The 57,671-nt window shown below is 36.4% G+C and carries 51 protein-coding genes and 1 riboswitch; of the genes, 22 read left to right on the top strand and 29 right to left on the bottom strand.

The genetic code is table 11. From position 1 onward, the window contains the following. The first annotated feature begins 338 nt into the window (after window positions 1–338). From F9U64_RS15255 to F9U64_RS15245, 3 genes are all read left to right on the top strand, one after another. Complete coding sequence (locus F9U64_RS15255; RefSeq protein ID WP_153405463.1) at window positions 339–890, top strand: GNAT family N-acetyltransferase; 552 nt, start codon at window positions 339–341, stop codon at window positions 888–890. An 89-nt stretch (window positions 891–979) separates the two neighbouring features. Next, on the top strand, window positions 980–1,348 hold the full coding sequence (locus F9U64_RS15250) for a CidA/LrgA family protein (protein WP_228275747.1): 369 nt from the start codon (window positions 980–982) through the stop codon (window positions 1,346–1,348). Beyond that, window positions 1,345–2,034 carry an LrgB family protein gene (locus F9U64_RS15245; RefSeq protein ID WP_153405460.1) on the top strand — a complete coding sequence of 230 codons (690 nt, stop codon included), beginning with the start codon at window positions 1,345–1,347 and terminating at the stop codon, window positions 2,032–2,034. Before F9U64_RS15250 ends, F9U64_RS15245 begins: the two co-directional genes overlap by 4 nt. An 11-nt stretch (window positions 2,035–2,045) precedes the next feature. On the opposite strand, the gene F9U64_RS15240 is transcribed toward F9U64_RS15245, so the two are convergent. Further along, a complete protein-coding gene (locus F9U64_RS15240; protein ID WP_153405457.1) occupies window positions 2,046–2,684 on the bottom strand; it encodes a helix-turn-helix transcriptional regulator in 639 nt (212 codons plus the stop codon). A gap of 139 nt (window positions 2,685–2,823) precedes the next feature. On the opposite strand from F9U64_RS15240, the gene F9U64_RS15235 reads away from it, so the two are divergent. Next, a complete protein-coding gene (locus tag F9U64_RS15235; RefSeq protein ID WP_153405485.1) occupies window positions 2,824–3,069 on the top strand; it encodes a YuzB family protein in 246 nt (81 codons plus the stop codon). Window positions 3,070–3,491: 422 nt separating this feature from the next. On the opposite strand, the gene ald is transcribed toward F9U64_RS15235, so the two are convergent. The 5 genes from ald to F9U64_RS15210 all read right to left on the bottom strand — a co-directional run bounded on the left by ald (window position 3,492) and on the right by F9U64_RS15210 (window position 10,086). After that, window positions 3,492–4,607 (bottom strand): alanine dehydrogenase, encoded by a 1,116-nt coding sequence (gene ald / locus F9U64_RS15230; RefSeq protein ID WP_153405454.1) that lies wholly within the window; start codon window positions 4,605–4,607, stop codon window positions 3,492–3,494. 166 nt (window positions 4,608–4,773) lie between these two features. Further along, complete coding sequence (locus tag F9U64_RS15225) at window positions 4,774–5,601, bottom strand: dimethylarginine dimethylaminohydrolase family protein (protein WP_153405451.1); 828 nt, start codon at window positions 5,599–5,601, stop codon at window positions 4,774–4,776. 410 nt (window positions 5,602–6,011) lie between these two features. Beyond that, complete coding sequence (locus F9U64_RS15220; RefSeq protein ID WP_153405447.1) at window positions 6,012–7,334, bottom strand: DUF4179 domain-containing protein; 1,323 nt, start codon at window positions 7,332–7,334, stop codon at window positions 6,012–6,014. Further along, on the bottom strand, window positions 7,331–7,843 hold the full coding sequence (locus F9U64_RS15215; RefSeq protein ID WP_153405445.1) for an RNA polymerase sigma factor: 513 nt from the start codon (window positions 7,841–7,843) through the stop codon (window positions 7,331–7,333). Before F9U64_RS15215 ends, F9U64_RS15220 begins: the two co-directional genes overlap by 4 nt. Window positions 7,844–7,968: 125 nt before the next feature. Further along, window positions 7,969–10,086, bottom strand: coding sequence for an ATP-dependent Clp protease ATP-binding subunit (locus F9U64_RS15210; protein ID WP_153405442.1), 2,118 nt, complete (start codon window positions 10,084–10,086; stop codon window positions 7,969–7,971). 436 nt (window positions 10,087–10,522) lie between these two features. On the opposite strand from F9U64_RS15210, the gene F9U64_RS15205 reads away from it, so the two are divergent. From F9U64_RS15205 to F9U64_RS15195, 3 genes are all read left to right on the top strand, one after another. Continuing rightward, the gene (locus F9U64_RS15205) at window positions 10,523–11,896 is read left to right on the top strand and encodes a tetratricopeptide repeat protein (protein WP_153405439.1); all 1,374 of its coding nucleotides are present in this window, start codon (window positions 10,523–10,525) and stop codon (window positions 11,894–11,896) included. 328 nt (window positions 11,897–12,224) lie between these two features. Then, a complete protein-coding gene (locus F9U64_RS15200) occupies window positions 12,225–13,763 on the top strand; it encodes a Ppx/GppA family phosphatase (RefSeq protein WP_153405437.1) in 1,539 nt (512 codons plus the stop codon). 133 nt (window positions 13,764–13,896) lie between these two features. Then, window positions 13,897–15,993: an RNA degradosome polyphosphate kinase gene (locus F9U64_RS15195; protein ID WP_153405434.1), complete on the top strand. Its 2,097-nt coding sequence runs from the start codon at window positions 13,897–13,899 to the stop codon at window positions 15,991–15,993. Window positions 15,994–16,025: 32 nt separating this feature from the next. Here the strand turns inward: F9U64_RS15195 and pdaA are convergent, their stop codons facing one another. The 10 genes from pdaA to F9U64_RS15150 all read right to left on the bottom strand — a co-directional run bounded on the left by pdaA (window position 16,026) and on the right by F9U64_RS15150 (window position 24,895). Beyond that, entirely contained in the window at window positions 16,026–16,811 is a 786-nt protein-coding gene (gene pdaA, locus F9U64_RS15190; protein WP_153405432.1) for a delta-lactam-biosynthetic de-N-acetylase, read from the bottom strand. Window positions 16,812–16,869: 58 nt separating this feature from the next. Continuing rightward, window positions 16,870–18,186, bottom strand: a complete 1,317-nt coding sequence (locus tag F9U64_RS15185) for a Na+/H+ antiporter family protein (protein ID WP_153405429.1) — start codon at window positions 18,184–18,186, stop codon at window positions 16,870–16,872. Window positions 18,187–18,201: 15 nt separating this feature from the next. Then, entirely contained in the window at window positions 18,202–18,360 is a 159-nt protein-coding gene (locus F9U64_RS22645) for an SE1561 family protein (protein ID WP_194287401.1), read from the bottom strand. A gap of 190 nt (window positions 18,361–18,550) precedes the next feature. Continuing rightward, window positions 18,551–19,315, bottom strand: coding sequence for a YfkD family protein (locus tag F9U64_RS15180; RefSeq protein ID WP_153405426.1), 765 nt, complete (start codon window positions 19,313–19,315; stop codon window positions 18,551–18,553). A gap of 61 nt (window positions 19,316–19,376) precedes the next feature. Continuing rightward, the gene (locus F9U64_RS15175; protein ID WP_153405423.1) at window positions 19,377–19,769 is read right to left on the bottom strand and encodes an OsmC family protein; all 393 of its coding nucleotides are present in this window, start codon (window positions 19,767–19,769) and stop codon (window positions 19,377–19,379) included. A gap of 66 nt (window positions 19,770–19,835) precedes the next feature. Beyond that, window positions 19,836–20,285, bottom strand: a complete 450-nt coding sequence (locus F9U64_RS15170; protein WP_153405420.1) for a GtrA family protein — start codon at window positions 20,283–20,285, stop codon at window positions 19,836–19,838. Window positions 20,286–20,308: 23 nt separating this feature from the next. Continuing rightward, a complete protein-coding gene (locus F9U64_RS15165; RefSeq protein ID WP_153405417.1) occupies window positions 20,309–21,466 on the bottom strand; it encodes a glycosyltransferase family 4 protein in 1,158 nt (385 codons plus the stop codon). Window positions 21,467–21,506: 40 nt separating this feature from the next. After that, window positions 21,507–22,655 (bottom strand): NAD-dependent epimerase/dehydratase family protein, encoded by a 1,149-nt coding sequence (locus tag F9U64_RS15160; protein ID WP_153405413.1) that lies wholly within the window; start codon window positions 22,653–22,655, stop codon window positions 21,507–21,509. 355 nt (window positions 22,656–23,010) lie between these two features. Next, window positions 23,011–23,952, bottom strand: coding sequence for a hypothetical protein (locus F9U64_RS15155; RefSeq protein WP_153405410.1), 942 nt, complete (start codon window positions 23,950–23,952; stop codon window positions 23,011–23,013). A 73-nt stretch (window positions 23,953–24,025) separates the two neighbouring features. Next, window positions 24,026–24,895 (bottom strand): LysR family transcriptional regulator, encoded by an 870-nt coding sequence (locus F9U64_RS15150; RefSeq protein WP_153405407.1) that lies wholly within the window; start codon window positions 24,893–24,895, stop codon window positions 24,026–24,028. A 115-nt stretch (window positions 24,896–25,010) separates the two neighbouring features. Here F9U64_RS15150 and F9U64_RS15145 point away from each other — a divergent pair, with 115 nt between their 5' ends. Next, window positions 25,011–25,760: a class I SAM-dependent methyltransferase gene (locus F9U64_RS15145; RefSeq protein WP_153405404.1), complete on the top strand. Its 750-nt coding sequence runs from the start codon at window positions 25,011–25,013 to the stop codon at window positions 25,758–25,760. A gap of 248 nt (window positions 25,761–26,008) precedes the next feature. Here F9U64_RS15145 and F9U64_RS15140 read toward each other — a convergent pair whose 3' ends face one another. Together F9U64_RS15140 and F9U64_RS15135 are read right to left on the bottom strand one after the other, a co-directional pair. Beyond that, window positions 26,009–26,674 (bottom strand): amino acid ABC transporter permease, encoded by a 666-nt coding sequence (locus F9U64_RS15140; RefSeq protein ID WP_153405401.1) that lies wholly within the window; start codon window positions 26,672–26,674, stop codon window positions 26,009–26,011. A 14-nt stretch (window positions 26,675–26,688) separates the two neighbouring features. Continuing rightward, complete coding sequence (locus tag F9U64_RS15135) at window positions 26,689–27,588, bottom strand: transporter substrate-binding domain-containing protein (protein ID WP_153405400.1); 900 nt, start codon at window positions 27,586–27,588, stop codon at window positions 26,689–26,691. A 285-nt stretch (window positions 27,589–27,873) separates the two neighbouring features. Between F9U64_RS15135 and F9U64_RS15130 the strand changes: the two genes are divergently transcribed. After that, window positions 27,874–29,787 (top strand): heavy metal translocating P-type ATPase, encoded by a 1,914-nt coding sequence (locus F9U64_RS15130; RefSeq protein ID WP_153405397.1) that lies wholly within the window; start codon window positions 27,874–27,876, stop codon window positions 29,785–29,787. 813 nt (window positions 29,788–30,600) lie between these two features. Here the strand turns inward: F9U64_RS15130 and F9U64_RS15125 are convergent. Genes F9U64_RS15125 through F9U64_RS15100 form a run of 6 tightly spaced genes read right to left on the bottom strand, consistent with a single transcriptional unit; the run spans window position 30,601 to window position 35,434 of the window. Further along, on the bottom strand, window positions 30,601–31,452 hold the full coding sequence (locus F9U64_RS15125) for a YihY/virulence factor BrkB family protein (protein ID WP_153405394.1): 852 nt from the start codon (window positions 31,450–31,452) through the stop codon (window positions 30,601–30,603). Continuing rightward, complete coding sequence (locus tag F9U64_RS15120; RefSeq protein ID WP_153405391.1) at window positions 31,449–31,724, bottom strand: hypothetical protein; 276 nt, start codon at window positions 31,722–31,724, stop codon at window positions 31,449–31,451. The genes F9U64_RS15125 and F9U64_RS15120 overlap by 4 nt, the downstream gene beginning before the upstream one ends. A gap of 18 nt (window positions 31,725–31,742) precedes the next feature. Next, complete coding sequence (locus F9U64_RS15115) at window positions 31,743–32,219, bottom strand: low molecular weight protein-tyrosine-phosphatase (RefSeq protein ID WP_153405388.1); 477 nt, start codon at window positions 32,217–32,219, stop codon at window positions 31,743–31,745. A gap of 57 nt (window positions 32,220–32,276) precedes the next feature. Beyond that, window positions 32,277–34,397, bottom strand: a complete 2,121-nt coding sequence (locus F9U64_RS15110; RefSeq protein WP_228275746.1) for a putative bifunctional diguanylate cyclase/phosphodiesterase — start codon at window positions 34,395–34,397, stop codon at window positions 32,277–32,279. Window positions 34,398–34,412: 15 nt separating this feature from the next. Beyond that, complete coding sequence (locus tag F9U64_RS15105; protein ID WP_153405385.1) at window positions 34,413–34,781, bottom strand: DnaJ family domain-containing protein; 369 nt, start codon at window positions 34,779–34,781, stop codon at window positions 34,413–34,415. Between the two features lie 2 nt (window positions 34,782–34,783). After that, entirely contained in the window at window positions 34,784–35,434 is a 651-nt protein-coding gene (locus tag F9U64_RS15100) for an MOSC domain-containing protein (protein ID WP_153405382.1), read from the bottom strand. A 202-nt stretch (window positions 35,435–35,636) separates the two neighbouring features. Here F9U64_RS15100 and mreBH point away from each other — a divergent pair, with 202 nt between their 5' ends. Both mreBH and F9U64_RS15090 read left to right on the top strand, forming a co-directional pair. After that, window positions 35,637–36,644 carry a rod-share determining protein MreBH gene (gene mreBH / locus F9U64_RS15095; RefSeq protein ID WP_153405379.1) on the top strand — a complete coding sequence of 336 codons (1,008 nt, stop codon included), beginning with the start codon at window positions 35,637–35,639 and terminating at the stop codon, window positions 36,642–36,644. 253 nt (window positions 36,645–36,897) lie between these two features. Further along, a complete protein-coding gene (locus F9U64_RS15090) occupies window positions 36,898–37,788 on the top strand; it encodes a DMT family transporter (protein ID WP_153405376.1) in 891 nt (296 codons plus the stop codon). Window positions 37,789–37,799: 11 nt separating this feature from the next. Here F9U64_RS15090 and F9U64_RS15085 read toward each other — a convergent pair whose 3' ends face one another. After that, complete coding sequence (locus F9U64_RS15085; protein ID WP_153405373.1) at window positions 37,800–38,573, bottom strand: TIGR01457 family HAD-type hydrolase; 774 nt, start codon at window positions 38,571–38,573, stop codon at window positions 37,800–37,802. Window positions 38,574–38,804: 231 nt separating this feature from the next. On the opposite strand from F9U64_RS15085, the gene zwf reads away from it, so the two are divergent. Then, on the top strand, window positions 38,805–40,286 hold the full coding sequence (gene zwf / locus F9U64_RS15080; protein WP_153405370.1) for a glucose-6-phosphate dehydrogenase: 1,482 nt from the start codon (window positions 38,805–38,807) through the stop codon (window positions 40,284–40,286). Between the two features lie 72 nt (window positions 40,287–40,358). After that, window positions 40,359–40,982, top strand: coding sequence for a cyclase family protein (locus F9U64_RS15075; RefSeq protein WP_153405368.1), 624 nt, complete (start codon window positions 40,359–40,361; stop codon window positions 40,980–40,982). Between the two features lie 713 nt (window positions 40,983–41,695). Here F9U64_RS15075 and gndA read toward each other — a convergent pair. Continuing rightward, on the bottom strand, window positions 41,696–43,117 hold the full coding sequence (gene gndA / locus F9U64_RS15070) for an NADP-dependent phosphogluconate dehydrogenase (RefSeq protein WP_153405365.1): 1,422 nt from the start codon (window positions 43,115–43,117) through the stop codon (window positions 41,696–41,698). A gap of 149 nt (window positions 43,118–43,266) precedes the next feature. Further along, window positions 43,267–44,025 (bottom strand): Cof-type HAD-IIB family hydrolase, encoded by a 759-nt coding sequence (locus F9U64_RS15065; protein WP_228275745.1) that lies wholly within the window; start codon window positions 44,023–44,025, stop codon window positions 43,267–43,269. 162 nt (window positions 44,026–44,187) lie between these two features. Here F9U64_RS15065 and F9U64_RS15060 point away from each other — a divergent pair, with 162 nt between their 5' ends. From F9U64_RS15060 to F9U64_RS15020, 9 genes are all read left to right on the top strand, one after another. Then, window positions 44,188–44,460 carry an ACT domain-containing protein gene (locus F9U64_RS15060; RefSeq protein ID WP_194287400.1) on the top strand — a complete coding sequence of 91 codons (273 nt, stop codon included), beginning with the start codon at window positions 44,188–44,190 and terminating at the stop codon, window positions 44,458–44,460. Window positions 44,461–44,475: 15 nt separating this feature from the next. Continuing rightward, entirely contained in the window at window positions 44,476–45,837 is a 1,362-nt protein-coding gene (locus tag F9U64_RS15055; RefSeq protein ID WP_153405360.1) for a PFL family protein, read from the top strand. A 117-nt stretch (window positions 45,838–45,954) separates the two neighbouring features. Continuing rightward, a riboswitch (SAM riboswitch) is annotated at window positions 45,955–46,062 on the top strand. A 165-nt stretch (window positions 46,063–46,227) separates the two neighbouring features. After that, the gene (locus F9U64_RS15050) at window positions 46,228–47,253 is read left to right on the top strand and encodes a methionine ABC transporter ATP-binding protein (RefSeq protein ID WP_153405357.1); all 1,026 of its coding nucleotides are present in this window, start codon (window positions 46,228–46,230) and stop codon (window positions 47,251–47,253) included. Then, a complete protein-coding gene (locus F9U64_RS15045; RefSeq protein WP_153405354.1) occupies window positions 47,246–47,914 on the top strand; it encodes a methionine ABC transporter permease in 669 nt (222 codons plus the stop codon). The genes F9U64_RS15050 and F9U64_RS15045 overlap by 8 nt, the downstream gene beginning before the upstream one ends. A gap of 62 nt (window positions 47,915–47,976) precedes the next feature. After that, window positions 47,977–48,876: a MetQ/NlpA family ABC transporter substrate-binding protein gene (locus F9U64_RS15040; protein ID WP_153405351.1), complete on the top strand. Its 900-nt coding sequence runs from the start codon at window positions 47,977–47,979 to the stop codon at window positions 48,874–48,876. 150 nt (window positions 48,877–49,026) lie between these two features. Beyond that, window positions 49,027–49,419 (top strand): SLAP domain-containing protein, encoded by a 393-nt coding sequence (locus F9U64_RS15035; RefSeq protein ID WP_194287399.1) that lies wholly within the window; start codon window positions 49,027–49,029, stop codon window positions 49,417–49,419. A 91-nt stretch (window positions 49,420–49,510) separates the two neighbouring features. After that, window positions 49,511–51,955, top strand: a complete 2,445-nt coding sequence (locus F9U64_RS15030) for a sensor domain-containing protein (protein ID WP_153405345.1) — start codon at window positions 49,511–49,513, stop codon at window positions 51,953–51,955. Between the two features lie 93 nt (window positions 51,956–52,048). Further along, complete coding sequence (locus F9U64_RS15025; RefSeq protein WP_153405342.1) at window positions 52,049–53,767, top strand: ABC transporter ATP-binding protein; 1,719 nt, start codon at window positions 52,049–52,051, stop codon at window positions 53,765–53,767. Window positions 53,768–53,831: 64 nt separating this feature from the next. Continuing rightward, window positions 53,832–54,509, top strand: coding sequence for a protein kinase family protein (locus F9U64_RS15020; protein WP_153405339.1), 678 nt, complete (start codon window positions 53,832–53,834; stop codon window positions 54,507–54,509). A 423-nt stretch (window positions 54,510–54,932) separates the two neighbouring features. On the opposite strand, the gene F9U64_RS15015 is transcribed toward F9U64_RS15020, so the two are convergent. After that, complete coding sequence (locus F9U64_RS15015; RefSeq protein WP_153405336.1) at window positions 54,933–56,303, bottom strand: MBL fold metallo-hydrolase; 1,371 nt, start codon at window positions 56,301–56,303, stop codon at window positions 54,933–54,935. 116 nt (window positions 56,304–56,419) lie between these two features. Next, on the bottom strand, window positions 56,420–57,671 hold a 1,252-nt coding region (locus F9U64_RS15010; protein ID WP_194287398.1), incomplete at its 5' end, for an ABC transporter substrate-binding protein.

The following is a 57,671-nucleotide window of genomic DNA, read 5'->3' as shown; positions in this document are numbered from 1 at the left end:
TCAAAATTTTACGAATTATTAATCTAATGTAATATATATTAAGATTTCTTAATATTACTTCAAATTTCTTTGATTTTTTTATTATTTTTTAGCAAAAATCTATTTACAACATATACAGTAATTGTGTAAGATAAGAATAGATTTTTTGAAACAGTAAGTTGTCGACATAAAGGGAAGGCAAATGGTGCGCCACCAGCATGAAGCTGGTTCTAGTGGGTTCGATTCCCACCCCGAATTTTTGTGGCTTTTTGATAAAAATTCGAGGGTGAGTGGAACGGTACCAGGGGGTAAACCTGCCTTTTTCCATAACATCCTCCATTAAACAGGAGGGTTTTTTTATGCTTAAAAAAAGAGAATTACAAGATGCACCTGCACTTTACGAATTAATGACACACCCGGAAGTCTTTCCATATGTAAGACATAAGGTATATTCCAGTGATGAATTTTATTTCCTCACTAAAAAGACAATGGAAGCAGAAGAAAATGGAGAATTAATATCCCGCACAATTATGGATGAATGGTACAATCCGATCGGAACAATTAACTTATTTGATATTGAGAATGGAGCAGGTTTTCTTGCTACATGGATCGGTCAGCCATATTTCGGCAAAGGCTATAATAAACTGGCAAAGGATGCTTTTTTTAGCGAGCTTTTTTATGATCACCCTATTGAAGCAATCTTTATTAAAATACGCAAAACCAATCTTCGTTCCTCAAAGGCGATTCTAAAGGTTCCGTTTGTCATGTATGCGAATGAGAGTTACCCGGATGTATATGAAAAAGTGAATCAGGCCTCAATAGATGATCCCATTTATGACTTATATGTCATTACAAGAGATTGTTACTTTGCCCACCAGGAAACTGCCAAAGAAGGCGAAGAAGCAATGTGAATATTTTGTCACCTAAACGATTTTGTTGTACTATGTAGTAGTTCTCAAAAAATCGTTTAGGCTTTTTTTATTGTGTTGGAGGATTAGTTATGATGAAGTTCATAAAAATTATTTTGCAAATCAGTGTTCTCTTTCTGTTTAATCTTATAGGTGAAACAATTCAATCGTTTTTTCATTTAACAATCCCTGGTAGCATCATTGGCATGCTGCTATTTTTTGTTTTATTAGTAACAAAAGTTATTCCTGAAAAATTGATTAAAGATGGGATTGACTTGCTAATCAAGGATATGCCGCTGTTTTTTATACCGGTGACTGTCGGAGTGATAGAATTTCTCGATTTCTTCAAAGGAAAAGGCAGTTTTATTCTATTCATCACTTTTATCAGTACAATGGTCGTTATTTTAACAACAAGCTTTATTGCAGATAAATTGCTCCAAAAAGAGGTAGGTACGAAATGATTAATTTTTTTATAGGTCTCGGTTTTCTTATTTTGACAATAGTTCTTTATTTCTTCAGCAAAAAAATATATAGTATCATACCTTCACCAGTTACCTTGCCAATTATGATAACTTCCTTTACTCTTGTAATGTTTTTAATTTGGACAGATATTCCTTATTCGACCTATATGCTAGGCGGGCAATGGATAGATCATCTGCTCGGGCCGTTGGTTGTAGCTCTCGCCCTGCCTTTATTTCGGCAAAGACACCTTATTAAACAATATGCCACTGTTATCTTTACCGGTATTTTAATTGGATCTCTTGTCGGTATTTTAAGTGGTGTATTTCTCACCCTTTTATCAGGATTTGATGATTCTATAATTGCCGCTATAGCCTCTAAATCAGTTACTACACCAGTAGCATTAAGTATTTCTGATACCGTTGGCGCAAGCATGTCTTTGACTGCTGTTTTTGTCATGATAGCTGGTATTGGCGGGGCAATGTTTGGTCCAGTGATGTGGAAAATAGGGGGGATTAAACACCCTATTGCGAGAGGATTAGGAATTGGAACAGCATCCCATGCCATTGGAACAGCGAAAGCACTGGAGGATAGTGAATTAGCAGGTGCAGTTAGTGCATTATCCATGACCATTAGCTCCGTTATCGTTTCCATGATTGTACCAGGCTTGCTTCCATTTCTGTTATGAAGTGACTTTTTTCAATTGTCACTTCTTTTTTTCACAATATACTTACATGCATTTCCGCCTTTTGCTATGCACTCCACTCGCTCAATCTTTTCCGTTCCCAACACAGTCTTAAAAAGGTTCCATTCGCTCTCGCACGGAGCATCATATTTGCTCGCTATTGCTGCAATCGGGCAATTGTATTGCGAGAAGGCTAATGTTTGTTCACCTTCATCCTGAAATTCGGACATATAGCCACTTTCATTTTGCACTTTTACTAATGTTTTCACTTTTTCCTCTATTGTATCTTCTTCAAAGATCTGGCGCTGATATTTCTTACGCATTCTTTTTTCACGATTTTCAAACAATTGCTCAATTGCTTCTTCCCCCATTGTTGCTTCAATGTCGGATAAAAAGTCCATCACTATCACATCATAACTCTTAGGAAACAGACTTTCTCCGGCAGTTGTCAGCTTATAATAAATAACCGGCCGGCCCATCGGTTGTCTGACACTTTTTGAATCGATTAATTTATCTGCCTCCAGTTTGGTGAGATGTTTTCGGATCGCCATTTCTGTAATGCTGATATAATTTCTTATATCACTCACAGATAAGGATTGATACTTTTTTAATAATTTCAATATTTTCTCTCTTGTCGTAAGTTCTTTGCTCATTCTTCCAACCACCTTTTTCGATTTTTTATCCTTCTAAAACTTATATGTTGACAAAGTGTTGGTTATATAGTTATTTTAAAGAACGATTCTTGTAAAATCTGTGATTTATATCATACAGATATGATGGAAGGTGATGAAAATCGGAATCGTTGTTGTAGAAATCTGTGACAGTAATTTAATGAATACAATTGATATAGAGGGAATTATCGAGTCAGAATACCCGGAAGTTGCAGTGCTGATTAATGATTGTCTGAACTTCTGCGGACTATGCCGTTTAAAACCATATGCCATCGTTAATGGCAAAAGAATTCATGGTAAGACACCGGAAGAAGCACTTGCGAAAATCCGCCAGGCGATTGAAGAAGAGCTGGCATTTTTTCAATAAGCTGTTTTGTTGAGGATGTTGAAGGCGTCTGAGGGATTAAACAGGAACTAGCATCCTCTGTTTAATTTGTGATTTTTGCTTTGGAAGAAAGACTTTTAGGTTGAATAGATAATCGTATCTAACCTTACCTTAAGTGATGCAGTCTTTACAGGTTGATATTCGTTCCACACATTAGTCTAGGAAACCATTAATAGCTGGGGAAGATGCGAGACTCCAGCGAGAACAGCACGAGCTGAAAATCCACTTGGTAAAGTGCCTTTCTTTACCAAGTTAGTTGAAGCCGCGCCCGCGGAAAGCGAGTATTTTCCCCAGTGGTGACTTAGCATTATCTATATTAGTACATTAGTGAGTTACTTTATCTATTTTTGTTATGTCTCCACCTCTTTCATCATGTAAAGTAAGTAATTTTCTTCTATCTTTTTTTATTGAATGATTGTCTGAATGTCAGCATACTTTCTGTCAAGCCCTTGTGCCACTGCTTCATGTACTATCTTGCCTTTATACGTATTTAATCCTTTCGTAAATGCTGGATCTTTTTTCACTAATTCATCCAAGCCTAAATTCGCCAGTTTTAATATATATGGTAATGTAACATTGGTTAATGCATATGTTGCCGTTTTTGGTACAGCTCCGGGAATATTTGCAACAGCATAATGTGTCACACCATGCTTTACATAAACTGGATCATCATGTGTTGTAATATGGTCGATTGTTTCAATTATGCCACCCTGGTCAACGGCTACATCAACAACAACTGACCCTGCTCCCATTGTTTGGATCATTTCTTCTGTTACTAACTTAGGCGCCTTTCCACCTGGAATAAGGACAGCCCCTACTAACAGATCAGCCCGCTCCACCTGTGTTCTGATGTTATACTCATTTGAAGCAAGTGTCTTAATTTTCCCTTGAAAAAGGTCTTCCAATTCACGCAAACGGCCAATATTAATATCCAGCATAGTAACATTTGCACCAAGTCCTACAGCTATTTTGGCAGCATTTGTCCCGACAACTCCCCCGCCTATTATCACAATATCAGCGGGCTCTACACCAGGAACACCGCCAGCCAGCACTCCTTTTCCTCCATGTATCTTCTCAAGGAAATGCACCCCTACTTGCACTGACATACGCCCAGCTATTTCACTCATAGGGGTTAGCAAAGGCAGCTCGCCTGTCCTGTTTTGAATCGTCTCATATGCGATTCCTGTTACTTTATTTGCAATCAGTGCATCTGCTACAGCCTGTTCTGCAGCTAAGTGCAAATAAGTAAATAATAGTTGTCCTTCTCTGAAATGGACAAATTCTTCTTTCTGAGGTTCTTTTACTTTCACAATTAACTCTTGATCCCATGCTTCCTTTGCCGTTGGAACGATGATAGCTCCCGCTTTTTGATATTCATCATCGCCAATCCCGCTGCCCATCCCTGCATTTGTCTCTACATTGACTTGATGACCTAAATTTGTTAAAGCCATTACACCGGCTGGAGTCAGTGCGACTCGATTTTCACTTTGTTTCAATTCTTTAGGGACACCTATTTTCATCTATTCCACCTGCTTTCCATTTGTAGTATGGTATGTTCATTTCTTACTATTGGTTTTCCCAATTTCACTAAGAAAATAACCAAGAGGCTCTTTTCTAAAAATGTGTTTTCAAAAATAAAATAATCCAGACGAATTGTATCGTCTGGACTTTTGTCCCATCCTTTTCTTAACTCCTGACAATTGGCATGGAACAGCAACGGAAAGAACCACCAGATTTAATGATTTCTGAAAAAGGAACTTCTATTATCTGATATCCACGATCCGTCAGGTCTTTATTAACTTTGGGATTTATCGGTAAAGCGATGATTTTTTTGTTACCAATTGAAAGGACATTAGTTCCTAGCGTAAATTGCTCTTTATCCGATACTTCTATTAAGTCATATTTGTCACTTAGCCATGCTACATCCTCCTTATTGAACGCAGGAGAATAAATCAGTGCTTCTTTTTCACTAACCAGATTAAACACACAATCAAGATGCAAAATATCCTTACGAATCGGTAGTGGAACAACCTTTCTGTCACAAAGCTGAGATTGCAGCGCTTCAATGGCTTCCATTGTTGTTCGGGTACTTACACCTACAAATACATAATCATTTGAAACAACAACATCTCCACCTTCAATCGCTGGAGTGTTCAGCCTGTGGTAGGAGAGGTTGTTTTTATCTAAATATGCTGTTAATACTTCCACTTCTTTCTTTCTAATATCCTTTTCCATATACGAAATAAAAACTGTGTCTCCTATCGTAAAACCAATATCTCTTGTAAACACTTGTTCATTAAATTTCTCATTTGGTTCCAATGATATAACTTCTACGCCATTCTCTTCTAAAGCCTGGACAAATTTTTTATGTTCTTCTTTTGCACGCTGTATGTCTATATTGTCATTTTCATAATGCCTTTGTGTCGCATTAATTATTTCTCTGATTGCCATATGATCCGGCGGGCATACGATTACTTTTTTGAGTTGTGCAAATTCCTCATCTTGCTTGATCATACTAAGGCCCTCCTCTTTCTATAATGTTTTAAATTATTCCTTATAAAATTCAACAAAAACGACTGTTTTACGAAAATACCTCTTTTACTATACCCAAAATAAAACAATACCATTCTCTAATATACTACTGTAACTAACCTTTTCATCAATATAATCGGTTACATTTTCTTACAACATTATTTCTTCGACCATTTTTCCATGCTATTCTTCTTATATATTAAGTTAATAAAAACGGAGGGGATTTTAAATGAAACGAAAAAAAATGAAAAACCCTAATTTCATCACATTTGTTTTTTTAACATTTAAAGTAATGTTTCAGTAATCATTTCAAAAAATACTCATATAATAAAATTAATTCATCTTATACAAGCACGGACTTGCTAAAAAACGATTAGCAAGTCTGTGCTTCTTTATTTTAACGGGATTGTTACTTTTTCTTTAATCCAATGAGGATAGGAGGTTAATTTCACATCAATAATGTCTTCATCTGTATAAATAGATTCTCCATATATAATGGAATCATCCTCATATCTAAAGGAACTGCTGGATTGTTCCTGTTTAATTTCATTTCCATTTTGATCAAATATACTGCCAAAAGGTGAAGCAGGAATTTCATTTGTATCGTCTGTTGAGATATGCAGCCAATGATTTTCATAGTTCATATCATAAAACTTCCCATACGGGTCAAAAAGAATTTCATCTGTTGCTAAATTAAACCTCATATAGTCCTTTCCTTTTTCCACTGCTTGAAGTTTAGAAAATGTGAGTGATAAAGATTCAGGGTTTTCAAAATAGTTACTTTGCAGATAGACTTTATAGCCTGGCCTATCAATAGAACCTGAGGCAATTATTCCGTTTTCACTGCTCCATACCTCTCCCTTTTCATCAATTAATGCAAGGTCATCAATTGATAAAATCTGCATCGTGTTATTTGGATCTGCATATAACTCAACTTCAACTCTTAGCGGTCTGATAGTTACTGATTTCACATTTATCTTCTGTCCTTCGATACTGACCACTTTATCTACTTTATAGTGAATCGACTCACTCGTATTTTCAGCATCAAATGGAATAACAAACTCTTCCTTTAAAACATTACCAACTCCATCATCTTCTTTTTCCACTGCACTAACTTCAGCATCCATTTCAAAACTATCCCAAGAAATACTCTCATCTGTTGCAAGAACAGTAAATATACTTCTGAATTGATTATTTTCCTTATGATCAAAGGTTGGATAGGTAATTGCACTACTTTTTATTTCTTCTCCATTTGACCCTCGCAATTCTATTTGTTCGACTCTTGGTGATCCAATTTGTTTATCACTTGATAATGTAATAAAGGCAACTACACCATTTTCATCCCGAATCACACCATCAATTGTCAGTGATAAGTCCCCTTTTGTTACTGTTTTGTTAATTGATTGATAATAGTCATTTTCTACAGCTGTTTGTATACTCTTATTCCATTTTGCAAGCTCAATAATCATTTCCATCCCGGGTATTTTGGCTAATTGGCTTGCGAAAACTGGTGAGACGTTAACTAAAGTAACTAAAGATACAATTAATATTGCCATAGAAATGATACCACCAAGCTGCTGCTTGATTCTTCTATTTCGTTTTTTTACTTTTCCCATACCCAGTTCAATCGCCTGGTCTAGATCGCTTGTCGTGACATCATGCTCCTTTGTCTGAGTTTTCCATTCCTGCAATGCACGTTCTTCTTTATTACTCACTTTAACACCCCTCCTTCTTCATCAATGTCCAACTCTTTTCTCAATTTTTTAAGTGCTGCATATATTCTTGTTTTCACTGTACTCTCAGGTATGTTTAACTGTTCAGCCAATTCATGAAAAGTCATTTCGTAAAAATATTTGAAATAAATAAGTTCTTGTTCATCTTGTCTTAATGTTTTCAAAGCATCGTCCAGCCATATTCTATGATGGTTATCCATTACTGGTTTATCTATGGATCGCTCTGCTGATATATTTTTATCCTTCTTTAGAACGTCGTTACAATAATTAATCATAATCCGAATCAACCATGTTTTCACATATTTTAAATCCTTTAACTGCCTTCGTTTTTTATAAGCTCGAAAGGTCACTTCCTGAATTGCTTCCAAAGCTTTTTCCTTGTTTTTCAAAAAAGCAATAGCAGTTCGGAACAGGTCTTCTCGATACTCCGTTATCACTGCAACAAAAGCATCCTCATTTTTACGAAAATCCTTTTTATTAACATCTTTCATTATCCCGCCCCCTTCCCTGCAAATAATATGTTACACATTAGACTGTAAAACGGCAAAATAGTTTTAATATATTTTTCATCAAAAAACCCCAGCTGATTTACTCAGCTGGGGTTGATTATCTTAACTTATGCTTTTTTCACAACAACATCATCATTTTCGAATGTGATATTGATTTGTTGAACATTTTCTTCTTCTAATAAAATATCTGTAATTCCATCTTCCACTTTGTCTTGAATCACACGGCGTAATGGACGTGCACCAAAACGTGGATCATAACCTTTTTCAGCAAGGAATTGTTTCACATCTTCACTAACTTCCATACTTAGTCCTTCTTCTGCTAACTGATCAGATAGGTCTGTTAACATTAAGTCAACAATTTGCAACAGATCTTCCTGTGCTAATTCATTAAATGGAATAATCGCATCAAAGCGGTTCAGGAATTCCGGTTTGAAGTAGTCACTCAAGTTTTCCAGGATAGAAACAGCTTCATTGTTGTCACTATTAAAACCAACAGTGATTTTCTTCGCACCAGTTCCCGCATTACTTGTCATAATGATCACAGTATCTTTAAAGCTGACTGTACGGCCATGGCTGTCTGTTAGATGGCCATCTTCCATAATTTGCAGGAACATGTTCTGCACATCAGGATGAGCTTTCTCAATTTCATCTAACAAGATTAAGCTGTACGGATTACGACGAACCTTCTCTGTTAATTGACCTGCTTCTTCATGTCCTACATATCCTGGTGGTGAACCGATGATCTTAGATACTGTATGTTTTTCCATATATTCACTCATATCAAGTCGGATCATCGCATCTTTTGTTCCAAACAGCTCTTGAGCCAGGGCTTTGGTTAATTCTGTTTTCCCAACACCTGTTGGACCAACGAATAAGAAGGAACCAATTGGACGCTGTTTAGCTTTCAGACCTGCACGGCTTCTGCGGACAGCTTTGGCCACCTTATCTACAGCAACTTGTTGTCCAATAACTTTCGCTGACAGGTTTGCGGCTAATTGCTTCATCTTAGACTGTTCGTCTGCCTGAATTTTACGGACTGGAATCCCTGTTTTCTCTTCAATAATCAATTGAATGTCTTCCACCGTTACTTCCGCTTTTGGTGCTTCTTTTGTATCAGCTAACTTTTGCTCTAATTTAATTTCCTGATGTCTTAAATTAGCTGCTCGTTCGTAATCTTCCTGTTCTGCTGCTTCCGTTTTTTCTTTCGTAATTTCATCTAAGCGTTTTTGTAATGCATCATGATCAGTTTCTGATACTTCCAAGTTAAGTCTTGCACCAGCTTCATCAATAAGATCAATTGCTTTGTCTGGCAAGAAACGATCCTGAATATATCGTTTAGACAATGTTACGGCAGCATGAAGTACTTCTTCAGGGTAAGTTACTTTATGATAATTTTCATAACGCTCTTTTAATCCTTTTAAAATTTGCTCTGCTTCTCCCAAGCTTGGTTCTTTGACCATAATTGGCTGAAAGCGTCGTTCTAATGCGGCATCTTTCTCGATTTGGCGATATTCCTTCAATGTGGTTGCACCAATTAATTGCAGTTCACCGCGAGCCAGAGCTGGTTTTAAAATGTTTCCTGCATCCATTTGTGATCCTTCTGCAGAACCTGCACCAACTAATAAATGAATTTCATCAACGAATAAAATCACATTTTGACGGTCATGCAATTCGTTGACTAATTGCTTCATTCTTTCTTCAAATTGACCTCTTACACCAGTATTTGCAACTAGTGAAGCAACATCCAGAATGTAAATTTCTTTATTCAACAGTTTGGAAGGAACATTTCCTTCTGCCACTTTTAATGCTAGTCCTTCTGCAATCGCTGTTTTCCCTACACCAGGTTCACCAATAAGAACTGGATTATTTTTATTCCGGCGATTTAATGTTTCAATGACACGTTTAACTTCCTTATCCCGGCCAATTACCGGATCTATCAGACCTGCTCTTGCAGCATCTGTTAAGTTCTTTCCAAGCTGGTCAATTAATCCATTTCCACGACCATTTTTGGTATATGTTTTAGTATTAGTTTGACCGGAACCATTTGCCTGTCCTGAGAAAAAGGAATCAAATCCTTGGCCTCCAAACATGTTAGATGGCTGGCTCATTTGGTTTTTAATATCATGAAAGCATGTATCACATACTTGCAAATTTTGTGTTTGATCATTAAATCGAAGGCTAAAGTTAATATTGGCTTGACGAATTCCACAATGTTGACATTTCATATAGGTATTCCTCCTTCAATTATTAAGGTCATTTCTATTTTTGACTTTGACTATATTTGACCTTTTCTAATTCATATTATACTTTGACCTTTTTTGACTTTCAAGTACTATGCTCAAATTTTTTTGTGCGTATTATTTCGTAATATTGCAGACAAAAAAACCAACCTGCCGTGCTGGACAGATTGGCCTTTTCTTTATCTATATAACTACACCAAACGGGATCAGTACAATTAATAAAGCTATTAATATGGACCAGATAAGTTCTTTAAGCAACTTAGTATCCCCCTAATTTTTTTCTTACAGTTTATCACAAGCACAAAACGAATGAAGTGTATTTGTAATAAACTTAACAGACAATTTACATTTCTACGCCCTTTCACCACTAAATTGAATATGTTATGATAGATCTATCAAGAAAAAAGGAGTTGTTGCGACAATGGCAATTATCACGCTTACCCATCATAAAAAAGATATAAAGATGAAGGTAAAACAGCTTACAATATACAAACAGGCCAAGATTGTGGAAATGACCGATGCAAACAACCAATATTATATTGCGCTCTTCTATAAAAACAAGTTTATTAACGCAAAGAAACTGAATGCAATTCAACTCCAGTCTTTTCTCAAAACATCTTTTACCTATGGTACTCAATATTCTTCCACTAATCCTCTCACCAGAATGTTTCTCAGTAACAATAAGAAATACAGAGTCTCTTCTTCCAATCAAATGTTCCAGAATCTTAAAGAAAAGTATACAGATATCGAGATGCTTTACGTGCTTTCTATGTTTGATAATTTTCTTGATAATAAAAAAATAACCGCACTTTGCAAAAAAATATTCTATCAATACCGCAGAAATGGTCAAATGAAAACTGCTTACCGAACAATCATTAACTATGTACAAATTCGTCCACATGACCGTTTTGCCAAAGACATGCTTCATCATATGGATTTCCAAAAATACCAGGATGCATATCAACAGTTTGATAAAATGGTTGCAAAATGGGAAGATACGCTCTATATTGAAGCTGCCGCAGCTAACCACATTAACTCAAAAACGGCAATCAACCAGTTACTCCACTATTACAATAAGGAAGAGCGATGGTTCGATGCTCTAGCCTTTAGTTATCAATTATTCAAAAAACAGATTCCCCCTTTCGATCCTAATGAATTAGACCATTTCGAAGCCCTTTTAGATAAATTTAAATGTCCTGATATTGCTGCTTCTTTCTGGGAAGAGTTATTAAAGCTTGACCCTATGTCTGATAGAATCTTGCTCAAACTCTCAGAAAATCAGGCAAATAAAGCAATTATTTCAACTATTTTAGTTACAGATAATAAAGAACAACTGGAAGCTTTCGAACGAGCGTTACTGAATGTCGATGGGGAAGTCCTTTTGCAGTATAAGCAGGAATTGTTTTCTTACATTCTTACTAGCTTCCATGATAACCGGCCAAAGATGGAAGAATTAGTTCACTTTTGTATGAAAAAGTTATTACAATACATTTCCGTGACTGAAATATTAGATTATCTGGGTCAAAGTGAATTAGCTATAACAACGAAACTCAGAAATATGAAACAACTTGAACAGAATCCTGATCAGCAATTTGCCCTTGGTGAAATATACTTCCATTTAGAACAATATGATAAGGCAATTAAATGTTTTGAATGGGAAATGGAATTATCGCCAGATGACCAAAAGCCCCTGCAATATTTACAAAAGTGTTATATGGCTTTAGGTGACAAGAAAACAGCTAAAAACTACCAGGACCTGTTAATTAATATTTCATCAAGACCTAAAACATCTTAATAGTTCCATAATGCTTTCTTCAACATTCCCGGGACATAAAGTGAGACTTTGATCAATGGGGGTTCCCAAGTCCCCCACTGATCATCAGTGAACGCCCGGAGGGGTTTAAACTGTCCATTGCTTCACGAAAGCATTCATCATGGTAAATAATATTTTTCTCAGCAAATGCATAGATATAAACAACGTATCTATCATAACTCCTCCTTCATTGTATCCCTTGTGTTATGGTATAATAATACAAAATAATAAAGAATTGGAGAGGGATAAGATCCATTATTTCTTCTTTCCATCGTACTAAAAACCCAACAGGAAAACCAGGTGATATGATATGAACAAACAGTATTATGCAATTATCGATATCGGATCAAATACCATGCGTCTTGTCATTTATCTTCAGGAAAAAGGCGGGCGTTTAAAAGAAGTAGAAAATGTGAAAGCAGTTGCCAGACTGCGTACTTTTCTTGGTCCAAATAATGATCTGACTGATCCGGGAATTAATAAACTAGTCTCCACACTGAAAAGCTTTCAAGATGTATTATCAGTATATTCCCTTAAAGAAGTAATCTGTGTAGCAACAGCAACAATCAGACAAGCTAACAATAAAGAAGCCATTAAAACTATCGCAGAAAAAGAAACAGGTTTAACAATCAGGATTCTATCAGAAGAAGAAGAAGCATATTATGGTTACTTAGCTGTAGTTAATTCTACATCAATAGAAACAGGAATTACCGTAGATATTGGTGGGGGAAGTACTGAGGTTACTTATTTTGAAAATAGAGAATTGGTTCACGCACACAGCTTTCCATTCGGAGCCTTAACACTTAAGGAATTCTTCGCTGCAGAAATACCAACAGATGAAGAACTTGAACAATTACATCATTATTTAATGACACAATTCCGGACACTGCCTTGGCTAATCAACTGCGAAGTACCTCTAATTGCCATTGGTGGAAGTGCACGTAATTTAGTTCAGATTGATCAGAATATGAAAAAATATCCGCTTGCAGGACTACATCAGTATAAAATGTATGGAACCGATATCCAAATGGTTAGTAACTACTTAACCTCGTTAAAGCCAGAGAAACTGGCAAAAGTGGAAGGTTTGTCAAAAGATCGTGCTGATATTATCATTCCTGCCATTCAAGTTTTTCATACATTGTACCAGGCAGTCCAAGCTGATTGTTTCATCCTAAGCAGAAAGGGACTTCGTGATGGAGTTTTTTATGAACAACTGTCAAAGGAGATGGGTTCTATCCTTTTTCCTAATGTGTTAGAGGATAGTATTCAAGAATTAATTAATGATTATAATCTCGAACCGGAACAAATTATGCATGTTCAGTATTTAACGAGAAAAGTTTTCACCTTTTTAAAACAGAATGGGATTATTCATCTTGACAAAAATGACTGGGATCTCATTAAACGAGCTAGTTACTTGTGCCATTTAGGTGAATATATTGATGCCGAAGCGAGCGCTCAGCATACCTTCTATTTACTGGCAAACAGAACGATTGATGGACTAATGCACAGAGAAAGGCTTATGCTGGCATTGATTGCTTCCTATAAGAATAAGACTGTCTTCAAACAATTTATTCAACCATACAAAAGCTGGTTTTTGAAAGATGAACGGAAAAAACTCTGCCATCTTGGTGCAATATTAAAATTCACATATTGCCTTGATGCAACAAAAAGACAAGTAGTGAAGGATATAAAAATTCAGAAAAGACAAAAAAAGCTGTTATTTACATTCTATTGTGACGGTGACTGGAAACCAGAAGAGTATCAAGCGGAAAAACAAAAAAAACACTTAGAAAAACTAGCTAAAAATGAAGTGGAGCTCCAGTTTATTCCGGTTAATGTAAAGTTTTAATTTACAATTTTTTACACTGAATTAACAAAAGTTCCTTTTAATAAAGTTATGATAGAGTAGGGTAATTTGTATATTCGACATTATGCATTTTATTAAAAGACTTTCATTAAACTGCAAAAAAGGATGATTAACAATGATAACAAATGAAATAGACAAAGAACTTGGACTGCCTTCCTATTATAATAACAGGGAGATAAGTTGGTTATCTTTTAATAAAAGAGTACTAGGTGAAGCAGATGATGAGAGTAATCCTCTATTGGAAAGACTTCGTTTTCTCTCTATTTTTTCATCAAATTTAGATGAATTTTTCATGGTAAGAGTTGCTGGACTGAAGGATCAAGTAAAAGCTGGTTTTAATCGAAAAGATAATAAATCCGGCCTTACTCCAAAAGAACAGTTATCAAAAATATCGAAATTCAACCATCAATTAGTTGATTCACAGTATGATATATACCGAAGTTTAACAACCCCTCTTGATGAAGCTGGAATCAAGATATTAAACATAAGTGATTTAACAAATACGCAATTAAATAATTTTGAAAATTACTTTGATGAACATATATTTCCTGTATTAACGCCAATGGCAATTGATGCGTATCGTGCCTTTCCAATGCTGCTGAATAAATCAATTAATTTAGCCGTACAATTAGAGGATTTATTAGATTTAGACTCTGATCAGCTGAGAACAGCTATTGTGCAGGTACCGGTATTGTTAGATAGATTTATTCGCATTGAAGACTCTAACCAATTTATATTACTGGAAGATCTTATAAGCTATTATATCGGCAAGTTTTTCAAAGGGTATAAAGTAAAATCAACGACAACATTCCGGATTACAAGAAATGCTGATATGGAAATCCATGAAGAAGGTGCACGTGATTTACTGAAGGAAATTGAAAAAGAACTTAAAAAACGGAAATGGGGCGCAGCTGTACGTCTAGAAGTAGATGCACGGGAAGAAAATCCGCAGATGATTGAATTTCTTTTACACGTCCTGGAAATTCATCATAAGGACCTGTATATTATCAACGGCCCATTAGACTTAACTTTTTTAGCTGATTTTTACAGCACCTTGAAAAAGGATTATGAACATCTGGTTTATCAGACATTAATCCCTCAGCCGCCACAGGACATTCATGAAGATGAAACTATTTATGAGGCGGTGCGGAAAAGGGATATCTTTCTCCATCATCCATATGAATCATTTGCACCCGTTATCGATTTAATAAGCGAGGCAGCTGATGACCCGGAAGTCTTGGCAATTAAACAGACATTGTATCGGGTGAGTGGAGATTCTCCAATTATAGAAGGGCTTAAAAGGGCTGCTGAAAACGGTAAGCAAGTAACTGTTCTTGTAGAATTAAAGGCAAGGTTTGATGAAGAGAATAATGTGCAATGGGCAAAAATGCTGGAAAAGGCAGGGTGCCATGTTATTTATGGAATGATTTCTTTAAAAACACACAGTAAGATAACATTAGTTGTCAGAAGAACGAACAATCATATAGAACGTGTGGTGCACTTAGGAACAGGCAACTATAATGACCAGACAGCTAAATTTTATACTGATATGTCCTACCTGACCACAAAGCGGAAATTCGGGATAGATGCTACTAATTTCTTTAATTATTTGAGTGGGTATACGGAAAAACCTGAATTCCACCATCTATCCATGTCACCATTCGATATCCGTAATGATATCATTCAATACATCGATGCAGAAATCAGTTATCATAAGAAATATGGAAATGGCCGAATTATTGCCAAAATGAACTCTTTAACAGACAAACCATTAATTCAGAAATTTTACGAAGCATCCCAAGCTGGAGTGAAAATCGATTTAATCATTCGCGGAATTTGCTGTTTAAAACCAGGTATTAACGGAATTAGTGAAAATATCAATGTCAGAAGTATTGTTGGAAGGTTCTTAGAACACAGCCGGATTTATTACTTCCATCATAATGGTGAAGAGAAACTGTTCCTGTCTTCTGCAGATTTAATGACACGTAATATGGTAAAGCGTGTTGAACTCATGTTTCCATTATTTGAAGGCCGAATTAAATCAAGAGTGCTGGAATTATTAAATATTATGTTGCATGATACAGCGAAAATGAGAATACAACACAGTGATGGCAGTTATACTCATGTTAAAGATCAAAGTACGGAACCTCTAGTTGACAGCCAGCTTGTACTATTTGGCATGGCTTATCGTTTATTAGATGACGAAGAATAAAAAAACTTGGCGGTTCTATCCCGCCAAGTTTTTTATAGTCCAATAACTTCTTTTGGAAGTAAGTTTTTCAACATTAAATCATCCAAACTTTTAAATTTATATCCTTGTTTTTTCAGTTCTTTAATAATTGGTGCCAATCCATCTGCATTATCTTCTGAAACTGTGTGCATTAGGATAATTGCTCCAGGGTGAATTTGGTCAATTACTTGGTTGTATGCATATTCCCAGCCTTTTTCCTGTCCTTCATTCCAATCAACAAAAGCCAAAGACCAGAAAACATGAGTGTAGCCAAGTTCATTTGCCCATTGCAATGATTGCTCATTAAAGGTTCCTTTTGGAGGTCTAACATATTGAACCACTGCATCTTTATCCACTTTTTTTAACTTGTTCGTTAATATTTCAATATCCTCTTTTAACTCTTCTTTGGACAATTTGGTAAAATCTCTATGAGTATCTGAGTGGTTGCCAATAATATGGCCTTCCTTTAACATCCGCTTTACTAAATCAGGTTTGTCTTCCACATAATGTCCTGTTAAGAAGAACGTCGCCGGGACATTTTCTTTTTTTAACACATCCAGAATCTGTTCTGTAAATCCTGCTTCATAACCATTATCAAATGTCAGGTATACATGTTTGTCTCCAGATGGATCTAGATAAATACTGTTGTACTTATCCAGAATGGCTTTATATTTGCCAACCTCGGGCGGCTGATGATCTGTTGCTTTCTTATAACCCCAGCCATAACTTGCTGCAGATATTTCCAGTGGCATTAGCGCGGAGATAACACCAATCAATAAAATCACATATAATTTTTGCATTTCCATCACCTTTTTTATTTCTAGTTTCCTTATTCGAAGGTGAAATTATGCTAAGAAATTATAAAATAATGCTGGCAAACCAGCCAAAAATAAACAAAGGGATATTAAAATGTAAAAATGTCGGTACACAAGTATCCCAAATATGATGATGTTTCCCGTCTGCACTTAAACCGGAAGTAGGGCCCATCGTACTGTCAGAAGCCGGAGAACCAGCATCCCCTAATGCAGCAGCTGTACCGATTAATGTCGCGATCGCCATAGGAGAAAAGCCTGCAGCAGCACAAATCGGAACATATAATGCAGCGATAATCGGGATTGTTCCAAATGATGATCCTATACCTAGGGTAATTAGCAGACCTACTAATAATAAAATAAACGAGATAACTGCATGATTGTTGCCAAGCATTGCTGAAGAGGATTCTACAAGTGCATTAACAGCTCCAGTGTTTTTAAGGATGGCAGCAAAACCTGATGCGACCAGCATTACAAATGCAATGGTCCCCATCATTGTCACACCTTTTTGAACAAAGGCATCTCCCTCTTTTAATGGTACTGCGAAGAAAATGACCATACTTATAATACCAGACAAGGCACCAATTACAAGCCCTTCTTTTTCTGTAAATATTTGTACCAGTAATGCAATAATGATTGCGACAATAGTTAGCACATGTTTTGTTTGAAATGTTATGTCATTGTCCTTATCACTATTCTCCTCTTGCCAATTAACAGGAAGCCATTGCTTCGCTTCACGATCTTTTCGATAAGTGATAAAAACAGCGATCAATAGACCAATCACCATACCAAGCACTGGTATTAACAGTGATAAAGCAATTTCATTAACCGATAATTCTACTCCATTTGCTTTCATACCTTCTTGAATCGTTTCATGAAAAATAAGACCGAATCCAATTGGAATCGCCATATAAGGTGCTTTTAAACCGAAAGTTAATGCTGTTGCAACAGCCCGGCGATCTAATTTCATTTGATCAAATATTTTTAATAATGGCGGTATCAGAATTGGAATAAAAGCAATGTGGACTGGAATAGCATTTTGTGATAAACATGCTATTCCAGCAATAACTAACACGATCATTGTTTTCTTACCTGTTAAAACGCGAATTAATCCCCGAACAAGTATTGTTGTAATGCCTGTATAATTAATCATTACGGCAAAAACACCTAACAAAATGTAACTTAAAGCAGTACTTGATTGTCCACCCATTCCATTAATAAGCATTTCAATTGTATCCTGGATATTCATTCCTGATAAAACACCCGCAACAATTGCGGCAATGATTATAGAAAAAATAACATGGACACGAAGTAGACTTAAGATGAGCATCGTTATTATTGATGCTACAGCAACCCATTCCATACCGATAACCCTCTCTTATTTTCTATCTAGATTTTGCTCAATTTTTTCAATTAACTCAATTAGTTGATCCACATCTTCAACAGAAGTCTCCTCTGGATCAAGTTGATCTAACTGCTCAATAAATCGTTCTAATTGTAATCTTAATTGTTGAATTTTTGGATTTTGTTCTGCCACAAGTAAAGCCCCTTTTTCTTGTATAGTTTTTGAATTCCATTGACAATACTAATGTATTTTACCCTGATTGTCCACCGTCTGTTTGGCAATAGCAGCTGATCAAGACCTCTCTAAAGATATGCACTTTTTTGTATGTGAAATTTCTTTTAAAGATCAAAAACCCTGCAATAATAGCAGGGTTATAGAGATCTTAATAATTTTTATATGAAAATGCTATATGATTTTCTACTGGGATAAATGCTCCAACTTCTTGTTTCGTGACATTCTTTACCACCAGTTTCTTCTTGGAACCCTTCAGTTCAATATACACTTCACCAAAGGTAATCTGTCCTTTTTCCTGCAATGCGGAAGCAAATGCTTTTAATGAACCAACTTTATTTACTGGTACGTCATATGTCTGGCTCAACCTTGTTCCTTTGCCAAATACCGCATGAAATGTTAACGGAATAGAATGTCTTTTTTCAGCAGAATTTATGATCATTGTCATAATCTGATCAGGGTGGTTTACTTTTGATGTCAATCCGCCCTTGATATGCTTCTCTTCTAATTGCTCATAATTAATCCCGATATTTTTCTCACCATTGTAGTTATTTGCTTCATTATTATTAATTAGTTGAAATTCCCAATTAACATTTGACTCCTTAGAATCATAGCGCAATGGCCAGTGGCCTAAATACACATTACCCCTGTATCCAATTGCAAGAGGGGATGGATTAATTTCCGATTCATTAAGCATTTTAACCAAGTCAGGATTTTCTATTTTAATGTCAACACTATCGATTAACTCTTTAACAAATTCACTAGGCTCGGCAATTGTTTCTTCTTCTTTCATTTGTTGAGCTGTGTTTTCCTTTTCAACCGGAACAACATGATTAGGGATCTCGAGTTTCTCCGCATACAATGGATTGATACATATTATAAATAGCAGTATTAAGGATAATACTATTTTCTTCATTAATTTCGCCCTTTCTTTTTTCCTTAGTGTAGGGTAATTAATAAAGATTTATTCGTTACATTTAATTGCTTAATTTGATAATTTCTAATGATTCCGTTATTTTCACAGAGTTCTCGATTGTCCTGATCATGGAACAATTTTTCCTTGCTACTTCAAGTGTCTTTTCAAGTTTTTCCCGATTTAAGTGCGCGCCTTTCACAACAAAGTGCAAATCAATTGATTCTAAACGATTCGCCTCATCTGGATTTCGTGTGACTTCTGCACTAATATGTAAGTCATCTATATTAATCCTTTGCTTTTCCAAAACTTTACGAAATACAGATCCGCTGCAGCCTGCAATAGAAGCAACCATTAATTGATAAGGACGATATCCGCATTCCTCATTACCGGAAATATCCAGTTCCCCATATGGCAATTTTGTTCGCAGTCCACCCTCTTTAAGATAGAAATCCATCTATATACCTCCTGCACTAGTTTCTTGTTAGTTTAGCATAAATGGTGAAATATTACAGGTAAAAGCTTATACATTTCTCTTTTTATAATCTTTAAAAACATAATATTTTACCATAAAAAAACTAGCTAAAGAGGAAAGAAGCATTGCGAGTCCTTTGGCGAGATTATACCTTAACCAATTAAGCACTCCTAACCATTCCATCAGGCTGTTCAGTCCAATAAATACAATATTGCTGATTCCCAGACTAATAAGTGCTTGAATAAAAAAGCCAATTCGTTGATAATTGCTTCCTTCTGATGTTCGATTGAAAGTCACACTGGCATTCCAAAAATAACTGTTTGCAACAGCCAGACTATAGGAAATGGTATTATAGACAAGCAACAACATTCTGTCGTCGGTATAAAAAAGTAATAATAAAAGGTTAAGTGTTCCAATATCAATAAGTGCATTACCAACACCGATAATCCCAAATTGTAAAAACTGAAAACGGCCACTTTTTCTTTTTACGGTACTCATAAAGACACTCCAGTGATGCAAGTTTATTTACTTTGCTCGTTTTCCTTGTCTAAGTCTGTATAACTTGCCTGCTTGGATCCTGATAATTCATGATAAAAATCTAGAACCTGCTTCGATTGAGCATCCCAGCCCATATCAGCTATTTCATCACGTGCCTTTTTGGCAAGTCTTTTTCGTAACGTTTCATCTTCAAATTGCAAAATGGTCCGTGTAAAGTCTCCATCTATATGCTGGTCATACAATAGTCCAGTTTGTCCATCATCTATTTGCTCACAGGTTGGCCCACTTTTAGCTGCGACAATTGGCAATCCTGAAGCCATTGCCTCCGTAATAACTAATCCTAATGTTTCCGTTGTGGATGGAAAGACGAATACGTCCGAAGAAGCATAGGCGCTTGCTAATTCCTGCCCATGCATATAGCCTGTAAAGACTGTATTTGTTCCTTGGAAATGAGTTTCTAACACTTCCCGGTGAGGACCATCTCCAACAATGGCAAGAACAAACTGATCAGAAGCTTCTAATAAATTTCTGATTTTTTCAATTTCTTTTTCCGGAGCTAATCTGCCAACATATAATAGCAGTTTTTTATTTACTTCTCCATTTGTTAGTTTCTCACGCATAGAATCATTATAATGACGAGGATGATACAAGGTAGTATCAACACCCCTTTTCCATACATGAATATTGTTAAAGCCCTGCTCTACTAACTCTTGGTGAACGACTTGCGATGTACACAGATTTAAATCTGCCATGTTATGCAATTTACGGAAATACCACCATAACAGCCCTTTAAAAATCGATAAATGATAATAATCTGCATATTTCGGCACTTGAGTATGGTAGGATGCTAACAGAGGATAACCTAATTTTTTGGCATAATAGACACCTGAAGCTCCGAGTAATGCAGGATTTACTACATGAATGACATCAGGGTCATAGGACTGTATCATTTGTTTTACTTTACTTGACGGCAGTGCGAATTGCTTTGAGCGATAGAAAAAAAGTCTTGTTGCTTTTGCACCTATCACCTTTGCACCCTCAAATTCATATACGCCAAGATCAGGTGCAATAATCTGCACCTGATGACCTGATTTTAAGAAATAGCGAATACTGTTAGTTAAGCGAGTCACAACTCCATCCGTTGATGGTAAGAATGTTTCTGTGATCACTAAAATTTTCATAAAGAACCATCCTTAACGGTAAAATATTATCACATATTAATTATTTCCATGTAACTTGAGGCAATATATTCTCTTTAATTACACGATCTTTGTGTTGTACAACCGTTCTCAGAATTTCTCTTATTACTTCTTCATCTAATAAATGCGGCTCTAGACCAAGGTCCTTTAATTTTGTATTTTCTGCATGGAAATAATGATCTTCCAATTCTACCCTTGGGTTTTCCAAGTTAGCAATATTTGTCGGGAAGCCTTCCTCATCAGCTACTTTCTTAACCTTAGCTGCTAAATCTCCGACACTGTGCTCTTCAGTAAATTGGTTAAACACACGGAATTCACCTTTATCTGCAGGATTTTCCGCAGCAATTTCAATACAGCGAACCGTATCTTTAATATGTAAAAATCCTCTAGTTTGTCCACCTTTACCGTAAACTGTAAGATCATGACCTATCGTTGACTGGATAATAAACCTGTTTAATGCGGTTCCAAAAACACCATCATAATCTAAACGATTTGTAAGCACAGGATCCAGCTTTGTTTCTTCTGTATCTAATCCATATACAATTCCCTGATTTAAATCGGTTGCACGTATACCCCAGATTCTACATGCAAACATAATGTTATGGCTGTCATGTACTTTAGATAAGTGGTAGAAAGAACCTGGCTGTTTAGGGAACGGCAGTACATCTTTTCTGCCTTTGTGCTCAATTTCAATATATCCTTCTTCAATTTGAATATTCGGTGTTCCATACTCTCCTAGTGTACCCAATTTTATCAAATGACAATCAGGAACCAATTCTTTAATTGCAAAAAGTACATTTAATGTTCCTGTAACATTGTTATGCTGGGTATAGACAGCATGTTCACGATCAATCATAGAATATGGTGCAGATCTCTGTTCAGCAAAATGAACAAAAGCATCCGGCATCTCTCTTTTTAACACTTCTTTTAAGAAATCATAATGAACTAGATCACCTTCATATATCCGGATTTCTTTCCCTGTAAGCTCTTTCCACTTTGCAACACGTTCTTCCAGTGATGCTATTGGCGTTAAAGAGTTAGAATGTAGTTCGCTATCAATCTTTCTTCTTACCATGCTGTCAATAATTGATACATCATGGCCTTTCTGTGATAAATAAAGAGCGGTCGGCCAACCGCAAAATCCATCTCCACCTGCTACTATGATTTTCATTGCTTTACACCTCTTTTTTTGTCTTTTTAAACTACTAAAATATGTTCAAATTTCATCATATCATAGAGAAAAATAGATTAGAAATTATAATCTGATTATTTACACAATTTTAAAAGATTTATTCTTTTAAAATTAGTATTTCTCTCTATCTGCTATTACTCTATGTTGTCATTTTTTATTCTATACCAATAACGACATACTTCCTTAAACCCTGATTTATCAGGATGCTCAGCGGCTCCCCACTTACTCCCTGCTTGTTACTTGATTCTTTTCGTTTAGGGTATTCAGACGTTTGGCACTGCGATCAATAAAGTACTGGAATATTAATTGAAACAACTTGAAGGTATACCCTTCCTTATTCTAACCAATGAAATGACTTTATTATTTTGTATCTGTTGATAGCTTGTATTCCTTCCCAATACCTTCTGGCTACAGGAAATTCTTCTGGAAATTGCCGCCAGTCCCATGCGATATTCCAAATCCCCTCATCATTCATTTGCTTTCTATAAAAAAGTAAATTAGCTTCAATCAAATCAACATCAATTGTATGATAAAAAGGATCTTCGGGACTTACTGCAAAAGTTAATGGTAAAGGTCTATACCCTGTTGCCCATAAACTTATGTCCTTTTCGACACTATCGTCAATTAATGCTGATATTTTGGTAAAAATTTGATCCAATGTGTAAGATAGACGGTCAGTAGTGCTTGCTCCCTTACTTGATATGATTTTGTATAATTGCTGATAATTATTGATCTCGTGGAAATCCATCTGCTCAGCTTCCATTAATCGTCTCAAAGCTTGACCCAGCACTTCATTCGCAAGGAGAAATGCCTCACTTTGCTCCTCAGACCAATACAAAAGAAGACCAGCTAATTCTGCAGTCGGATTGTACATCCAATTTTCTTGAACATTCTCTTCCCAATGCCACCATGGTGCATGTGGGTAGTCATTATTTTCTGGTAAAACAGTCACCCATAATCCTAACTCTCTATTACAGGTATCAACTAAATAATCTATTAATGCAGCAACCATCTCATCATCTTTCGAGGCTTCCACTTCCAGCAGAATTTGACCAGCAAACCATGAAGCAATGGAGGAAGAAGAAGGTAACCAGAAATCCGGCTCTATTCCTTGACCAAATCCTCCATCGTCATTTTGGTACGCTTGTAAAACTCTCATTACACCCTCTTTATTATTGCCATTAAACAAATAATCCCACCTGGCAGCTTCTAACGGTCTTGCATTTCTTTTCATCCAATCACTTGTCTTTTTAAACGTTTCCTTCGATATCATCATTCGCTATCTCTCCCTTCTCTCAGACTGAGTTATAGTTAACATTCTCTATTAAACACCTCAATTCCTTCACAGTTTATGAATTTATTTCGGATAAAGCTCTTCTCAAAAAATAAATAAATTCGCTTACTTCAGCTGTTTCTATCTTCGTTGTGATATAGGTATACGATAAAGGGGTAATTATTTTTTCAGCTGTTATCTCGCGTAGCTTCCCCTGCCTTACTTCGTCTCCTGCAATTGATTTCGGTAGATAGGATACACCTAAACCATTTTCGATAAATTTCTTTGTTACTTCCATTTGATTCACTTCCATTGTCTGAATGAGAGGAAAATATATTTTTATATCCATTAATAGGTCCTCCCAGTATTCAGGGTGATTATTTGTTATCAACCTGTATTGATTCAAGGCATCTTCTTCCGATAGTTGTCTATTTGCTGGTCCTACTAAGGTAACATCTTCTTTATGCAACACCTCTGTATGCAAGTTCTTCTGTAATGGCTCAAGCCTTGTCAGACCAATATCGGCATTGCCACTGGATATTTCCTCCCCGATTTCAAATGAATTTCTTACATTAATCAATATCTCGATGTCAGGATTTAACTTCATAAACTTTCGTAATAAATTTGGCAGAAAGGATGATGCTATTTGGGGAGCAACAGCAAGTACTAACTTTCTTGAATAACCTTGTTTCCATAACTCAAAGTTTGCTAATCCAGTTTCATAGCTTGCTAACAGCTCTTTCGCATATGACAGAAATTTATGACCGGCAGCAGTTAACTTTACCATCTTTCCTGCTTTTTTAAATAATGTAATTTGAAGATGTGCTTCCAGTCTTTTCACATGCTTGGTTACAGCAGGCTGAGTTAAAAATAACTCTTCTGAAGCTTTTCGGAAATTCTCATGTTTTGCAGCAATAATAAATGTTTTTATCCATTTTATATCCACTATCTCACCACCAATAACAGATTGTTATTAATATTTAGCTTTTTATTTAGTTTTCATTATATATAAACTGCCATATAATAGCACTAACAAAAAAAGAAGGCGGGGATGATTGATGATGAAAGATTCATGGAATGCAGATTTGTATGATCAGCAACATAAATTCGTTTCTAATTTCGGCAGTAATGTTATCGAACTATTAGCTCCAAAAAAAGGGGAAAGTATATTGGATATTGGCTGTGGAACAGGAGACCTTGCCAATCAATTAAAAATTGCAGGTGTTAATATTACTGGCATTGATCAGTCGCAAAACATGATTGACCAGGCTTGTATGAAATATCCAGAGATTGATTTTAAAGTAGTAGATATATTAAAAATGAATTTTGCGGAAGAATTTGATGCTGTCTTTTCCAATGCTGTCCTTCATTGGATTAAACAACCAAAGGCAGCTTTAGCCAATATTTATCATGCATTAAAACCTGGTGGAAGATTTGTTGCTGAGTTTGGAGGAAATGGCAATGTCCAATTGATTACAGATCAACTGAAAGAACAGTTTTCTATAACAGAAAGTTCAGAACGCTTTCCATGGTATTTTCCCAGTATTGGAGAATACAGCAGGCTGATGGAGAGTACTGGATTTCGAGTGGTTTTTGCACAGCATTTTGATCGACCCACACCATTAGAAGGCGAGGATGGATTAAGAAAATGGATAGAAATGTTTGCTTCACACTTATTTGAACAAACAAGCAAACAAGAGCAAGAACAAATCTTAACCAACATAGAAAGAAACCTAAAAAGGCAGATGTACAAAAACGGCAAATGGAGCGCTGATTATAAAAGAATTCGGGTGATAGGGTGGAAGGAATAACACTTGTATAAAGAGGTTGTGACAATGGCATATTCGAATTATTAATTTAGGAATTAAATAAAAGCTGGGGAAAATGCGAGACTTCAGCGGGAACAGCAACAACCGAAGCCCCCGCAGGAAGCGCGATTTGTGCTTCTGAGGAGGCTGATGTGTGCCCGCGGTAAAGAAGAGACTGCTCAAGCGTATTTTACTTGAGTAGATGTCGCCCTTATGCCCGTGGTGAAAGCGAGTATTTTCCCCAACCTATTTCATTTAACATATCGACTAAAACGCGCTTCCATTTTCTCCTGAAAAAATGCAATAACAATACATAGCGGCCAATAGATTAAGGCAACTAAAATATACATTGTTAATGAATCAAATTCCCTTCCCCCTGCAATTTGCGCTTTCTGGAACAGTTCCGGAACTGTAATAACAGCAGCTAGAGAAGTAGCTTTCACAAGGTCCAGGAAAACATTTGTCAATGGCGGCAGTGCAATTCTCACACCTTGTGGAAGAATAATTTGTCTCAATGTCTGCCAATAACTTAAGCCTAATGCTTTAGCTGATTCCCATTGCCCATATGGGACACTGTTAATGGAGGAACGAATCACTTCTGCAATATAGGCAGCACTGTTCAATCCAAATCCAATCACTGCTGCCATATATGCAGATAATCTGATTTCAATCATTGGCAGTCCATAATATAAAATAAACAGAAACACTATGATAGGTGTACCGCGCATAAATGATATATACAGTCTTGCTGGATACCTTAACAACATCATATCAGAACTTCGTGCAAGGGAGATGAATAACCCCAGCACAAGTCCCAGAGCCATCGCCACAAACGATACAGCAATGGTCCTTGGTAAGCCGCTAAGAATAAATGGTAAGTTCTCTATCGCTAATTTAATATCAAAAAAATCCTGCATCGAGTTCTCACACCTTATAAATCAAGTCCTTCGATCTCTTCAATTTCTCCTTCAGGCTTTTTGGAAGCATCTTCTTTGTAAAATTGAATTGCGAGCTCAGATAATGTTCCATCATCACGCATTTCTGCAAGTTTTTCATTAATTTTTGTTTGTAATACAGTTGCTTCTTGTGGCATAACAACAGCTTGTTCTGTTGGATGGAATTTCAACTCTGGATGTAACATAATATCGAAGTCCGGAAATGCTGCAACACCAAATTTAGACAGGTAATAGTCGTTAACAATGACATCCGTATTGCCATTATCAACATCTCTCAAGTATGCCTCATTTGGTGCATTGCCATATGTGATAACTTCTGCACCAAAATGTTCTGCAATTTGGCTGAAAATAGTTGTTGCCCCGCCACCAGCTCGTTTTCCTTCCAAATCCTCCAGGCTGTTAATACCTGAGTAATCACCTTTTCTGACAACCATTGTTGTATAAGAATATTTATATGGATCAGAGAAAGCAAACTGCTTTTTTCTCTTGTCTGTTACTTCAATATCATTTACAGCTACATCAATTCTTCCACTTTGGATCGCTGGAAGCATACCATCAATTCCTAATATTTCAAATTTCACTTCCAGTCCTAATCTATCCGCAATTTCTCTCATAATTTCTACATCATACCCTGTTAATTTATCAGTACCTTCTTCATATGTAGATGCAGCAATTAATGTCCCTGATGTTCCTACAATGATTTCTCCTTTTTCTTCGATCTGATTCCATTTCTGACCGTCAGATTCAGCAGTTTCACTGTTATTATTCTCTGTATTGTTTGCTTCCTCCTGATTGGCATTATCCTCACTTGCTGTTCCACAGGCTGCTAACAACCCTGTCAGAATAAATGTAAGAATGAAAAAAACTTTCTTCAAATCTGCCACCCCTTTTTATTGTTATATATTTAACTCTTTTTAAAATATAACAGTTAATCCTTTATTTTTCAAGATAATTTATTCCTGTACTCATCCAATCTATGAATCTGTTATAATCCATTTTTTCTTTTATTATATTTTATAACTATTGACTATTTGGAGAAACGGAATATAATTATAGTAATTATTAATTTATAATAATTATAATAAAAGATAATGATTATTATTATCAACACAAGGAAGATAATGAATTTTATTCTCAATTAAGAATTGGAGGAGGAAGATATGAGTACTTATATTAAATTTATTACAAATAAAGCCTCTTTACTATCTGTAAAAGACTTCTCGTTACTCAGAAAACACTCAGAACTTATCGCTGCAATGATTAGTGGAGCTATCATTCTGTTCACATGGATTTTGCATGATTTTTTATCAGATTGGTTATTCATCACACTTCTGCTCAGTTCTTTTGTAATTGGTGGTTATGCCAAGGCAAGAGAAGGGATTACAGAGACTGTAAGAGACCGAAAATTAAATGTAGAGTTACTGATGATTATTGCCGCTGTCGGCGCTGCATCCATTGGCTATTGGACAGAAGGAGCTATCTTAATTTTCATCTTTGCTTTATCAGGTGCATTAGAAACCTATACAGAAGAAAACAGTCAAAAAGAATTAAAAGCACTTATAAAACTTCAACCCGAAAGCGCCCACCTGTTATTACCAGAAGGTTATAGAACTGTAGCTGTTTCTAAGTTAGCAATTGGTGATAAGATATTTATCAAAGCCGGCGAGAAAATTCCTGCAGATGGTATGATCCTGGAAGGACAGACAATAGTTGATGAAAGCACCATAACAGGTGAGTCTCTGCCTGTAACCAGATCGATAAATGAGGATGTTTACGCTGGTACGATTAACTTGAATGGAAGCATTATTGTTGAAATCACTAAATTAGCGAGCGAAACACTCTTCCAGAAAATTATTCATCTGGTTCAACAAGCACAAAGTGAAAAGTCGCCTTCTCAAACCTTTATCGAAAAATTCGAAAGCACTTATGTAAAAACTGTTTTGCTCGTTGTCACCCTCATGATGTTCTTACCACATTTTTTATTTAACTGGACTTGGCAGGATACCATCTATCGAGCGATGATTTTGTTAGTGGTCGCCTCCCCATGTGCCCTTGTTGCATCCATTATGCCAGCAACATTATCCGCTATATCCAATGGAGCAAAAAAAGGGGTTTTGTTTAAAGGCGGTGCACATGTTGAAGCAATTGGAAACATTAAGGCAATTGCTTTTGATAAAACAGGCACCTTGACGTATGGCAAACCAGCGGTAACGGATGTCATATTCCGCGAAGACATTAACCAGCAGGATGTCATCCCGATCATTCATGAAATAGAAAGACAGTCAAATCATCCAATAGCTGATGCAATCACCCAATGGTCTACAAATCAAAATACAATCCATCTGAGTAACGTTGTTCATATTGATGGAAAAGGCATCGAAGCTTACCATAGAGATGACTATTGGCAAATTGGAAACTCACTGTTAATTGGTGATCACAAAGCAGAAGACTTTCTCAGAAATCACTCCCAATCGAAAGATATGTTTGGCAAGACATTGGTTTATGTCGCAAAGAATGAAGCAATTATTGCAATGTTTGCACTAGAAGATCAATTAAGAGAGGAAGCCATCAAAGCAATAAAAAGTTTAAACCAGCTTGGCATTCAAACAGTTATGTTAACAGGAGATAATGAAGAGACAGCAAAGTCGATTACTTCTCAGGCAGGGATTAAACATTATAAAGCGAATTGTCTGCCTTCTGATAAAGTGGCTGAGCTGGAACGTTTATCATCCGCTTATGAAAATGTTGCAATGATCGGGGATGGTGTCAATGACGCACCAGCCTTAGCTACAGCAGATATTGGAATTGCGATGGGGACAGGGAGTGATGTAGCATTAGAGACTGCTGATATTGTCCTTGTAAAAAGTGATCTTCCCAAAATTGTCGAGGCAATCAAGGTATCCCATAAAATGAATCGGATCATAAAGCAGAATATCGCTTTCTCTATTCTCGTGATCCTATGTCTGATTGCATCTAACTTCATGCAAGTTATTGACTTACCATTAGGAGTTATTGGACACGAGGGAAGCACCATTTTAGTTATTTTAAATGGATTAAGATTATTGCGAAGTTAAAGTGGAATAGAAATTAGTAATTATGCCATGTGCCATGAAGCTGAGCAAAAGATAGCTTCATGGCATTTATGTTAATGAAGCTAGAAAAGGGATTGAGACATAATGAAGAAAGTTGATCCAGAAACAGAACTATATATAATAGATAATTACAGCTAATCCGCAATACGAAGCACTAAAGGAATAACCGCATTCCATGGAAGGGGCTTTTTGAATTTTGTAAAGATTTTCTCTCTCTCTGAAGGAATAATTGTATACTGTTAACTCTTATAAACAAATCTTCTTCTCTGATGCCTTGGATTTGTCGTTAATCTTCGTTTAATCGACAAATCTTCTCCTCTCGGCCTTGAATTTGTCGTTAATCTTCGTTTAATCGACAAATCTTCTTCCCTCAGGCCTTGGATTTGTCGATAATCCTGGTTTAATCGACAAATCTTCTTCCCTCAGGCCTTGGGTTTGTCGATTATCCCGGTTTAATCGACAAATCTTCTCCTCTCGGGCCTTGGATTTGTCGTTAATCTTCGTTTAATATACAAATCTTCTTCCCTCAGGCCTTGGATTTGTCGTTAATCTTCGTTTAATATACAAATCTTCTTCCCCCGGGCCTTGGATTTGTCGTTAATCTTCGTTTAATATACAAATCTTCTTCTCTAGAACAATACATTTGTTCTTAATCTTTGTTTTTTCGATAAGCAAACAAATCCGAACGATTCACAATCGTTCGGATTTCAGTGTGGATAAAGTGAGACTTTGATCAGTGGGGGTATTACAGACGGTTAGCGCTGTGATAACCTATTGTCGCTCAACTTTAGCCCTTTAATGTGTCTGCAGCTGTTTTTTCTTTTTTTCATACAAAGCGTTTATCTCGCCACCTGCAATAATAATCATTGCCGATAAATAAAACCATAACATTAAGATTATGACACCGCCAAGACTGCCATATGTTGCAGAATAATTTCCGATTGATGATACATAGTAAGAAAACGCCAAAGATGTTAATTGCCAGCAAATCGTCGAAAAAATAGCACCAATATATATATACTTGAATTTGACACGTTTACTCGGTGCAAGAAGATATAATGCAGATAACACGATGAAAAAGATGACAGACGAGATCACCCATCTTAATGTATTCCATAATGATATAAAGTCATCAGACAATCCAATAAAAGAAAAGATGTATTCCCCTATCATACGACCAAAAACCGGAAGTGCAAATGCTATGATGATAACAAATACCATCGCAATCGTTAAGATAATGGAAATACCGCGCACAACGATAAATGATCTTTCTTCTTCAATATTATAAGCTTGATTAAATGCCCGCATTAAGGCGTTTACTCCATTCGATGCTGACCATAAAGTACCGAGTATACCAATGGATAACAAACCGCCATTCCGATCACTCATAATCTGCGTTATATTATCATTTAACAATGTAACAATCTCTTGTGGTGCGTAATTAGATATAAAATTTATTACATCAATGTTATTATATGGGAGGAAACCAACTAGTGTAACAAGAAAGATCATGAAAGGGAATAAAGATAATAAAAAGAAATAAGATAATTGTGCAGCAAGGCCTGGAACATCATCATTATTAATTCGTTTAAACAGTTGTTTCAAAAATTGAATGAACGGATTATCCAGCCATGTCTGCTTACTCATTGGTTATCTTTGTTTCCAGTAGTTTCTTCTAATTGTTGAAGGGCATTTTCCGCTTGATTTAATCCTTTCATTAACAGATGAGAACATTTCTGATAAGTGCTGTTTACCTGATGGACAAAATCAGCTGGATGTTGCGCATAATAACGAATACTATCTTTTGACTGTATACATTTAGTACCAACGTATTTTCTTGTATCACGATCAAACAGAGTTAATAACCCGCCCACTACAGCTCCAGTAATCATACCTTTCACTAACAATTCTTTACCCATTGACTCTTCATCCTTCCCTTATTTAATTTCACGATGCCGATTCTCAATGAATGAAAACAGATGTTCACAACCTTCTTTTACTAATTCATAAGTATAATTAAAATTCTTTGTAAAATAGGGATCAGGAACATTTATTTCTTTTGCATTTTCAACAAAATCCATCAGTTTTCTTACAACGACATCTTCTGAATGTTCCCCTAAACCGGCTAAATCATTCATATTTTGCTCATCCATTGCAATAATATAATCAAAAGCCGTTAAATCTTTGAGACTGATTTGTCTTGCCTTTAGTCCTTCATAAGAAATGTTCAGTTCATCTAATATCTTTCTTGTTCCTTCGTGCGGCGGCTTGCCAATATGCCAATTACCCATTCCTCCAGAATCAATAAAGAATTTATCCTCCATCCCTTTTTCTTGAACAATTTGCCGAAACACCGCTTCTGCCATTGGTGAACGACATATATTTCCTAAACATACAAATAACACTTTAATCATATACTACCACCTATTCCTTCTTGTTAATCCTACAATCGGGATTTTCTTAAGAATCAACTAATGAACTGTCTTTAGTTTCTTCCCTATTTGATTAGCATCAAGCGGTTTACTATAAAAATAACCTTGATAATAATCACATTCTTCATCCCGAATAAAACTTAAGATATTTTCTCCTTCAACACCTTCTGCGACTACCTTTAACCCAAAAGTATGACCTAATTGAATCATTGCTTTAATAATCTCCGCACTTCCTGTTTCCGTGAATAATTCTTTAATAAAAGATTGATCAATTTTCAAGTAGTTAATCGGAAACTTTTGCAAATAACCCATAGATGAGTAACCTGTCCCAAAATCATCGATCGACAAGGATATTCCCATCTTTCTTAATTCTTTCATCGTTTTAATGCATTCATTAGTGTTCTGCATTACACTGTTTTCCGTTATTTCAATCTCCAGATAATTAGGATCCATGCCTGTTTCGCGAATAATCTTTTTGACCTTGGATAAGAAATCAGCTTGCTGTAATTCAATTGCTGATACATTTACAGCTATGATTACCGGTTTAGCTCCAGCTTCTTTCCATCTCATGAATTGACGGCAAGCTTCATAAAGAACCCATTCACCGATTGCATGGATCATGCCGATTTCTTCAGCTATTGGAATAAAGGTTGACGGAGGGATCTTTCCTTTCTTACCGTGTTCCCACCTGATTAACGCTTCCACTCCAACTATACTGTTTGTTTGCACATCTACTTTAGGCTGGTAAGCCAGTTTGAATTCATTCAGTTTAAATGCTTTTCTGATATCAGACTCTAATAATAATAGTTCATTATAGGTTTGACTCATTCTTTTATTGTATTCATAGACTTGATTGCCACCGTGCACTTTTCCATAATGTACTGCAATACTTGCGCGATTAATATATTCTTCAGCTTTATTTGCAGGTTCATAAGTATAGCTGATCCCTATTGTTGCAGTCATATAAAAATCATGATTAGCAATTACAATAGGCTGTCTGATTTTTTGCAGTACCTGCTCTGATAAATTGTTCACATCTTCAACGGATTGATCAATAACGAGGACGAACTCATCGCCGCCCAGCCGGTATAAATAGCTGTTGTCAGGTGTAAACGCCTGGATTCTATTAGCAATAAGGGAAACAACCTGGTCTCCCGCCACCTGCCCGATTGTATCATTAATACTTTTCAGTCTGTCTAAATCACAAAAAATGACAGCTTTCGGTTGTTTTGCTTGATCTCTATGTACAAATAATTCCATATCTTGCATTAATTTATGTCTGTTTGGTAAGTCTGTTAATGCATCGTGTGTTGCTAAATATTCAATTTGCTGCTGGGAGTATTCATATAATGATATATCCATCGCTGTCCCGACAACTTCTGTCACCACACCATCTTCATATAATGGTGATAACATTGTATTGAGATATACCCCTTTGAAATAAAACTGGAAAACCTGTTCTTCACCTTGAAATGCATTTTTTATCTTTTTTTTCATCAGCAAATATACTTTTTTATCTATATTTCCCAGTACAGAATTGATATTTTGTGAAATGTGAAGCTTTTGTGCCAGCTTCCCTTCCATAAAAGTAATCGCAGGCTCTCCATCAACCATCTTTAATTTAAAGACTAAATTCATGATTTCTTTTAGCATTTTTTTGTGATTAGATTCTACTAACTGCAAGGTTCTTTGATAATCATCTGAGTCAGCTGCCATTTCCATTAATGACATGAAAAACAGTCCCGGTTTGTGATCAGATTTCGAAAATTGCTGAATATTTGCTTCATACCAGTTTTCATTTTCCTTTGAATCAGCATACTGGATTGTTCCATTCCACTCTCCGTTTTCCATAACATTATGAATGATGTTTGAAAAAGGTTCTAATGTATTAATTAGTGCATTTATTGGTTGATTATTTGCTTCATTTTCTGGAAAAATCACTCTATTATCGGAATCAAAGACAAAAAAAGTAACGGTCTCTTTTAGAACATTTACCAGTTTTCTCATATGATCGAATTGTTCCTGAAGTTCACCTGCAATTTTTTGTTTGTTACCTAGATTAATTTGCCCATTTACTAGTGTATCTAATTTGGTTCTTAATTCCTGGTCATTTAATAGTTGATTTATATTTTCTAATCCCATACCTTTTTCACCTGTCATTTTATTTTCTCCGCCCTAGAATAAACGATTAAGTTTATGCTGATATTTTCCATAAGCCGAAGATTTCCTTAATTGACGCTTTTCCATCAGCATCTGAAACTTTAACTGTTTCTCCGTTAGTTTTCTCTCCAACTCTTTCTTTTCTGCACTTTGCTGGCACAGATTTATCATCTCTCTTAATGAGATGATTTCTTTTTGCAGAACTATTTCCTCTGGTAAATATCCGCTATTTTTCATTATTCGATAAGACATCCTTAAATCATCTGGAACAAATGATAAACTGTCTTTTTGCAGCGGCTTTCCCTTACCTTCCAGCTGTTCAAAATCGCCCTTGCTGATTGCTTGCTTAATTTTCTCTTCTGCTATCTGTGTAAAAAAGTCCAAGGTTATCCTCCCAACTTCCGGATTCTTTTGGATAAAGTATTTTTCACATTGGCTGATAATGCAGGAATAGATCTATATTCTTCCATCCTGTCTCTATTCTCACGATCATGAAACAGACACTCAAAAATATCAAACGGGGTTACTTTTACATATGATTCTTCAATTTTTTCTAATTTATCACTATTGGAAACTTCTCCTTCTTGCAAAACGCGGAAATAGTATCCACTGTACCCTGTGTTTGTTACGACTGCAGTTATATCTTTAAGCTGATGATATACTGCAATTTTATAGCAAGGCTGACGTGGCTGTGCTACCTGAATAACAGCTTCACCTATTTTAAAGACATCTCCTATGTACAATTCTTTTTCAGTCAATCCCTTAACTGTTATATTCTCACCAAAAGCAGGATAAGTAAAGTTTTGTTTATATAAATTTTTCCAATAGGGGTAATGATCTTCAGAGTACATTAGTAATGCTTTCTCTTCACCACCATGGTTTTTCAGGTCAGCTTGTCCATCTTCCTTAAACCCAGTTTTCGTCAAAAAACATGCATCTTTTGCAGGCTTTTTCACAAAACCCGTATGTAATATCTGTTCGCCGAATTTATATGTTTGCGGTTTCCCGACATTTAAGGATATAACTTCATAAATCATGATCTAACTCCTCCCTATTACCTATTTATATTATACAGAAAATCACAACAAATTTTAATAAATTCGGAAATCTTAACAAAGAACTAAAAAATGAATATCACTTAACATAAACTTCCACTTAAACTACGGTCATAATTTTTCTATAATGTAAGAATAAATATAGAAAAGGATAAATCTTGGGACAACATGGAGGTTACAAACAATGTTTTCAAATACAGAAATAGGAATTGATTTAGGTACTGCTAATATTTTAATATATACAAAATCCAAAGGAATTATTTTAAATGAACCAGCTGTCGTGGCATTAGACACTCGAACAAATGAGGTTGTTGCTGTGGGTAACGAAGCGAAGAGCATGATTGGTAAGACACCAAGAAATATTGTACCAGTTCGACCGCTTAAAAATGGAGTAATAGCAGATTTTGACTCCACAACACAGATGTTAACAGCATTTTTAAAGAAAGTTGGCAAGCAATCTGGACTTTCCATGCGTAAGCCGAGTGTAGTAGTCTGCACACCTACCGGGAGTACTGCAGTAGAAAGAAGAGCAATTGATAATGCAATTAAAAGCTTTGGTGCAAAAGAAGTTCATTTAATTGAAGAACCAATCGCTGCAGCAATTGGTGCAGATTTGCCAGTTTCTGAGCCACAAGCAAGTATGATTGTGGATATTGGCGGCGGAACCAGTGAGGTTGGTATTATCTCATTTGGTGGTGTCGTAACAAGTCGATCAGTCCGTGTTGGCGGTGACCACATCGATGAAGAAATTATCCAATTTATTAAAAGAAGTTACAATGTATTAATCGGTGAAACGACGGCTGAGAATATAAAGAAAGAAATTGGTTATGCTTTAATCTCGCATCCCGAACAGACAATGGAAGTCCGGGGACGTGATCTGGTTTCCGGCCTGCCAAAGGTAATTACAATAAGTTCAACAGAGATCCAATCTGCCCTTAAAGAAGTGCTGGAAACAATCTTCCACGCTATTCAAGACACTTTAGAAAATTGCCCGCCAGAACTAAGTGGTGACATTGTTGATCAAGGGATTACGTTAACGGGCGGTGGTGCTCTATTGCACGGTATGCAAGAATGGTTATCAGAAGAGATTTTAGTACCTGTTCATATGGCACCAAATCCATTGGAATCTGTCGCAATTGGAACAGGGCGTTCATTGAAAATGATACAGAAACTGCAAAAAGCTGCAAAATAAAGCGAGACTTTGATCAGGGTGATATTACAGACGTAAACCGCTGGGAAAAATGGAATAGGATCTGCACGAAAAAAAAGCGTGAGAATCGATAATATGAGAATCCAGGATGTTCATTCTTACTGGAGTGATAAGTTAGAAGATCTATTTGCTTTTTAAAAAATATCAAAATGTAAATTGCCGGGCTGTTTATGCCCGGCTTTTCTTATAAATTAGCGGAATTTGTGTTATAATGCATAACTTGGGAGGTGAGGAAGTGAAAGCGTATTTTCTCTTAGTTTTAACCGCCATTTTTTATGCAGGAAATCTAATTGTTGGTAAACCTGTAACTGCAGAGATTCCGCCAATAACTCTCTCTTTTTTTCGTTACATCATTGCGGCAGTGGTAATTTTACCACTGGGTTATAAAGAGTGGAAAAACAACAGATCACTTTGGATAAGAGAATGGAAAGCGATCCTTGCACTTTCAGTTACTGGACTTGTACTTTTTAATATATTCGTTTATTCGGCTTTGAATCATACAACTTCGATAAATGCAGGCATAGTGGAAGCATCCACCCCCATCTTTACCTTGATCCTTAGTTTTCTATTATTTGGTGAAAAATTCAATCGCAAACAAATGCTGGGAGTGTTTATTTCATTATTTGGTGTATTTTTTGTTATCACAAAAGGTTCCTTAGAAGTCATCTTAAATTTGCAATTTAACATTGGTGACTTGATCATGCTGCTGGCAATGGTCACTTGGGCTTTTTATTCGATGTTTATAAAACAACATATATGGAAGTTCCCTGCATATGGAGCTTTACTCGTTATGTCTGTTGCAGCAATTGTCATGTTTCTGCCCCTCTTGTTAATAGAAATGGAGGGAATGAAACATATAGATTGGTCTGGATCGATCATTCTTGGATTATTATATCTCGGTATTTTCCCATCATTAATTGCCCTTATTGCCTACAATAAAGGGGTTCAGGAGATCGGACCGAACCGTGCATCCATTTTCCTTAATTTAGTCCCGGTATTTACGATGATTGGTGCAGTAGTATTTCTACAGGAAGCTTTAACAATCGTCCAAATTGTTGGTGCAGTATTTGTTATTATTGGTGTAATTGTTACCAACCGATCAAAGACAAAAGCCACTGAAGTGTGAGTGGCTTTTTCTTATTCTTCCCCAAATGTCCATTCTGCCAGACTGTCTATTGAATATGTCGGCTGTTTTGCGAGTGATTTCAGATCCTGTCTTGTTGTTACACCTGTATGAACAAGCAGTGAGTCAATTCCTGCATTAATCCCAGCAAGGATATCAGTCGCATAATTGTCACCAATCATTACTGTTTCTTCCTTTTTCGTCCCCAGAACCTCTAGCGCCTGCTCAACAATAATGGCTTCCGGTTTGCCGATAAATTTAGGCTGGACTCCTGTCGTAACAGATAAAACAGAAATAAGTGAGCCCGCTCCAGGTAAAAATCCTCTTTCAGTCGGTAAAGCCACATCCCCATTTGTTGCCACAAACTTAGCACCTGCCCGAATATTTAACGCACCTTTGGTTAGTTTTTCATAATTAATGTCTCGATCCAGACCCATCACAACGATGTCTGCACCTTCTTCGACCATTTGCAAACCACATTCTTCTAAAGCCATATGCAGACCTTCTTCACCAATGGCGAACACTTTTGCATCTGCTTGTTGCTCCTTAATATACCTTGCTGTTGCCATACTAGTTGTAAATACATGATCTGTTGTACTTGGAACTCCCATGCTTACTAATTTATCTGATACATCTTTCGGATGCTTTGTTGAATTATTGGTTAAAAACAAGTACGGTAACCCTCTTTTTTCCAGTTCCTTCACAAAAACGACTGCTTCATCAATTTTCTCTGTTCCTTTATATACTGTTCCATCTAAATCAATTAAGAACCCTCGGTATGTATTCATCAAATCCTCCTAAATTTTTAGAAAATTCTATGTATTTCATTTGTCATTTTTATAATAAGTGATAGTATATATTTATGACATTTCCATTATTGTGACTTATTATATGTTATCATGTATAATTATTAAAGGAAACATATCTTATTTATGCCACATTATTATGATTGCATATCGTGACACATATGTTTATCATACGTTTATTAATATCATTGTAGAAAGGTAGTTTTAGTTAATATGACAACAAATAACCCGAAAGCTGTTATTGTTATTTTTGGCGCCACTGGTGATCTAGCAAACCGGAAATTGTATCCTTCCATTTACCGACTTTATCGAAATGGGAAATTATCAAAGAACTTTGCAGTAATTGGTGTTGCAAGACGCCCGCTTACAAACGAAGATTTCCGCAATAATGTAAAGAAATCCATTAATGGATTAAATGACCCGAATATTGATCCAGATGAATTCGCAAGTCATTTCCACTATAATCCATTTGATATACAAGATTTAGAGCATTATGCAAAGTTAGAGAACTTAATTAAAGAATTAGATGGAAAACATCAAACAGAAGGAAATCGTTTGTTCTACTTCTCAATGGCTCCGAACTTCTTCGGAACATTAGCTGCAAACCTCAAATCAGAAGGTTTAACAACGACCGAAGGCTGGACAAGATTAGTAATCGAAAAACCATTCGGCCATGATTATGAATCTGCAGAGAAGTTGAATAATCAAATTCGCGAAGCTTTCTCAGAAGACCAGATTTATCGTATTGATCACTATTTAGGGAAAGAAATGGTACAGAATATTGAAGTTATCCGCTTTGCGAATGCCTTATTTGAACCATTATGGAACAATCAATATATCTCCAACATTCAGATTACATCAAGCGAGATTCTTGGCGTGGAAGAACGAGGCCGTTATTACGACAGTGCTGGTGCATTAAAAGATATGATGCAAAATCATATGCTGCAGATGCTTGCCCTTATCGCAATGGATCCTCCAATTAAATTGACACCTGAAGAGATCAGAAGTGAAAAAGTGAAAGTATTACGTGCAATGAGAGTGTTGAATGAAGATAATCTTGACGAGTATCTTGTTCGCGGCCAGTATGATCGCGGAATTGTAAATGGCGAAGAACTTCCTGCATACCGTGAAGGAAATGGCGTGGATCCTGAATCCAATACAGATACTTTCGTTGCAGCGAAATTAATGATTGACAACTTCCGCTGGGCTGGTGTTCCTTTCTACCTCCGTACAGGAAAACGGATGGAGAAAAAGTCGACAGAGATTGTAGTTGAATTCAAAGACCTGCCAATGAATCTTTATTATGGCGACGAACATGAAACAAACTCTAACTTATTAGTGATCCACGTGCAGCCACATGAAGGTATTACATTACATGTAAATGCGAAAAAAGGCGATTACAGTGCTGCATCGACACCAATTACGTTAAGTTATGATAACAATGCTGGTGACAAAATGAATACACCTGAAGCATATGAAACTTTATTACATGACTGTATGCGTGGTGACTCAACAAACTTTACACATTGGGATGAAGTAGCCCTTTCCTGGAAGTTTGTTGATATTATCGCAAATGCCTGGTCAAAGAAAAAAGCTGACTTCCCTAATTACGAGTCTGGAACAAACGGACCAAAAGAAGCAGACGAATTATTAGCAAAAGACGGCTTTAAATGGTGGGACATTACGCCAGAATAATATGCATTTGAAAAAGCAATCAATAATTATCTATTGGTTGCTTTTTCTTTAATAAAATCGGGAGGGTTTATGATGAAATTTTATGATATTTCAATGGAAATTCACCAGAACATGCAAGTGTGGGAGAATCTTGAGAGTAAAAAGCCAGTATTTCATACCAAAACATTTGGACATATTACCGATACCACACTGAAAATGAATGCACATACCGGAACACATATTGATGCTCCTCTTCATATGATCAATAATACTGAAACAATAGAATCGACCCCACTGGAAAAACTGGTAAGGAAAGTGAAAGTGATCGTCTTAGAACATGTGGATGACGCTATTACAAAAGCAGATTTGGAAGCGCATTCTATAAGGAAAGACGATTTTCTTTTATTGAAAACGAAAAACTCTTCATATGAGGAGAATTCATTTGATTTTACCTTTGTTTATCTGAAGGAAGATGGTGCAGAATACTTAGCAGAAAAGCAAATTACTGGTGTCGGAATTGATACATTAGGTGTGGAACGCAGCCAGGAGCAGTTTCCCACACATATAACATTATTACAAGCTGATATCGTTATCTTGGAAGGATTAAGACTAGCAGAAGTTCCAGCTGGAGAATATTTCATGGTTGCTGCACCTCTGAAAATAAAAGGAATAGAAGCAGCACCAGCGCGGGTACTCTTGTTTGATAAAACATTTTAAGACATGGGATACTTGAGTGTCTCTTAACACTTTGTTTCAGCAGCTCAGCATAGATATGAAAGAAGCATCGTTATGCGACGTGCAGATGGAGACTCAATACCTTGAGCACCTTCCATAAGATTAGTCATGGCATTCAGAGAGGGCTTCATTACCTTGAGCATCCTCCATAATACTCGCCATGGCATTCAGAAGGTGCTTCAATACCTTCAGCATCCTCCATAATACTCGCCATGGCATTCAGAAAGGGACTCAATACCTTGAGCATCTTCCATAATATTCGCCATGGCATTCAGAAGGGGACTCAATACCTTGAGCACCTTCTATAAAATTCGTCATGGCATTCAGAAAGCGACTCATTACCTTGAGCATATTCTATAAAATTCGTCATAGCATTCAGAGAGGGCTTCAATACCTTGAGCTGCTGCTATAAAATTCACCATGGCATTCAGAGGGAGCTTCATTACCTTCAGCTCCTGCCATAAAATTTGCCATGGCATTCAGAAAGCGACTCAATACCTTGAGCATCCTCCATAATACTCGCCATGGCATTCAGAAGGTGCTTCAATACCTTGAGCACCTTCCATACTATTCACCATGGCATTCAGAAAGTATTTCACATCAATTTCATCTCACTCTCTTTCTGTCCATATTCTAATATAGTCTTAAGAACAAAAATAAAAATCCCTCTCACAAATAAGAGGGATTTTCCTGTATTAGTCTTCTAACCACTCTGTATGGAACACGCCTTCTTTATCATTACGTTGATAAGTGTGTGCACCGAAGTAGTCACGTTGTGCTTGTAACAAGTTTGCTGGTAATGTTTCTGTACGATAGCTGTCAAAGTAAGCTAATGCACTTGCGAAACCTGGTACTGGAATTCCACGTTCCATTGCGATAGAAAGTACTTTACGCAATGATTCCTGATAGCTTTCTACGATACCTTTGAAGTAAGGATCTAACAACAGGTTTTTAAGTGCTGGCTCATTATCATAAGCTTCTTTGATTTTTTGCAGGAATTGCGCACGAATGATACATCCGCCTCGGAAGATCATCGCGATATCGCCATAACGTAAGTTCCAGTCATTTTCTTCAGAAGCAGCACGCATTTGTGCAAATCCTTGTGCATATGAAACGATTTTACTCATGTAAAGTGCTTTGCGGATTGCTTCGATTAACTCGTCTTTGTCACCTTCATATGGCTTTTCATACGCTGATGGTCCTTGTAATACTTTGCTTGCTTCTACACGTTCTTCTTTCATTGCAGAAATAAAACGGGCAAATACTGATTCTGTAATTACCGGTAATGGAACACCTAGATCTAATGAGCTTTGGCTTGTCCATTTACCTGTACCTTTTTGACCAGCAGTATCAAGGATTACATCTACCATTGGTTTGCCAGTTTCTTTATCTTTTTTCTTAAAGATATCTGCTGTAATTTCGATTAAATAGCTGTCTAACTCACCTTTATTCCAATCAGCAAATACTTCATGTAAATCCTCTGCACCTAATCCTAAAACATTTTTCAAAATGAAATATGCTTCACAGATTAATTGCATATCACCATATTCGATACCATTGTGAACCATTTTCACATAGTGTCCAGCACCATTTGGCCCAATGTATGTCACACATGGATCTCCCTCAACCTTTGCAGAGATTGCTTCAAAGATTGGTGCAACTAATTCATATGCTTCTTGTTGTCCACCAGGCATAATAGAAGGTCCTTTAAGCGCTCCTTCTTCCCCGCCTGACACACCAGTACCGATAAAGTGAATACCAGATTCGTCAAGCTCTGCATTACGACGGATTGTATCTTTGAAGAATGTATTCCCGCCATCTATTAAAATATCGCCTTCATCAAGAAGTGGTTTTAATGATGCAATGGTAGCATCTGTTGCAGGACCTGCTTGTACCATTAACATAATTTTACGTGGTTTTTCTAAAGAGTTAACAAACTCTTCGATTGTTTCTGCACCAACGAAGTTTTTGCCTTTTGCTTCATTATTTAAAAACTCTTCTGTTTTTTGATAAGTTCTGTTAAACACCGCTACTGAATAGCCTCTGCTTTCGACGTTTAATGCGAGGTTTCTACCCATAACAGCAAGACCCACCACACCAAATTGTTGTTTTGCCATTTCTTATTCGCTCCTTTTTTACTGAATAAATTCCTATGTATCATTCCACATCACCCATTTTAGCATGAAATAGAATAATGCGTAACATCGGCTTAGAAAAAATAACTCCACATATAAAGTTATTATATCCTGCCTATCACTGCAAGTAATTATATTTTATTTTCTGAAATTTCTGCATTCTTCAGCACAAACTTCTCAATTGCTTTCGCAACCCCATCATCATTATTTGTGGCGGTAGACCAGTCTGCCGCTTTTTTGACCGCTTCCTGAGCATTACCCATTGCCACACCAACTCCTGCCTGCTGGATCATTTTGATATCATTTAAGCTGTCCCCGCAAGCCATTACTTGATCCATTGTGATCCCTAACCGCTCACAGACAACTTCGATTGCTGCAGCTTTATTAACCCCGACTGCATTGACTTCTATATTGGTTGGACTTGAGTTACTTAATTCGATATCTTCCCACCCGCCTAATGTTTCCATTAACTTTTCTTTCATCTCAGGAGTGGTCGTGTCAAATCCAAACTTCAACCATTCATGTGCATTAATATCTTCCGGCACTTCACCTCTCCATATTTTATCTACAGATGAAAGCCATGCCCATGTTTTATGTTCATCCTTAAGGGCCACAAGTTTCTCAATTACCTTTGCGTCGATTGTCTGTCTGGCAATCAAGTCGCCTGTTGATGTCCAGATTTCACTGCCATTTACGGTAATTAAATAGTGAATGTCCAATTCTTTGGCTATCTTTGAGCTTGTTTGCAAGTGTCTGCCTGTTGAGATAATCACTTCTACACCTTTTTCACGTGCCTTTATTATAGCTTCTTTATTTGCTTCTGATACTTTGTGCTTTGTATTTAATAATGTACCATCCATATCTAAAGCAATTAATCGAATATCCTTCATGAACATTCCCTCCTTACCCTAACTATTTTATTTGATAGCAGCAATTTTAGCAAAAATACGTGATCAAATATTTCAGGTATTTCATGCTATAATGGATATAGTAGCAAAACATGGATGATAATATGTTTATTAGTATTTCAGGAATTTATCGAGGTGATTATTATGCAAAAACGGGCAGTAGTAAGTGTTGTCGGGAAAGACCAAGTTGGGATTATAGCGAAAGTTACGACAATTTTGGCAGATAATAAAGTAAATATCTCTGATATCAGTCAGACCATTTTACAAGATTTCTTTACAATGATTATGATTATTGACATTAACGACCCAAACAAGTTAAGTGAATTAAAGCAAAAATTCGAACCTGTTGAAAAAGATCTAGGTTTAAAAATTAACATTCAATTAGAAGATGTTTTTCAGGCAATTCATCGTGTCTAAGAAGGAGGAGAATCAATGGCTATAGCTTTTACGGAAATTCAGGAAACGATTCGCATGGTCGAAATGGAGCATTTGGATATTCGAACAGTTACAATGGGAATCAGCCTGCGAGACTGTGGAGATCCGGATTTTAACAAATTGAAAGAAAAAGTTTTTCATAAAATAACTACATATGCGAAAGATTTACAAGCAACAGCAAATCAAGTGGCCGAAGAATATGGTGTCCCAATTATTAATAAAAGAATTGCTGTTTCTCCGATTGCCGAAATTCTGGGAAATGCTACAAAAGAGCAAGCAATTGACTTGGCGAAAACATTAGATGAGGCTGCTAAACAATTAAATATTGATTTTATCGGCGGTTATTCTGCATTAATACATAAAGGGATTGCAAAAGGTGATCAAGTATTGCTTGATGCTTTACCAGATGCTTTAAGTCAAACAGAAAGAGTCTGCTCTTCTATCTCTGTAGCAACAACAAGAACCGGAATTAATATGGATGCAGTAGCACAAATGGGGCAAATTATTAAGAAAACAGCACATTTAACGGCAGACCAGAACAGTATTGGCTGTGCGAAACTTGTGGTATTTTGTAATCCTGTTGAAGATAATCCGTTCATGGCTGGTGCGTTTCATGGCACCGGAGAAGGGGAAGTAGTACTTAGTGTGGGTGTCAGCGGACCTGGTGTTGTGTTAAATGCTTTAAAAAGATACCCCGATGCCGACCTTGGCGGTGTTTCTGATGTCATTAAAAAAACAGCCTTCAAGATAACAAGAGCCGGGGAGTTAATTGGCCGGGTCGTTGCTGAACGACTGAATGTACCATTTGGCATTATGGATTTATCGCTTGCACCAACAAATGCAATGAACGACAGTGTTGCTGAAATATTGGAGGAAATTGGCCTGGAACGAGTCGGTACACACGGAACAATTGCGGCTCTTGCATTGATGAATGATGCCGTCAAAAAAGGCGGGTCAATGGCGAGTTCTTATGTTGGAGGTTTAAGTGGTGCGTTTATTCCGGTTAGTGAAGATAATGGTATGATTCGCGGGATTGAAGACGGAGCACTTACCTTGCCAAAACTGGAAGCAATGACATGTGTCTGTTCTGTAGGTTTGGACATGATTGCTTTAGATGGTGATGCCAGCCCGGAAACACTTAGTGCCATTATTGCAGATGAAGCGGCTATTGGAATGATTAATAAGAAAACAACGGCTGTCAGAGTCATACCTGTTATAGGGAAAAAAGCAGGTGATATAGTAGAATTTGGCGGACTATTAGGAAGAGCTCCTATCATTGGGGTCAACCACTTTAGTTCTGATAAACTTATCCAGAGAGGCGGAAGAATTCCTGCACCAATTCAGGCCCTGACAAATTAATACAGCAGGTAAGTCCCCCTCCTTTATATTCCAATTATCTGATTATTCCTACTATTTATCAGATTATTGACGAGGCTGTGGAAAGATGCTATGATATCGATTAACGAAAAGAATAGACTCTTATCAAGAGAGGTGGAGGGACTGGCCCTATGAAACCCAGCAACCGTCAGAAGTCGTTCTGAAAGGTGCTAATTCCAACAAAGCATATGCTTTGAAAGATAAGAGGACAATACGGGAAAACATTAGTCCTTTCTGTCCTCTTGTGCAGAAAGGGCTTTTTCATATTCTTTTTTAATAAAGTGAGCCTTTGATCAGCGGGGTTTTTCCCCATAGCCAAACTTATCAGAATGGTTAAAGCTGAGAAAATTCACAAGAAAGGAGTGCATTAAATTGATTCAAATCAAAAACCTAAAGAAAATATATCAAACAAAGAAACAAAAGGTTCAAGCTGTGGACGATGTTTCTTTAACAATAAATCAGGGTGAAATCTTTGGAGTGATAGGTTATAGTGGTGCTGGTAAAAGTACTTTCATCAGACTTATTAACAGATTAGAAGAACCAACTTCAGGATCGATCGAGATACATGAAAAAGAAATTACCAAGATGTCGGCAAATGAACTGCGATTAAAACGCCAGAAAATCGGTATGATCTTCCAGCACTTTAATCTGTTATGGTCAAGAACCGTTTATGATAATATCGCCTTTCCACTTGAAATTGCAGGTGTTGCAAAAAGTGAGATAAAAGAAAAAGTAATGGAATTAATTCATCTCGTAGGTTTATCAGGGAAAGAAAATAACTATCCATCGCAATTAAGTGGCGGGCAAAAACAAAGGGTTGGTATTGCCAGAGCCTTAGCAAATGATCCGGAAGTATTACTGTGTGATGAAGCAACATCTGCCCTTGATCCGGAAACAACGGATGATATTCTCGATCTGCTGGTTTCCATTAATCAGAAATTAAATCTTACCATCATCCTTATTACACATGAGATGCATGTTATTCAAAAGATTTGTCACAGAGTTGCGGTGATGGAAAATGGGAAAGTCGTAGAAGAAGGTGATGTCCTTGATGTATTTGTTCGACCACAATCAAAGACTACGAAGCGATTTGTTCAGCAGCTCAACCCGTTGGAGCATCAGCAGGATAAGTTAGCAGAATTTATTAATGACCGGGATGATAGTGAAGTAATCAAGCTGCACTTCATTGGGAAAAATACGAAGCGGGCATTAATTAGCGAAATAGCGAAGAAATTCGATGTGGAAGTTAACATATTACAAGGATCCATTTCCCCAACACAAGAAGGTTCTTATGGCACCTTATTTATCGAATTAAATGGTGCTAATGATGTTCTAACAAAGACAATCGAATATATGAAGCAAGCTGGAGTGGAAGTCGAGGTGTTGAAGCATGCTTAGTGAATGGTTTCCAAATGTAATTCCAGAAGATTTATGGATCGCCACTCAAGAAACGATGTATATGACAGTGGTTTCAGTTATTGGAACATTAATTCTGGGTGTGATGTTAGGATTGTTACTATTTTTAACTGACCGTGGCAGTCTCTGGGAGAATCGGGCGGTTTACGGTGTGACTGCAATCATTGTTAACGTATTTCGTGCGATCCCGTTTATTATATTAATTTTATTATTATTCCCATTTACAGACTTTTTGATTGGCACCATTCGAGGCTGGAAAGCTGCACTTCCTGCTCTAATTGCTGGTACTGCACCATTTTATGCCCGCTTGGTGGAAATCGCATTTAAAGAAGTTGATAAAGGTGTGATTGAAGCGGCGAAATCAATGGGGGCTAAAGCCCATACGATTATTTTTAAAGTATTATTGCCAGAATCTATGCCTGCTTTAATCTCAGGTCTTACTGTTACTGCGATTGCATTAATTGGTTATACAGCCATGGCAGGCGTTATCGGTGCAGGTGGACTTGGAAATGCAGCCTATTTACAAGGTTTCCAACGCAACAATTTTGACGTAGTAGTGGCTTGTACTATTATAATCATTATAATTGTTTTTATTTTCCAATTTATTGGTGATTTAATAGCTAAAGCAATTGACAAAAGGTAATCAGTTTTGGAATACTCATGCTATCCAAAACTTTATATAAAAAAGAAGGGATGATTTATTCTATGAGAAAGTATTTAGTATTTTTACTAGCAGCAGCATTTTTGCTTATTGGTCTGGCAGCTTGCGGAACAGGGAACAATGAAGAGGAATCTGCAAACGGGGACACAGAGAATAATGAAGAGCAAACAACGACTGAGAACAGTGAAGAGGAAGCTAATACAGAAGAATTAGAAACAATTGTAGTTGGAGCATCAAACGTACCACATGCTGAAATTCTAGAAGAAGCAGTTCCATTACTTAAAGAAGAAGGAATTGACCTGCAAATTGAAACATATCAAGATTATGTTTTTCCAAATGATGACTTAGAAAATGGAACGTTGGATGCTAACTTCTTCCAGCACATTCCTTATCTTGAAGGGCAGATAGAAGATAAAGGATTTGACTTTGTTAACCTTGGCGGTATCCATATCGAGCCAATGGGAATCTATTCTCAAAATATTACGAATCTTGACGATGTAACTGAGGGAACAGTTGTAATTATGAGTAACTCTGTTGCAGATCATGGGCGTATCCTGTCATTACTGGAACGTGAAGGATTAATTACACTAGATGAAAATATTGATCCAGTTGATGCAACAGTTAATGATATTGTAGAAAATCCACTAAATTTAGAGTTTGATACAGATATTGATCCAGGTTTCTTACCAGAATTCTATGAACGCGAAGCTGATGCATTAGTTGCAATCAATACAAACTATGCAATTGAAGCAGATCTTGTTCCTTCTGAAGATGCCTTAATTCTTGAAGGATCAGAATCTCCATATGTTAATATCATTGCAGCGCGCAGTGAAGATGAAAACAATGAAAATCTTCTTAAATTAGTAGAAGTACTGCGTTCTGAGGAAATCCAAAACTTTATTAATGAAAAATATGAAGGTGCTGTCGTACCAGTTTCTGAATAACAGCTTAAAAGCAGGTGAATTTATCACCTGCTTTTCTTATATCCAAAAAGCTTATTAATTTATTTGTTTCAATTATAAATTACTTAATGTTAAGATTGAACTATTACACAATTGGTTAAAAATAATAAAATACAGATCGGAGCCTTCATGATGCAAAAACTATTTTTAGAAGAAAAATGGGAGAAAACAATTAGTGCACAAGATTTAGAAATGATCGAAAATATTTTTAAGCAAACAAAAAACGCAGATAATGAACAGGTTCGCATCATTCCTATCCGCTTTGCTGTAAATCACCGAACTGACTTACTATGTATTACCTTGATCCATAATTTCACCAACACAAACCTTAACCTTACCAAAGTTGAAATCGTATTAAAGAAGAATGGCAGTGAACTTACAAGCAATCTATTTGAAGAACAGCGACTTAAATTAGATGCTGAAACAAGTATGCCATGGACTTTTATTTTTCCAAAGGGGTCATATGATGAGGATAAAATCAACGGTGAGCTGACAGTTGACATTAATTATTGGCAGAAAGATTAAACACGCATCAAATACTTAAGATATATTCCCCCTATTTTGTTATAATGGGAAAAATAAATTCTTTCAACCTAGAGTTAAGGGAGTGTCAATTGTGGTATCAACTAACCTTTCATTAAATTTTCCTGAACTAATCGAAGTTTTTGATAATATTCCTGATCCTATTCTGGTAACAGAATTTCAAGCAGATGGCTTTATTGCGATAGTTGCTGCAAACAATGCAGCAGTACTCCATTTCGATTATACCGTTGATGAGTTAATGAGCAAGACACTAAAAGATGTCACTGTTCAAGATATATGGGAAAAAATGAATAAAATAGACATTCAATCCTTCTTAGAAAAAAAGTATGCAAAATTTGAATCTGTCCATATAAAAAAAGATGGAAGCAAAATACCTGTGTCTGTCACTCTTCGATTATTGTCATTAAAAAATGACCGAACGCTGATTATCAATCGTTTTCAAGATATATCAGATAAAAAAGATATACAGACTTTATTAGAAACTACCGATCAGCAACTCCAATCCCTTTTTACATATAATCCTGATATTATCTTTATGCTGGATGAAAATGGTGTTTTCATCAATATCAACCCAGCTGGTGAAGATATTTTAAAATATAAAACTGCAGAAATACTGAAGAAAAGTTATACTGATTTTGTTCATCCTGATGATCGTGCTCGGACAATTCAGGAATTCAATGATGTATTGAATCAGCAGACCGTCCAGACAAAGCTGAAAATAATTGATCATCATGACCAGGTATTGCAACTAGATATAACAGCAGTCCCTATTATTATTAATAATAAGGTGGATGGTGCAATCGGTGTAGCCCGTGATATAACGAAAGAACGAGAAGTCAAAGAAAAATTGCTGATTAGTGAGCAGCGTTATCGTTCGGTCCTTGAAAACAATATCGATGCTGTATTATCCTTCGACTTGGGAGGAAGATTTACATACGTTAATGAAGCAACAGAGAAAATGATGGGCTATACAGAAGCAGAACTTAAAGGAGAACCATTCATAGAATATATCGTCCCAGAGGAAAAAGCCAGAACGATAAGTGAGTATAGTAAAGTACTAAATGGAAAAGCCGTTCAATATGAAACATGTATGTTCAATAAGCAGAAAGATCGTGTATACCTGCATGTGACAGTTATCCCGATTATGGTGAACGGGAATCTTACAGGTGTACATTGTATCGGAAAAGATATTACCGAGCTTAAACAATATGAAGAAAAGCTTAACTATATGGCATATCATGATTATTTAACAAAATTGCCAAATCAGCATTACTTTCATACGAAAATAAAAGAAGCAATTAATACAGCCATAGAACAGCGGTCTCATTTCTCCCTATTCTTTATTGACTTGGATCGTTTCAAGGCACTTAACGACGCATTGGGCCATGATTATGGTAATATGCTTTTAAAAAATGTTGCCAGAAGGCTAAAGCGATACATACCGGAAAATGCCCATATATTTCGTTACGGTGGTGATGAATTCATCATTCTATTAGAAGATACTACAAAAGAAAAAGCGACGGAACTAGTGGAATATCTTATGAATCAATTAATTAAACCTTATGATTTAGATGAAATGGAAATAGTAGTGACACCAAGTATCGGGATAAGTATGTATCCGCGTGATGGAAAAGACCGGAAAACATTAATTAAAAAAGCAGATAATGCTATGTATCATGTAAAAAGAACAGGCAAAAGCAATTATCAGTTTTATAGTGCCTCCATTCACAACAGAATTATTGGTAATTTTGAATTGGAATCGCTTTTGAGAAAAGCAATGGACCGAAACGAATTTTCTTTATATTATCAGCCGCAGATAGATACAAACAGTAATAAAATATATGGTGCGGAGGCGTTATTAAGATGGCATAGTCGAGAACTGGGATTAATTTCACCAAATGAATTTATTCCAGTAGCTGAAGAAACAGGATTAATTGTCCCTATTGGAGAATGGGTAATGAAAGAAGCTTGCCGTCAGAATAAAGAATGGCATGACCGCCACTTCCCAAAATTTCCGGTTTCTATTAATTTATCGATTCGTCAGCTGTACCAGACAGATTTAGTAGAAAGACTGAATAAAATTATTCAGGAGAGCGGCTTAGATCCGAAATATTTAGAACTGGAAATAACTGAATCAATGACGATGGACACTGAAACAACTTCTCTTATTTTATGCCAGCTGAAAAAATCAGGCGTGAAGATTTCGATGGATGACTTCGGTACAGGATACAGCTCGTTAAATAATTTAAAGAAGTTCCCAATTGATTATCTCAAGATAGATCAGTCTTTCATTAAAGATATAGCGGTAAATGACGATGACAGAGATATTGTGGCAACGATTATTATGCTGGCACATAATCTTAAAATAAAAACAATCGCTGAAGGTGTAGAAACAAGTGAGCATGTCCAATTTTTGAAAAGCCAAGATTGCAATGTGTTACAAGGATATCATTTTAGCAAACCATTACCTGCAAAAGACTTTGAGAAATGGTTAATCAACTGGAATAAAAATAACTGAAACATTTAAGAACCATGATCGTAAATAGACAGTGATCATGGTTTTTTCTACATATAGTATACCGACCAAAAAGATAAAGAAGGAGAAGTGTTAATGAAAAAGAATAAGTTTCTTAGTCTTATATTGTCTACAAATGTTCCTAAATTCGCACTGACCATCGGCTTAATTGGTGGATTGGTTACAACATTTGTTGGTTTAACGGTCCCTTTATTAACTAGAGAAATTGTCGATGGATTTGATGCGAATTCGATAAATTTTACGATCATCTTCGGAATTGTGATTGTGTTAATTTTGCAGGGACTTTTTGATGGTTTATCCACTTATGCTCTTGCCTATGTAGGACAGAAAATTGTCGCCAGTCTGCGTGAAAAAATGTGGAATAAATTCATTCAGCTGCCAGTGTCTTATTTTGATAAAAATAAAAGCGGTGAATCTGTCAGCCGTGTTGTAAATGATACGAGTATTGTGAAAGACCTGATTACACAGCATTTCCCACAATTTATAACCGGATTAATTACTATTATAGGTGCTCTCGTCATTCTCTTAGTTATGGATTGGAAGATGACACTGTTAATGCTTATTTCAGTTCCCGTTGCAGTATTAATTTTAATGCCACTTGGTCAAAGAATGTCTAAAATATCTCGCGGATTACAAGATGAAACAGCCGAATTCTCTGGAAGTATTCAACAAACACTTGCTGAAATCCGTTTAATGAAGGCATCCAATGCTGAAAACTTTGAAAGTAAAAAAGGATTTTTAAATATTCAAAAGTTATTAAAATTTGGGTTAAAAGAAGCAAAATTATTTGCATTAGTAGGACCAACCATATATTTAATTAATATGCTAGTATTTGTTTTAATTATTGGGTATGGCGGAATTCGTGTTGCTGAAGGGTCAATGTCCACTGGTTCTTTGGTTGCTTTCCTGCTGTATCTGTTCCAAATTATATTCCCTATCACCTCATTTGCTATGTTCTTTACACAACTGCAAAAGGCTCAAGGGGCAACGGAAAGAATTATGGATATTCTTGATCTGAATATTGAAGAGCCAAAAACAGGATCAACAATGGATATTTCTAATAAAGAAATTCATTTTGATAATGTCTCATTCAGCTATGATAACTCGGAACAGGTACTTAAAGAAGTATCCTTTAAGGTAGAACCTGGTACAATGGTTGCTTTCGCTGGACCAAGCGGTGGAGGAAAAACTACCGTGTTTGGCCTTGTCGAACAGTTTTATCAGCCTACCGCTGGTGAAATCAGAATTGATCAAACACCTATTCATGAGCTTTCTCTGCAATCATGGCGAAGTCAAATTGGATATGTTTCACAGGACAGTCCGATGATGGCTGGGACGATAAGAGAGAATTTGTGCTATGGTCTGGATCAACAAGCAGATATCTCTGATGAACGATTATGGAAAGTAGCCGAAATGGCATATGCCGAACAATTTATTAAAGAGTTTCCAAAAGGCCTGGACACAGAAGTTGGAGAACGCGGTATAAAGCTGTCTGGAGGACAAAGACAACGCATTGCCATTGCACGTGCATTTTTACGTAATCCAACAATATTAATGATGGATGAAGCTACTGCAAGTCTTGACAGTCAATCGGAAGCCATTGTCCAAAAAGCATTATCACGGTTAATGGAAGGAAGAACTACCCTTGTCATTGCGCACAGGTTATCCACCATAATTGATGCTGACAAGATCGTCTTTATTGAAAAAGGGAAGATTACAGGTATAGGAACACATAATGAATTAGTAACAAATCATCCTTTATATAATGAATTCGCTCAACAGCAATTAACCTGATGAGAGGTTTATACTGAACGAGAGTTTTCATAAGGAGGTTTCTTTATGAAAGGGGCTGATGATGATGAGTGAAAAATGGCAGGAAGCTGAAAGATATATTAATAATATTAATGTTATAGCAAGCTCAAACAATGACCCTGTCACCATACATGGCAATACAGACCATGTAAAATGTATCGGAATCGGTACAGATGCGGCTGTATTCCAATTAGTAAAGCTCCCGAAGTATGCATTTAAAATATATGCTAAAAACAAAACACATAAAATAGAACAAGAGGCCGAAATCTATCAACTAATTGGCGATTCTCAATACTTCACAAATTGCTTCGGTTATACAGATCAATGGCTTGTACTACAATATGAAGAAGGCATTACATTATATGACTGCCTGTTAAGAGGAATAAAAATACCAGAACAGGTAATAAAAGATGTCGACAGTGCAAGAGAATATGCAAGGAGCCGAGGGTTAAATCCACGTGATATACACTTAAAAAATATTCTGCTGCAAGATGGCAGAGCCAAAATCTTCGATGTTTCTGAATATTTAGAAGAAGGTAATGATTATAGATGGGAACACCTAAAGAAAGCATATTACGGGTACTATTATTTAATTGAAGGCAAATCAGTCCCCCACTTTCTCGTTGAAACAGTACGCAAGTGGTATAATCAACAGAAAGTTAATCAGGAAAACATTGATGAATTTATAAAGAGCACTTCCAAACTAATAAAGTTCTGGCAGTAAATTTAGAGGTTGGGGCAAAAGTGTTTTCTCCAAAGATTCAATTAAATCTTCCGGATTATTTGCTTCCCGTAAACAAGATCTAGCATCCTCTACTTAATGTCCAGTTTTCCTGCTTTACTAGTGAGACTTTTTAATGGAGTTAATGATCGTGCCTAAACTTACCTTAAGTGATGCTGTCTTTACATGATGATATTCGTTCCACTTATTAGTCTAGGAAATCATTAAAAGCTGGGGAAAAATGCGAGACTCCAATGGGAACAGCACGAGCTGAAAATCCACTTGGTAAAGTGATCTTCTTTACCAAGTTAGTTGAAGCCGTGCCCATGGAAAGCGAGTATTTTTCCCCAGCGGTAAGCTAGTACTATCTACATTAGTACATTAGTGAATGACACACTTGTATTTATTGTCCGGTTTTTAGACTAACTATTTTTGTTCTGTCTCACCCTCTTTTAATTGACCATCATTAAAATAATAGACTGTTTTTGGTTTTGGCAAGAATACTGCCTGATCAGGGTCTTTCGGTACAACTAGTTCCGGGTAATGACTATGCCATGGAATAACTAATTGAGGATGTATCTTTGCAATAATCTCTAATATATCTTCTTCTGTTGCGTGTCCTGATACATCCAGTGAATGATATTCAACATCTAAATGTGCCAATAATGCAAGTAAGCGATCATAGTTTGGATCAAACTTACCTAATGGCATACCATTTGAGTGAAGATAAACAGCAGTATTTTCACTAATATCCAGTAAATTCATTACATATTGAAAGCTTGACTGGACAAGATAATTACCAGGATTTTTATTTATTTGTTCATTTGTAACACGAGGGTACTTATTGATTAATACCTGTTTCCAATCTGTTTCATAATTCATTCTCTCATTATCATAAACAGCAATTTCCTCTTGTGGTAACAATTGATCAACAATATAGGCAGTTTCTACTTCAAATACTATCTCCCTGCTTGTTTCTTTAGCCGCAGCTATAAATTGTTGTATTCTATCAAGATTTAAATGATATAAATTAAACAATGCCAGTTTTTCGCTGGTTGCTATTAATTCAACAACATGCTTCTGAATATCTGATTCAATTTGCAATAAAGGCTTCACTTTCAGCTCTTCCGGGCGAAATGCAGTCCCTTCAATCAGTAAGAGATCTATATCCACTTGTGCTAAATGTGCTAACATGCGTTCATTATATTCTGGGTGCTTCCCATGCATTCTAATATCTCCAGAATAAAGAATGGTTACATCAGGAGTTTCGATGAGCAGTGCCATTGCCCCAAAGACATCATGATCTGTTTGGAATGGTGTTATTTTTATTTGTCCCATATGCTTTTCTTTCTGGTAAGTTACCCCTGTAACTTCTCGTTCTCTCGAAAAAGGCTGATCCGTCTTACAAAAAGCTTCGTAAAGTTTTTTACTATCCTCTGACATATACACCGGAATTTGTTCTGCTATTGTATCAATTGCTCCAATATGATCTAAATGTAAATGAGATATGTATACTGCTGTATTTCTTGAACTTCCTTGGTCATAAGGTTTTACATTCTCCATTTGCTCGAGATCAACTGATGAATATATTTCGTCAATTGCAGGAATCGCACCTAGTTTTAACATGTCAGCAGTATAAGTTTTCTTTGAAATTGTTGCTTTATTTAAAAATGAGCTTTTCGGATCATAAACTAATCCAAAATCAAAGATTACTCTGTCATCACCATGGCAGATTTCTACGATATTTCCCCCAATCGTTCTTAATCCACTCCAGAAAGTCAACGTCGTTCTAGTCATCTATATTCCTCCATTTATGTATGATAAGAAATTGTAAAGTGGGAGACAACCACTGAAAAGCATTTATAAAGTTTCCCTTTTATATTAGAAAAGACAGGGGCAAGCCCTGTCTCTCATTATTTCTGTAACGCTTCGTTTGCTCGTTCTTGTGCATCTGTTAACCCTTGTTCTACTGATTTTTCATCTAACAGAATTAATTCCATTTCTTCTAAAATAATATTACGTACTGCATCTCCACCTTGAACACGTGCGATAAAGAATCCTGCATCAAATTGTTGAGAACCTGCTGCATATGCCGGATTTTCTTCAACAAATGATTGATATTCAGGTAATTCTTGTGCAGAATAACGTACTGGTAAATAACCAGATTGCATTGACCAGTCTGCTGTAACCTCAGGGCTTGTCAAAAACTTCATGAACTCCCATGCAGCTTTTTGCTCTGCTTCTTCTGCTTGATTGAACATAACGATATCGTTACCCGCGAAAGTAGTAGCTGCTTCCCCATCTAATGTCGGGAACGTTGTTGTACTCCATTCAATGTTTCCTTCCGCTGCAGATGCTACGTGAGGAATACCTGCAGAAGAACCAATATACATTGCTACATCACCAATTCCAAATGGATTAGACATATAATCATCTTCACCAGCAGTACGTGCAATACCTTCATCGATCATGTCTTTGATCATTGTCATTGCTTCCATACCTTCTTGTGATGCAAATGTCGCTTCATTTGATGCTTCATCAATATATGTTCCACCTAATTGCTTTAAGATAGCCTGGAACTCAGATTCATATGAATTCTCAAAGCCCATTCCTACAACACCGTCAGCCGTTACTGTTTCCGAAATGTTACGGATGTCTGCCCATGTTTCTGGAACTTCTAAATTATGCTCTTCTAAGATACCTGAATTATAGTAAAGAACTCTTGTACTTTTACTGAACGGTAAGCTGTAGAAAGTCCCATCCCAGCTGCTGGATTGTTGGAACACATCAACATAATCTGCTAACTCTTCTTCAGATAAACCAATTTCCGGATCTTCGATAAAGTCATTCAAAGGTGCAATAAAATCATTTCCAATATATTCAGGCACAACATTAGTAACAGCTTGCGCTAATGTTGGTAATGTCTTCGCCTTTGCTGCCGCCATTATTTTTTGTTCTAAATCATCATAGCTTCCTTGATTCATAGGTTCTACTGTAATATTCTCATGCTCACTGTTAAATTGTTCGATAAATCCTTTAAGAGCTTCCTCGTGAGGACCGCTCATCGCATGCCAAAACTCTACTACAACTGGTTCTGCCGAAGGTTCTTCTGATTGTGTTTCTTCTTCTGTACCACTCGTATTTTCTTGTTCTGTTTGTTCATCA

This window comes from Gracilibacillus oryzae, from assembly GCF_009498735.1.
Classification (GTDB): Bacteria; Bacillota; Bacilli; order Bacillales; family Amphibacillaceae; genus Gracilibacillus; species Gracilibacillus oryzae.
The sequence above is the reverse complement of the archived record's forward strand: the minus strand, read 5'-3'. Positions and strand labels throughout refer to the sequence as shown.

Coding starts and splice junctions, on each gene's coding strand:
- F9U64_RS15255 (WP_153405463.1), top strand. CDS start 339: ATGCTTAAAAAAAGAGAATTACAAGATGCACCTGCACTTTACGAATTA.
- F9U64_RS15250 (WP_228275747.1), top strand. CDS start 980: ATGATGAAGTTCATAAAAATTATTTTGCAAATCAGTGTTCTCTTTCTG.
- F9U64_RS15245 (WP_153405460.1), top strand. CDS start 1,345: ATGATTAATTTTTTTATAGGTCTCGGTTTTCTTATTTTGACAATAGTT.
- F9U64_RS15240 (WP_153405457.1), bottom strand. CDS start 2,684: ATGAGCAAAGAACTTACGACAAGAGAGAAAATATTGAAATTATTAAAA.
- ald (WP_153405454.1), bottom strand. CDS start 4,607: ATGAAAATAGGTGTCCCTAAAGAATTGAAACAAAGTGAAAATCGAGTC.
- F9U64_RS15225 (WP_153405451.1), bottom strand. CDS start 5,601: ATGATCAAGCAAGATGAGGAATTTGCACAACTCAAAAAAGTAATCGTA.
- F9U64_RS15215 (WP_153405445.1), bottom strand. CDS start 7,843: ATGAAAGATGTTAATAAAAAGGATTTTCGTAAAAATGAGGATGCTTTT.
- F9U64_RS15210 (WP_153405442.1), bottom strand. CDS start 10,086: ATGAAATGTCAACATTGTGGAATTCGTCAAGCCAATATTAACTTTAGC.
- F9U64_RS15205 (WP_153405439.1), top strand. CDS start 10,523: ATGGCAATTATCACGCTTACCCATCATAAAAAAGATATAAAGATGAAG.
- F9U64_RS15200 (WP_153405437.1), top strand. CDS start 12,225: ATGAACAAACAGTATTATGCAATTATCGATATCGGATCAAATACCATG.
- F9U64_RS15195 (WP_153405434.1), top strand. CDS start 13,897: ATGATAACAAATGAAATAGACAAAGAACTTGGACTGCCTTCCTATTAT.
- pdaA (WP_153405432.1), bottom strand. CDS start 16,811: ATGCAAAAATTATATGTGATTTTATTGATTGGTGTTATCTCCGCGCTA.
- F9U64_RS15185 (WP_153405429.1), bottom strand. CDS start 18,186: ATGGAATGGGTTGCTGTAGCATCAATAATAACGATGCTCATCTTAAGT.
- F9U64_RS15180 (WP_153405426.1), bottom strand. CDS start 19,315: ATGAAGAAAATAGTATTATCCTTAATACTGCTATTTATAATATGTATC.
- F9U64_RS15175 (WP_153405423.1), bottom strand. CDS start 19,769: ATGGATTTCTATCTTAAAGAGGGTGGACTGCGAACAAAATTGCCATAT.
- F9U64_RS15170 (WP_153405420.1), bottom strand. CDS start 20,285: ATGAGTACCGTAAAAAGAAAAAGTGGCCGTTTTCAGTTTTTACAATTT.
- F9U64_RS15165 (WP_153405417.1), bottom strand. CDS start 21,466: ATGAAAATTTTAGTGATCACAGAAACATTCTTACCATCAACGGATGGA.
- F9U64_RS15160 (WP_153405413.1), bottom strand. CDS start 22,655: ATGAAAATCATAGTAGCAGGTGGAGATGGATTTTGCGGTTGGCCGACC.
- F9U64_RS15155 (WP_153405410.1), bottom strand. CDS start 23,952: ATGATGATATCGAAGGAAACGTTTAAAAAGACAAGTGATTGGATGAAA.
- F9U64_RS15145 (WP_153405404.1), top strand. CDS start 25,011: ATGAAAGATTCATGGAATGCAGATTTGTATGATCAGCAACATAAATTC.
- F9U64_RS15140 (WP_153405401.1), bottom strand. CDS start 26,674: ATGCAGGATTTTTTTGATATTAAATTAGCGATAGAGAACTTACCATTT.
- F9U64_RS15130 (WP_153405397.1), top strand. CDS start 27,874: ATGAGTACTTATATTAAATTTATTACAAATAAAGCCTCTTTACTATCT.
- F9U64_RS15125 (WP_153405394.1), bottom strand. CDS start 31,452: ATGAGTAAGCAGACATGGCTGGATAATCCGTTCATTCAATTTTTGAAA.
- F9U64_RS15120 (WP_153405391.1), bottom strand. CDS start 31,724: ATGGGTAAAGAATTGTTAGTGAAAGGTATGATTACTGGAGCTGTAGTG.
- F9U64_RS15115 (WP_153405388.1), bottom strand. CDS start 32,219: ATGATTAAAGTGTTATTTGTATGTTTAGGAAATATATGTCGTTCACCA.
- F9U64_RS15110 (WP_228275746.1), bottom strand. CDS start 34,397: ATGACAGGTGAAAAAGGTATGGGATTAGAAAATATAAATCAACTATTA.
- F9U64_RS15100 (WP_153405382.1), bottom strand. CDS start 35,434: ATGATTTATGAAGTTATATCCTTAAATGTCGGGAAACCGCAAACATAT.
- mreBH (WP_153405379.1), top strand. CDS start 35,637: ATGTTTTCAAATACAGAAATAGGAATTGATTTAGGTACTGCTAATATT.
- F9U64_RS15085 (WP_153405373.1), bottom strand. CDS start 38,573: ATGAATACATACCGAGGGTTCTTAATTGATTTAGATGGAACAGTATAT.
- zwf (WP_153405370.1), top strand. CDS start 38,805: ATGACAACAAATAACCCGAAAGCTGTTATTGTTATTTTTGGCGCCACT.
- F9U64_RS15075 (WP_153405368.1), top strand. CDS start 40,359: ATGAAATTTTATGATATTTCAATGGAAATTCACCAGAACATGCAAGTG.
- gndA (WP_153405365.1), bottom strand. CDS start 43,117: ATGGCAAAACAACAATTTGGTGTGGTGGGTCTTGCTGTTATGGGTAGA.
- F9U64_RS15065 (WP_228275745.1), bottom strand. CDS start 44,025: ATGAAGGATATTCGATTAATTGCTTTAGATATGGATGGTACATTATTA.
- F9U64_RS15060 (WP_194287400.1), top strand. CDS start 44,188: ATGCAAAAACGGGCAGTAGTAAGTGTTGTCGGGAAAGACCAAGTTGGG.
- F9U64_RS15055 (WP_153405360.1), top strand. CDS start 44,476: ATGGCTATAGCTTTTACGGAAATTCAGGAAACGATTCGCATGGTCGAA.
- F9U64_RS15045 (WP_153405354.1), top strand. CDS start 47,246: ATGCTTAGTGAATGGTTTCCAAATGTAATTCCAGAAGATTTATGGATC.
- F9U64_RS15040 (WP_153405351.1), top strand. CDS start 47,977: ATGAGAAAGTATTTAGTATTTTTACTAGCAGCAGCATTTTTGCTTATT.
- F9U64_RS15035 (WP_194287399.1), top strand. CDS start 49,027: ATGCAAAAACTATTTTTAGAAGAAAAATGGGAGAAAACAATTAGTGCA.
- F9U64_RS15025 (WP_153405342.1), top strand. CDS start 52,049: ATGAAAAAGAATAAGTTTCTTAGTCTTATATTGTCTACAAATGTTCCT.
- F9U64_RS15020 (WP_153405339.1), top strand. CDS start 53,832: ATGAGTGAAAAATGGCAGGAAGCTGAAAGATATATTAATAATATTAAT.
- F9U64_RS15015 (WP_153405336.1), bottom strand. CDS start 56,303: ATGACTAGAACGACGTTGACTTTCTGGAGTGGATTAAGAACGATTGGG.